Source organism: Haliscomenobacter sp. (assembly GCF_041740695.1).
Lineage (GTDB): Bacteria > Bacteroidota > Bacteroidia > Chitinophagales > Saprospiraceae > Haliscomenobacter.
On record NZ_JBGSLK010000060.1, the window covers coordinates 1 to 57,671 of the forward strand.

Consider the following 57,671-nt stretch of genomic DNA (forward strand, 5'->3'; position numbering starts at 1 on the left):
ACCCGACAAAATACACTGGCAGAGGTGTTCGCCTGTGAAAGCTGATGACGAAGATCATAGGAAAGCCGTATGCGGGAAAACCGCACGTACGGTTTGACGAGGGGGAGAAGCGGCGGCGCCGCTTCTCTCTACTCTACTGCTAAAAAATGTCGCTTTGGGATGATTTGTAATCCATAAGCACCATGTCCAGCACCATCCCCACCATTCCTCGCTAGTACAAGTGTTCACCTGCCCAGTCCCGCAAGTATAGATCAGATGACGCAAGTCTTTAAGAATCAACGAAAATATCGCGTTGCCGCTGGTACGACGTCTCTGACTCGTACCATTATTTCCGCGTCTTAGACGCAGGAGTATGCACACTGATACGAAAAAAGCACCAATCAAAATCACTTGGAACTAGTTTTTTTTCTGGCATGGTGCATACTCGTGCGTCTAAGACGCGGAAATAATGGGAACAAGTCAGAGACTTATTCCAGCAACACACTTGCGCCAGCGAGGTGCTGATGTTTTTGTGTGAATTTTTAGTCAAATTACCATTGATTGTGTAGCTATAATCAATGCTATACTTTGCCGATTCAGGTTTTGCGCAAATGGTTTCGACAAAAACCTATAAAATCTGAATGTTCAAAATCCATTTGCACAAAACCTGAATAAGCAAGGCATAGTGGTATAGATAGCTCCATTCTTTAAGTCAGCGATGTAAACACTAAGCAATATTAAAAAAAGATTTTATTTCATCTTCTTTGATATTTTGCTTAATCCAGAAAGTTTCCAATACTGTGAAATTTTTTATCTTTCTAAAATATTCAGAATTACTGATTTTGTCTAATAAAGGAAAAACTAATTCTTTGAATTTTTCTTCTATTAGATATGTCTTCTGAATTAATTCGTTTTCACTGTCGAAGTCTAATCCAAAATGAGAATTATGATCTTGATTGTTCCATCCTACAATTTGATCAAATCTTGTAGAATAGTGCCATTTGTACGAGGGCGTTTTTTTTATCTTATCATTCTTTAAATCGATAATAAGCCCAATGTTAATATAGTATCCACTCCAATTAGATTTTTGAAGTTCAATCACTTGGTAAAAATTTTCAACTTTCCGATACCAGAAAATTTTAGAACCATTAAATCCATTTTGCTTGAAAAATGGATTTAATTCCTTTGAAACAATTTCAAAATTGTCCTTATTTGTCATAGGTTTCTATTTTAGTGATTACTTCACGGACGTTTTCATACTTCTTTTTTGCTGCCTCAGTGTATCTTTCCAACTGCTTTTCCCCTTTTTTAACAGCTCTGGGATTATTTGGTTTTAGTTCTTTAATATGGACTGTAACCGAGCCATCAGAATTAGGATCAACTTTTACACCATCGGCTCGACTATTTTCATCAAGCTTAACTTCTTTTTGAAATCCTTCGCCTGGATCCCATTCGCTATGCTTAGTTCTTCCTAGCCTTGCAGCAGATTTTGTATTGGGATTATTCATTCCTTTACCAGAGCCACCCTTTGTAGTAGATAAAGCAGTCGCTCCAAGTTCTACACCAGCACCAACTTTTTCTTTTATTGTAGCGTTAGGATCAAGCCAAGTAGCAATCGCATTGTCGATCGCATTGATTCCCATAAGTTCAAGCACAATAAAAGAAGCATCTTTTACTGCTGCTTTAGCTGGGCTATTTTCTCTCATTCGCTCACTCGCGGGCTTAACTATCCCTCGATCAGAGCTTGGAAGACCAACTATTTGGGCTAGCCTGTTGATTCCTACTTTCTGCAGCCCATGCAAATCAATATTCGCAATCGGCTCGTTCTCCGCATAGTTGAACGTCGTGACAAAAGGAAACTCATCCGAAATCGGATCAACCCCAATAAAACGCCCAATGCTCGGATCGTAATACCGTGCCCCATACGCGTACATACCCAGGCCAAAGTCGCTGTGTAACTCTTTACCATTGTACATGTACTGGTTATCACGTACCCCCGCGTCATTCTGCAACCAAGCTCCTTCAAAGGCGAGGCCGAAACTGTAGTAATGATTCTCCTGCAGAATATCACTCGTACTTGCCGTACCCGTAATGTCCACAATCCCATTGGCATTTCGGTCGGTAAAGGCCAGGCGGGTATTGCCCAAATGATCTCGGAAGCTGTACTCCTTGCGCCAGGCGATGGTATTGGAGGCATCTACGTTGGTGTTGTAGTAGCGGCCTTCGGCGTGGTACACACTTTCCACCCGTTTGGCACCCGTGCCCGTTTGGCGGTATTCAATGCCGCCCGGGAAATAGTCCTGTACGTACTGAATGGTGCCGCTTACTTTGGTCGTTTTGCGCAGTTTATTGCCCGCAGCGTCGTAGAGGAATTCGATGGTATTACCAGTGCTGAACGTGATCAGCTTCGGCACCCACGAATAAATTCATGGGTTAAGATAGGTGATTATACGTTATGCTGCTGATGTTTTTGTGCAATTTTTAGTTGCACTTGGCATCAATGAAGAATGGCTTCGCGATTTTTCTGAGCACAATGCTACCGCTGGCCGAGTTCCCTCCTTTACCAGCGGTAGCGCAGTGTTTTTGGTTGGGGTTAGAAGACTTGGGCTAGCGGGTAAAGAGCAGGAGTTATTTTTTAGATCCATCATAATGATAATCTTCTAATGTCCAAGAGATAACGACTGTTTTCACCCAGTCAATGAAATTATTACTAGAAAAGTCTGGAGTATCCTGTTCTGAATAAATATAATCTGATTGCCAAAATACCACCTGACAGTCACCATTCTGTGATCGTTTTGAAGTATCAAAACAATAGAAATTTCCTCCACCATCAGGAGAAAAAGGTACTAAATAGGTGTACTGAGGGTTGATCACTTCAAAGTGCTCAAAGTGATAAACATTTTCAATTGAGTTAATATCTGAAATGTCAAAACATAATACTTCTGTACCCATCAAATTGAGTCCATTATGCTTATTCATAAAGTTTTTGAAATCATCAGGCAATAATAATCCGTATTTTAGCTCAAAATTTTGAACTCGATTATCATTTATTGGACTACCAATATCGAGGATTTTCGGAGAGAACTTCAATAGTTCCTGAATCAATTCTTCCATAGCATTCTTTATTGTAAAAAATAAGTTCATTTTGAAATAGAGTGTTTACTCCAAATCAAGTTATACTGGACGCCAACAAGTTTTGTGTATAGGGTTGTGGCAACTCCTTTAGAAGGCTGGGATTTGCGAATAGGAATGCACAAAACTTGACGGTATATAGTATATTCCGTACGTTCCAAAATGCGAACAGGTTATTCCTCTGTTGGAAATTCTTTCTTCCAATACCCTTTTCTATCCTTATCAAATTCCTTCCTGTCAATTTCACTTTTCTTATTTTTATTGGGATGATTAACAGCATCATTCCCTTTACCTCTGTGGTCATTTTTATGCATTTCCTTGTAAGGACCTTCTCGTTTTTGACCAACATGGTGGATTTCAACTTTAGAGCCATCTTTTTTAAAGGTAGGAGCATTCCCTGGCTTTTTTGGAGGATCTAGTTCATTTCGATCAATTTTGTCTTTTTCATCAATGTTAATTGCCTTCACCAAATTCTGAACCCCCCTAGTAGCAGTCATAGTGCCATGCACCCCAACTGCAACAGTAGGCGCAATGGCAAGCGCGCTTGCGCCACCCGATACTGGTGCCAATAGCCCTTCACCAACCACACCCGCTATTGCCACTGTGGTTTCTGCTAAGCCTATTACAACCGATATGGCATCGCCTACTCTTTGACCATTTCTTGCAGAATTGGCGTAAGCACCAAAATTCCCAGGATTCCCTCTGCCAGCTCCTCCCAGCATATTTGAGCCGATCGCATTGGCTGTTCCAGCAAGAAATACCACCGTCCGTTCACCTAGCTCTTTGAAGCTGAACTTCTGCAATCCATGCAAATCAATATTCGCAATCGGCTCATTCTCCGCATAATTGAACGTCGTGACAAAAGGAAACTCATCCGAAATCGGATCAACCCCGATAAACCGCCCAATACTCGGATCGTAATACCGTGCCCCATAAGCGTACATGCCCAGGCCAAAGTCACTGTGCAGCTCCTTCCCGTTGTACATGTACTGGTTGTCCCGTACCCCTGCGTCATTCTGCAACCAGGCTCCCTCAAAGGCCAAACCAAAGCTGTAATAATGATTCTCCTGCAGAATATCACTCGTACTTGCCGTACCCGTAATGTCTACGATCCCATTGGCATTGCGGTCGGTAAAGGCCAGGCGGGGCAAATTGGCAATTCACCACTGAGAAAGCCCGAATCAAATTCGAGAAGTTGTATCCGACAACTTAGAATTTATTCACCACTAGTGGGCTTGGAATTTCCTCATTCGTATTTTTCCAACTCACCATCTAAATCACGATTGAATTCATTTACGTCAACTATGAATCCAGTCTTATCTGGTATAGAAAAAATATTGATCAATAAACCCTTATCCTGTATCTCAGGAACAACCATTGATTCAAAGTCATTTAGTGATATTTCTCGAACTTTATAATCATTCCACTCATCTATTGCACAAGCAATTGCATACTCAGGAGCGGACCAGAATGAAATAATCTTGACTGTACCTACTTCTGCTAATGCTAAGTTTGAATGATTGTCTTCAAGCGTATACATCACCTCGAAATCAGCTACACGCTTTAAAAAATATTGATATCGCTCAAATGGCTGTAGCTTTGAGACAGATAGCAATTCTTGATTAGAAATTTTTTGCTTCATTCGTCAATAGGTCTTTCTGTGTTTTTTCTTCCAAAATTGTCATGCTTATGCTGCAACTTATGAAGACTTTTATCTTGCAAGTTAGAATGTTTATAAGAGTACCCTTTTGCAGCTTCTCTTCCTCGCTCATGCGCAAGGTCCTTTCCTGGAGGATTACGAATATTTGAACGCTTGCCTTTGGCAATTTCATTCATATCTTGTTTAATCCATCCTTTATCAGAAGAGCTTGCCTTTGGATCATTTGCTAATTCTTGCAATTTTTCCTGCTTGCCTGATCTTCCTTGCTTTTGAAGTTCACTTTTTGATTTTTCAGCATTATCTGAGTTGTCTGTCGCCTTCACCAAATTCTGAAAACCCGTAGTAGCAGTCATAGTGCCGTGCACCCCAACTGCAACAGTAGGCGCAATAGCCAGCGCGCTTGCACCACCCGATACTGGTGCCAATAGCCCTTCACCAACCACACCCGCTATTGCCACTGTGGTTTCTGCTAAGCCTATTACAACCGATATGGCATCGCCTACTCTTTGACCATTTCTTGCAGAATTGGCATAAGCACCAAAATTCCCAGGGTTTCCTCTGCCAGCACCTCCCAGCATATTTGAGCCGATGGCATTGGCTGTTCCAGCAAGAAATACCATCGTCCTTTCACCTAGTTCTTTGAAGCTGAACTTCTGCAAGCCATGCAAATCAATATTCGCAATCGGCTCATTCTCCGCATAATTGAACGTGGTGACAAAAGGAAACTCGTCCGAAATAGGATCAACCCCGATAAACCGCCCAATACTGGGATCGTAATAGCGTGCCCCATACGCGTACATGCCCAGGCCAAAGTCACTGTGTAGCTCTTTGCTGTTGTACATGTACTGGTTGTCCCGTACCCCCGCGTCATTCTGCAACCAGGCGCCCTCAAAAGCCAACCCAAAGGCGTAATAATGATTTTCCTGCAGAATATCACTGGTACTTGCTGCACCCGTAATGTCCACAATCCCATTGGCATTGCGGTCGGTGAAAGCCAGTCGGGTATTGCCCAGGTGGTCTTTGAAACTGTACTCCTTGCGCCAGGCGATGGTATTGGAGGCATCAACATTGGTGTTGTAGTAGCGGCCTTCGGCGTGGTACACGCTTTCCACCCGTTTGGCACCCGTGCCCGTTTGGCGGTATTCAATGCCGCCTGGGAAATAGTCCTGGACGTATTGTACGGTAGCTCCTGTTTTGGTGGTTTTGCGCAGTTTGTTGCCAGCAGCGTCGTAGAGGAACTCGATGGTGTTGCCAGTGCTGAACGTGATCAGCTTGGGGAAGATAAGGATTTTTTGGGAGTTTTAGGATAGAAAAGGAGCTGGCGTAGGTGTGTGGGAAACCTACGCCAGTAAGAAATCTCTACCAGCAATAACATGCCAGTGCGTTGATTTTAAAAGACTTGCAACAGCAGGGTGTTTTGCCGCCTACGTCATTAGATTGTTATATCGATTTAAGCAATTATATTAAGTCGTGTAAAAATTCTTCTTCAGGATCATTTAGTAAAAATGTTTCCTCTCCATTCCGATACCACAATTCAAGACTACCTTTGTTTTCAGTATTTTCAATGGCACGCACTCCATCTAAAACACAAAACATTCCAAACAAAGTAATTTCAGCAGTTTGTATTAAGATTTTTTTAATAATTTCTTGGTTTTGATGGCTTAGTCCTTTATAAAAGGAGCTTAGTTCAATTAACTCATGGGGAGGAATCCTGCCAGGAGGTTCTTCCAAGTTTTCAATCATATCTGAAACAGCTTGGTCTAAAACAACCATTTTTATAGCCTGAACAAAATCTTCAATTCTCATAATCTTGTTTTAGGTACTTTGATTTAATCTTTGTTTCTGCTAAAAGAATAATTCCATCTGGAACATTGGTCAGGATTTTCAAATACCTCATCTCTCCTTCAACTAGTTCAATAGAACTGCTGTAAATTTTCTTCCGGAATTTTGTCAATAAATAATGCTCCCTACTAGGCAAAGCAATACTAGTTGCACTAGTCTTATCAAAATTATCAAGGAAATGACTTGATAATTTCCAGTTCGTCAAATGATGTATGTCCATGAGACGCATATTTTGAATTATACTTGTGAATGATTTTAAGCTATACCTCTCGGAGTTAGGTTTTGTGCAAATCGTTCTGGGGAAACCCAGTAAATTAGGGTTTTCAAACCCCATTCACGTAGAACATAAATCCGTGCGGTATAGCTATAATGTTTTAACCTCTTATTAACGAGGGTTGAAGTTCATTTAGTTATTTGAACTCCAATTTATTCCTTTTCATAGGAATTGGGGTATTTTTTCTTATTATAGTCAATGATCTCTTTGACTTTATCATTGGAAACGCCAGCTTTTCTTAAATCCCTTGAGTCTTTAGCCAATTGGTCTCTAGCAGTACCTTCGTATTCTCCTTTCTTCGTAGGTATAGTTTTATGTACCCTTTGAGGTAAGGCAATTGCAGGACCATTTTTCTTATCATAACCATCGATAACTTGCCCCGCTGGTTTTTTCTGTGGTACATGATGCAAATCTAAACCGTCACCTGCTACCGATCTTCTTTGTAAATCATCATAATCTCCAACTTCATATTTCCCAACAGAATTTTTCTTGGTGCCTCTTTTAGTACTGCTCAACATACTTTGAGCCACTTCTCCACCAGCTGCTATTTTTTCTCCAAGTGAGGCATTGGGATCAAGCCAAGTTGCAATTGCATTATCAATAGTATTGATGCCCATGAGTTCAAGCACAATAAAAGAAGCATCTTTGACCCCCGCTTTAAATGGGCTGGATTCTCTCATCCTTGCGCTTGCGGGTTTAACTATTCCTTTGTCAGACTCGGGAAGCCCTACTATTCTCGCAAGATCATTTACCCCCACTTTCTGCAAGCCATGCAAATCAATATTCGCAATCGGCTCATTCTCCGCATAATTGAACGTAGTGACAAAAGGAAACTCACCCGAAATCGGATCAACCCCAATGAACCGCCCAATGCTCGGATCATAATACCGTGCTCCATACGCGTACATACCCAGGCCAAAGTCGCTGTGTAGCTCCTTCCCGTTGTACATGTACTGGTTGTCCCGTACCCCCGCGTCATTCTGCAACCAGGCACCTTCAAAAGCGAGCCCAAAGCTGTAGTAGTGATTCTCTTGCAGAATATCACTTGTACTTGCTGTACCCGTTATGTCCACAATTCCATTGGCATTGCGGTCGGTAAAGGCCAGGCGGGTATTGCCCAAATGATCCCGGAAGCTGTACTCTTTGCGCCAGGCGATCGTATTGGAGGCATCTACATTGGTGTTGTAGTAGCGGCCTTCGGCGTGGTACACACTTTCTACCCGTTTGGCACCCGTGCCCGTTTGGCGGTATTCAATGCCGCCAGGGAAATAGTCTTGGACGTACTGTACGGTAGCTCCTGTTTTGGTGGTTTTGCGCAGTTTGTTGCCAGCAGCGTCGTAGAGGAATTCAATCGTATTCCCGGTGCTGAACGTGATCAGCTTCGGTAAATTTAAATGATTATACGTTATGCTGCTGCTATTTTTGTGCAAATTTTTATTCAGGTTGCCATTGGCGTCGTAGGTTAGGCTGTTGTCGGCAGTAGAGAGCAGGCCATTGAAGCCCCGCGATTTGGCATCGCCAGCGGTGGTGGTGCCGTCCAGAATTTTGTGGACTTTGTTGGAGGCAGGGCTGCTAGGGTAGCTGTAGGTCAGGTTGTCGATCTGGCCATAGGTACAAGTGCCGCCATTTTGGTAAAAGCCAGTGCGTTGCAGGGTCTGGATATTGCCCCGCAGGTCGTAAGTGAGGTTTTCGTTGTAGTTGTTGGTGCCGCTGATCACCCCGGCGTCGGAGTAGTTGTGAAAGGTGGAGGTACTCAAGCGGCTGAGGTAGTCGTAGGAGTAGGACATGATGGAGGCCTCACGGCCACGTACACGATAGATGATTTGGCTAATATTGCCTGCTTTTTGAGGCGGGGCTGCGGTCAGGCCAGCGATACCAGTTTCGGGTTGGTTGTAGCGGAGGTCTAGCATAAAGAGGTCGTTGGCCTCGTTGTAATAAGTGCGGGTAGGTGATGGTGGATTGGGCATAGGGGGCGTACACGAGGCTGGGGTATTTACGGTCGCGCTGGTTTGCCAATCGTTTATACTCGTTAACCAACCTTGGTTGTTGTAGCTGTAGTCTACACTTTGGAGCCAGCCCCAGGCACCTGCCACCTGGTTGGCGTGCAGGTTGCGCTCCACCAGTTCGTCGCGGTAGTTGTAATTGTATTCGGCCACATGTTGTCCTATCCCACTGATGGTGGTAATGAAGTTGATTTTGCGACCATTGCCGTCGTATTGGTATTCGTTGAGTAGTGCAATGGCGGGAGTGCCCGCTGCACCGCCTGTGGTATGGGATTTGGATTCGGTGAGGATGTTATCGGCCCAATCGTAGGTAAAATTGACCGATTCAGCGGCACTTGCCGTGGGATTGAGCAGGTTGTTGCTGCTGGTATTGGTCACCCGGCCGTGGGCATCGTAAGTGTAATAGGTGTCTATCCAGGTGCTGGGCGTGTAGTCCAGCACTTTGAGCAAACTGCGGCGAACCCGGCCTTTGTACTGCGCACCTGCTTGAGTATTGGTACCATCGGAGCCATCGTAGTAGTTCTTGCTCAAAGATTCCAGGAAGCTGAAGCCTGGGCTGGTATCAGTAGGAAAACCATCGACATAACCTGTTTCGATGACCCGTCCATAGTTATCATATTTTGTCCCAATACAACGTGGTGCCAGGGTCATGCCGACCATGTGGTTCGCCAGATTGCCATCTTGGATGAATACGGGCAAATCCTTGGTGTTGTAGCGAAATTGAACGGCAGCAGCATCGGGTATCTTTTTGTACGTAAGGTTGTCCGCTACATCGTAGAGGTACTTAAAAATCAAATCCGTATTACTGGCGCCTGTACTTGGTGGATAGACCTCTTTTACACGATCTTTGTCATCGTATACGGTATAAGTATCTGCTGGGCTAGTATTACTGGTATTGGTTTGGCGACTAAGCACCAGGCGGCCCCATTTGTCGGTGTAGCTGTAGCTGACTCGGTTGTCGGGGTCGGTTACTTTGGTTTCGTAGAGGGTATTGGCGCTGTAATTGATGCCAGTGGGGGTGGCAATAGTGCTTTGATTGCTGCCATAATTAACAGTGGTAGCATAGCCCAATTGTGAAGTGGTAGAAATTGGACGCCCCAGCGGCGAAGCCTCGTATTGGGTAGTCAGAGTAGGCCAACTGCCTGGAATCGTAGCATAGGAACCATCTTGTGCTGCACCAACGAAGGGGTTGGATGTACTCACCAGTCGACCCCGATTGTCGTAAGTATAGTTGACAGCTACGTCAAAAGTGGTAAAACTTTGCCCAGCGGCACCTTTATTGGGCTGGTATTTGATTTTTACATCCTGAATCAAGCGGCCCAGGCCATCGAAGTATTGCACCATGCCCTTTTGGGTGAGGTTGCTATTGCTTACTGCGGTAAAATTGGTGATGCTTTTGACAAAGTTGCGTAGGTTTTGGGCATTTTTAAAGCCGTAGGTATAATTTGTGGTGACATTAGCGATGGTGCCTACTTTTCTACTTTCTGCTTTTTTGAGGCGCATTAGACCATCGTAAGTAAAGTAGCTCTCTTGCCCGTCCACTGAAGTGCTGCTCCCCAACAGTCGGGTATTGGTCAAGTAGGTATAAGTCTGCGTATGCTGTTCGTAAGTTTTTTGGGCAAGTAAGCCATTTTGCCATTCGTAGGTTTCAGGCGACCAACCCGTTTGGGTGAATTGTTTGGGGTAAGCTTTGCCTGATCCTGAATCGGGGTGGTAACTATTGACGGTTCCACGCAGCACCCAACCATCGGAGCCACTGATAGAAACGACGTTGCTTGCATTCCAGGTCATTTCATAATTCCAGAACTTATAAGGGTAGGGATGGATATTGGCCCCTGCTGCTGCAACATTGCTGCCTAAATTGTTGAAGAATCCGTATTCGGTACGGGTGCCTTTGACCTGCACTCCCGCAATTGATTCCGTTTCTTCCAATGGGATGGTAATCATGTTGCGGTTCTTCAGCTCAGCGTAGGCAGGTGAAGCGCCGGAACGATTGCTCATTTCGTGGGCGTAGTAATAATTGGTGACGGAGGTTTTGCCGTCGCTGTTGGTGAAGGTAGCGGCTGTTGGAGCTAGATGCCCAGCCGAAGCATTAGCGTAGTTATAGGTTGTGGTAGTGCTAATGCCATCTTTGTAAACTGTTTGAGTTGCTACACGATAGGGCGCAGTACGCGGTGAATACTGGGTATTGCCGACCAAAAATTGATTGGTGCATAGTTTGGTTTTGGCTATTTTAAAGGCAATTGAATTGGTATTCGTGTAGATATCATTGTTCTGGGTCGAGCTTGTTTGTTCTAGCAATAGTCCACCAGCATTCGTAGTTATGGTACTAATGACTTCTCCCCTGGATATGGCTGCTAAACCCGGAGGAGTAGGATAAGCAGTAGGTGTAATGCTGGCGGGTTCCTCGGTCAAATAGGCGTATATAGTTTTTCCATTGCCATTATAATTTTCAGTTACTCTTTGGTATCCAATATGGTATCCATCATAAGCACCCATTGGTACCACGGCTATATCCTGGAAGTAGAAATAAGTATGTGTGTATGACCCTACCCCCCCACTTAATGCTAAACCATAAACTGGCTTGTAAAATAACTTCCCACTGGATTGTGGAGCACCATCACTCAGGTATTCGTAGGTTTTTACTACATCGTTGGCTGCGGAAACTCCATCGTTAGAACGAATTTCTTTTACCCGCAGCCCGCCTACTTTTGTGGTAACATATTGATTACTTGGGTTGGATTTGAAAATTGAAAAAACACCTTTGCCACCGGATGCGCAAAGCACAAATTTGTAGGCTATCCCAGTCTGAAAGCCGTTGTACAGGGTGCTGAGTTTTTGAATTACTTTTCCGTACGACTCTCCAGGTGATAAATTGAAGTTGTACACGGTCAGTAATTGATTGTTCCCGTTGTACCGAACTTCGATAGATACCGACACTGGCCCCGCATAACAATATTGAGGGCTGGTACAGTTGGTGCTAGTCATTTCCAGGCTAAAACTGTCCACTGCAATATCTACGGTCGAAGTAAAAGTAGCTGTAGCTACAGGCTGAGAAGGGCTGCAACAAATACCGTTGGCTTGAAAACAATTGGTCAGGTTATCTACCACGTATTGCCTTGTGTATACCGTTGTTAACTCTTGATAATCGTTGGCTTCGTAAACAAAGCTGGTGTTACCGCCAGTAGGATAGGTTATTTTTTTGAGCGTCCCTTTTTGCATCTCTGCCTCATTGGTGTTTCGGTTAGCACTGCCATAGGTTTGTACACCAAAACTTCCGAAATTTAAGGTAGTAGGAGGCACACTGACATTGAGGCCATTATTGGTCGTGACGCCATTGTAAAAGCCCCAATGATCGGTGGCTTTACTCAGGACATTGGGCAAAAATTGTTTGTTTTGGCCATTTACCACAACAGTAGCCCCTTCGTATTCAAAAACGTATGGCTCCTTTTGATCAGCTCCGTCACAAGATTGTTCTTTAATTTGGGTCAGCTTGAGTCTTTGACAATGAGGGTCACTTGCCGTACTGGTGCATTGATTCGATGAATTGTCTACAAAATAATCGTAGCTGAAATCCCATTTTATGCAATAAGTGTTTGTTCCACTGCCTGTGTTTAAAGTGATTTGATTCAATTGTTTGGGTACACCCGTACTGTACGGCTCTAAATCCGTTCTGGTCGTATTGGCCACAAAGTTTAAAGTTTCGGTACTAGTCGATATCGAGCTTAAACGAAGTCCATCGATATAGTTTTTGTAATAATACGTTTGGGCAATTTTAAAAGGGGATGGCATCGTAATCCCGGTAGAAGTACAGGTGGAACCAGGATTAGTGCCTGCATTTTTATAATAAGCTGTTGTTGCAGGACTACGAAAGGTATACTTATCTGCGGTGTAAGTTAGGTTAATGGCGTATTTCAAATCGGGCGACTCAATTCGCGTGAGATACCAACCAGAGATGTAACGTTCCCCGCCAGCTAAGGTTGGATCGGTAAACTCTAAATTCCCAAAATGGTAAATAGAGCCATCTGGGGTAGTGATTTTGAACGATTCAAGATTGGTGCCATGCTCTATTTTTAAGTCTTGCTTTGGCACAATTCGCCAGGTACTAGTAGTAGCATCCCGTGAAAATTTGCCAGAATAGCCCATAAAATTAAAGCTAAAAATGTCTGGTTCAGAATCCTTTGTACCGTTATAAGCTTCCGTAACGTCACTTCCACTGTATTGTAGCCCGGCACCAAGAGCCAGATAACCCTTGGCTGCGTCTTCATCGCGGATGTGCAAAACAGTTCGCGAGATCATTCCCCCAGCATTGAGACTCCAACCTGTACCAACCCAGGAAGCTGGCTCCGCAGTTTTTATTCCTGATGCGTGATAATTTAAGGTGACGGGCAAACTCAAAGGCCCCTCACGAAGGGTATGTATAGGAATTGAAATGTTTGGTACACCCGTAAAGTAGCTCACTGGTACTTCGCCATACTTCCCAAGTGAACCTGCACTAGGAGAAGGCATGTTCACATCCTGCAAATACTTATTGACTGGTTGAGCAAGCAATGTGGATGGAAGCCCATACAATAAGACAAGGATATAGAGAATGAAGCTTGATTTGGTCTTCATGATTCGATGCTTTTAAACTGAAAAAATGTTTGGGGAAATAAATGCTAATTGTGAATAATCTCAATCTGTTTCGCCAACTGATGCGCCTTGGTTTTGACGTGAAAAACATACATTCCAGAAGGCCAAGTACTGCTGTTTATCGTGAATTCTTGTGTTCCGGTTATGGCGTATTTCCCTTTAAACAAGGATCTACCCAATAAATTGAATGCCTCTACCTCTGCATCTTGAGCTACGTCGCTGTGAATCAATACCCGGATTTCGTGGTTGGCAGGATTGGGATACAGTTTCACCTCAAAAGGGGGCAAACTGGCATCGGATTTATTCTCGGTGAGTGTAGATAGTTCTTCTGAAAGCACCCCGTTTTTATCACATTTCACCTCAGTTTGGCTTAGTGCATAGCGTGGGCCACCTTCGGCTAAGGTAGCCTGTATACGCAATTTTTGCCCAGAAGTAAACATGTATAAACAGGCGTCAAAGGTATTGTCCATAAAATTCATGGTCATTTCAGCCGGATTACCATCGCATAAGCTCACGTGTTTGTATGGGGTACACCAAAAATTAGGGCCATTGTGAATCGGTGTATCTTCCACCAAATCATCCTGGCAAGGGTTGGCCTCATTCCACAACTCATACAAACCCAAATAACTGCCGATCAAATGGGTCAGGGTTTTTCCTTCATCATAAGGTGACTTGGCTGTTCCACCAATGCCCAAAAAGCGATAGTCGATCACAATGCCATCGGTTTCTTTAGGCCCGCCGGGCATTTGCGCCCAGCCCGCTACATTATCTGCAAGGGTAGACACCCACACGTTGATGTATTTTTCGGTATCCCAAGGTTCCACTCCAATTTTGGCCATTTTGAGTGAATCATTACTAGCCCATGCTGCCCGGCTCGACTGTAGGTAACGGATCCCTGCCGTGTTTTTGCCATCTGGGCCATTTTTGGCCAAACAGAACTCGATTTCGGTATCTTCCACCCGTTGGGCAAACTTTTCCAGGGTATCGGCGGGATGTTTCACCCGGTATGATTTTTGGCTGAAATCGCGGTTGAGTGCGTCGATTTGGGACAGCACCTGTTTTTCGGAAGGGTATTCCTTTCCAGGGGCATAAAGGATATGGAAAACCAAGGGCAATTTGAGTTTTTTAAATTTGATCTTTTTGCTCTCCGTAGCCACAAAAGCCTCTACTTTGTTTTGGTTTTGCAGTACCTCACCACGCTCTTTTTTCAAGCGAAGGTTGATTTTTTGGGTGACGTATTGGCGCAAAATGGTGTCTTGTGCTGGCAATTGAGTCCAAACCAACAAACTGAATAAGAGGAGGATGATTCGCATAAAATAGTAATTTAAAATACTGATTATCAATTTTATAATTATATCACTCCACAAAGATCCGAAAATTTAACATTTTAGAAGCGTATAAAACTTCACATCAGTGTGAAGTTTTGATTAGTTTTGTGTGAACTTTTGTTAGATAGTAGAAAGAAAATTAAGCATACTCATTTTTTATCCCAAAACCGACACACCATGTCCACTGTAATCTCCCTCAAAATGGTAGCCTGTGCGTGCCTGGCGCGAACACCTTGGCCTAAAACAACATGTTGTTGCTGATGAAATAGGCGTTCGCCGAGAGTGGTATGTTAAACTCGAAAATGGGCAGGTTGGCTTCAAAGTAGAACAGCTACTGGTTATTGCCCATTTGTTCCAAATCTCACCGGAAGCATTTTTTAAAGAAAAACCTGAATTTGACCAACAAAAAATGCCCTCCACCGGAATCAAACACAATTTGGATCAAATAATTGAAGAAAAAGTGGCATATTTTTTCAGTAAAATTCTTAAAAATATCACAACTTTAAAGGATCATTCTACTCATGATTTTAAATAATGTGCTCGTAACTTCCAATAGATTTAACTTTCACCATGTCCAGTACCATCCCCACCATTCCCCGCTTCAAAACCCTCATCAGCTCGCTCAAATTCCTCCGCGATCCCCTCACGGCCATTCGGGGCAACATGGCTGAATACGGCCACACCTACCGCTTTTACATCGGTGGCATCATTCCGGCTACCTTCACTGCCGATCCCGCTTTTATCCAACATATTTTGCAAAAAAACCACCGGGCTTATAAAAAATCACCCATTCACTTCGAACATTTGGGGCATTTTATAGGCAAGGGCCTGCTCACCATCGATGGCGACCATTGGTTGCGGCAACGCCGCTTGATTCAGCCCAGTTTTCACCGCTCCCGTTTGGCTAGTCTGACCCATTTGATGAACGAGGTGATTGAAGAACGTTTGGCCAAATTTGACGAAGAAATCAAGGCTGGCCCGGTCAACATGGCCGAACACATGATGGATATGGCTTTCAGCATCATCATGCGCTCGATCTTCAGCATCAGTGTACCCGAGGAGCAGGTGCAAAAAATGAGTGGGCAAATCACCCAGATTCAGGCTTTTGTGATTCAACTGATTCGCCAGCCTTACCTCAATTGGTGGAGGGCCTTGAGTGGCAAAACCCGAGAGCATGAAGCCCTCGCTGCCGACCTGGAAGATGCCATCCGCAAAATGGTACACCAACGCCAGGACAGTGGCGAAAACCGCGACGACCTCCTACAAATGTTGCTCGACTCCCGCTACGAGGATACTGGCGAGGCCATGAACGAACAGCAGTTACTGGATGAGTTGAAAATCATTTTTGTGGCTGGCCACGAAACTTCCGCCAATGGCCTGGCCTGGGCCTGGTACTTGTTGAGCCAACACCCAGAGGCGCTCGCCAAAATCCGGGAAGAGCTGCAACAAGTAGTGGGGGAGCGGACGGTGGCTTTTGAAGACCTTCCCAAACTGGAATACCTGAGTCAGGTGGTCGACGAGATTTTGCGCCTTTATCCCCCGGCCTGGATCACTGACCGCATGGCGGTGGAAGATGACGAGTTCAATGGCATCAAAATTGCCAAGGGCGCAATAGTGGCCACTTACATTTATGGGGCGCACCACTCACCTGCGCATTGGGAGAATCCCGAAGATTTCCGCCCTGAGCGTTTTGCCAAAAATGCCAAAATTCTTCCCTTTGCCTATTTGCCTTTTGGCGGTGGCCCGCGTTTGTGCATCGGCAACCATTTTGCACTGATGGAAATGCAATTGGTGATTGCGGAGATGGCGCGGCGCTATGATTTTGCGCTGGAGCCGGGGCATGAGGTGGTGCCGCAGCCGCTGATTACTTTGCGGCCAAAGGATGGGGTGTGGATGCGGTTTTGGAACAGGAAGGCATACTCATACTAAAGCCCAACTTGTTGGAATCCCAGCTTTTCGTAAATCCGCAGCCCATCATCAGATGCTTGCAGGATCACTTGTTGGTATCCCAAGGCTTATTTAAGCGGCTATATCTCCTACATAAATTTTAAAGCTTGATAGAATTTCATTCAGCTCTTCCAAAAACAGGCTTCTTCTATACTGCTTAGGAGAACGTTTTCTTTTGTGGTCAAATTTACTAAAACCAAACCAATGATTCCAGTAGGCAATAACCCTGACGAATCAAACAAAATCATATCATTTTTATACAAAAAAATAAAAAATAAAATAAAAAAAATTATTTTTGTTTACTAAAAAGCTTTCTATGCCTGAGCCACTCAAAAACATCTTCTCCCGACCTCTAATCCACCCTTTTGCGGAACTTGTAAAAAAAGTATGGCCCGATTTTTCTACCTCCACCTTCCTGGAAAAGGTTTTTGACGAGCATTACGAAGGTCTTGAGCTCAAACAACGCACCCGGCACATTGCCCATGCCCTCCGAGCTTGCCTACCTACCGTCTATCGCGATGCCCTCAAAATCGTGTGCGACGTTACCCAATCCTACATCGATCAACACGGAGAAAAACTGACCTTTCAGTGGATTTTTTTGCCCGAATTCATTGAAGCCCATGGCGTAGAAGACCCCGATGCCTCCATCCCCGCCATTGAAACGGTGACCCGCTGGAGCAGTTGTGAATTTACGGTACGGCCTTTTTTGCTGAAGTATCCTGAGCGGATGTACGCCCAGATGTTGGCTTGGTCTGATCACCCCAGTCCGATGCTGCGCCGCCTGGCCAGTGAGGGCATCCGCCCACGTTTACCCTGGGGCATGGGTGTACCTGCGCTCAAACGTGATCCAACACCGATTTTACCCATTTTGGAAAAACTCAAAAACGACCCCGCCGAAACCGTGCGCCGCTCTGTAGCCAACAACCTCAACGACATTGCCAAAGAACACCCGCAGGTGGTGCTTGATATTGCAGGACGCTGGTTGGGGCAACACCCGGATACCGATTGGATCGTGCGCCACGCGTGTAGAGGGTTGTTGAAAAAAGGGAATGCCCAAGCATTAGCCTACTTTGGTTTTGAAAAAGGTGCAAACGCCATCGAAGTGTCGAACTTGCAACATAGCCTCGAAGTAAAGATTGGAGCTAAACTGGATTTTTCTTTCCAGCTCAGCAACCATGCCCTGAATGCTCAATCCCTGCGCCTGGAATATCAAATCGACTACCAGACACTCTCGGGGAAAATTTCTTCCAAAGTTTTTAAAATCAAGGAACTGGAATTAGGGGCAGGAGCAAGCGTGGCGGTGGAACGATACCAGCGTTTTCAGGATTTTACCACACGGAAGCATTATTCTGGCGAACATATCTTGAGGATTTTGGTGAATGGGCTGGCCTTGGCGGAAGGGAAGTTCATGGTATTATAAAAAACAACTAAACATCAAGGATGCATAAACTTAGGTGTCCCTTGAGTGCCTTAGGTTTCTTAGGTGGTGAAAAAGAAAAAAGCCATGCGGAGCAGGGCAAAGAATTATTTCACCACCTAAGAAACCTAAGGCACTTAAGGGACACCTAAGAAAGGATGCGCCTAGAACACTCGCAATTAAAAATGAAGTACAAAATTTAAGTTTTGATCGTAGATAATGCCTTGAGGAGCACCTCTCCGGCCTGATCCAAAGTAGCTCCGAAACTAAAAATCCCCTCCGGATGTCCCTCCATCACAAAAATGCGTTGCTGCGGCAAATCCGTATCGCGCAACAATTGCATGATCGAATAAGCCATTTCCGGGGTGCCGTAAGTCACACCAGTAGCAGTGGTAGGCACCTTGTGCAGGAGTTGCTCCCACATTGGTCGTTGATGGACATGAAAAACGGCATTGACCCATGGGCATTCCAGGTAAACGGCAGCATGGCTCATGGATTCAGAAGAAGCAATGATAGGCCCCGTACAGTGCAGGAGGTTTTGATCCAATTCCACGGCAGTGACCAGGGTGTAATGCTCGGGGCCGAGCTGAGTGAAGTTACCCGTAGTCGAGCCGCTAATGACGAACTGCCCAGCGGCATTCCAGCGTTGACTGATGTTGCCAAAGCCAATGCCATCCGGGTATGCGCCTAGTAAACCCAATTGAAATAAGCGATCACGCCAGTGATTTAACTCTAGGATCGTAGTATTTTCCAATGGAGCTTGTCGCTGCCAATCGGCCCGAAATTTAATGTACCCCTCGTCCATGTTATTCTGCGAACAATCCTAAAATGCCCGCTTCACTGGCTTCACAGATGCCTCGCTCGGTAATCAACCCTGTGATAAGTCGGGCCGGAGTGACATCGAAACCATAATTGGCGGCAGGGCTTTCCAAAGGAGTGGTTAGCACTTTATGGATTTCGCCCTCTTTCCAGCCCCAGACGTATTTGACCTCCTCTTCACTGCGTTGCTCGATGGGGATTTCTTTCAGGCCATCGCGCAGGTTGAGGTCGAGGGTGGAAGAGGGTAAGGCTACATAAAAAGGAACTCCATTGTCTTTGGCGGCCAGGGCTTTGAGGTAGGTGCCAATTTTGTTGGCCACGTCGCCCTGGCGGGTAGTTCGGTCGGTACCCACAATCACCATGTCTACCATGCCGTGCTGCATAAGGTGGCCGCCAGCATTGTCGGTGATGATGGTGTGGGGTACGCCGTGCTGTTGCAGTTCCAGTGCCGTGATTTTTCCACCCTGGTTGCGAGGCCGGGTTTCGTCCACCCAAACGTGTACCGGAATCCCCAAATCGTGCGCCAGATAAATAGGAGCGGTGGCAGTACCGTAGTCGATACAGGCCAGCCAGCCCGCATTACAATGGGTGAGGATATTGACGGGTGCGTCGTCTTTGCGAGCACTGATGGCTTTTACAATTTCCAGGCCATGCACCCCAATCATGCGGCACTGCTCGGCACTTTCATCCGCAATGGCATTGGCGGTAGAAAGGGCGGTATGGATACGGGTTTCGCGATCGGTGGCATGGGCCAATTCGGCCATCATGCGTTCAATACAATGAAAGAGGTCGACTGCGGTGGGGCGGGTTTCTCTTAAACTCGCAGCTGCATTTTGCAAAAAAACAGCACCATCGTCACCTTCGGGCGCGGCCAGGGTAGCCAGATAGAGGCCGTATGCAGCCGTCGCCCCAATCATGGGTGCCCCACGCACGTGCATTTCTTCGATGGCCTCAGCGGCATCTTCGTAGGTATACAATGCTTCCTCAATGATTTGGAAAGGAAAGTAACGTTGGTCAAAAGTACGAACGATACGTGGGTTGGCTTCATCGAGCCAGATGGTACGGTAGTGTTTGCCTTGCAGTTTCACAATAGATAGGTTATCATCTAAGCCATGCCAGCCATGGCTAGATACTGAGGGGGATGAAATGCCAATACAATTTCTGACTTCAAATTTAGGTATTATATGAGGATGTTGCAACTGAAAAGTTTGACTGGTTTCACACCGATCCCAACTCCACCAATCTACATGCCAACTGCACATGCAGCGGGTCTTTGATTTCTTCCCGGATGACGCCCAATAACAAACGAGCCGCCTCTGCTCCAACCTCATACCCGGAATGCCGAATATGCGTGATTTTAGGATTGTAAAATTCCGGCGCAAAACCATCGCTGATGCCAATGATGGCGATCTCTTCGGGAATGCGCAGTCGTTTTTGTTCGATGGCCTGTACTGCGCCCACCATCAATTCATCCGACATGGCGAAAAAGGCAGTAATGGCTGGCTGTTGCGCCATAATTTTTAAAGCCTGTTGGCTTCCTTGCTCCGAATCTTCGGCAAATGCGGCATATTTTTCCTCAAAAGGAATGTCCAATTCTTGTAAAACCTGCTTGAATCCCCGAAAGCGCTCGCGGGTAATGGTCAAATTGGGATCACCAAACAAGCCACCAATGCGCCGATGGCCTTTGTCTGCCAAATGCTGCACCGCCAGGCGCGTAATTTCTACATCGTCGATGGTGACCGAGCAGGAATGGTTTTGGGGAAGTATTCGATCAAAAAACACAACCGGAACTTTCTGATCCAACAATGGCGCGAAATGGCTCAGTTCCTGCGCTTCCGAAGCCAGCGAAACCAATACCCCTTCTACTGCTAGTTGTCGACAAATTTGGACGTTTTGTTTCTCGCGATTAAGCGTATTGTTCGATTGAAGAATGATCAGGTGGTAGCCATTGGCATAAACTTCCTGCTCAATGGCTCTAAACACGGAAGGATTGAAAAACATGTTCATTTCAGAAACCAATAAGGCAATGAGGCCGCTGTGGCGCTTGCGCAAATTCACCGCCAATTGATTGGGAGCATAGCCCAGTTCTTGCGCCAGTTCCTGCACCCGGGTGCGGGTTTCGGGACTGACGTCGGGATGGTTATTCAGAGCTCTGGAAATCGTGGAAGGATTGAGCTGCAACAACCTGGCAATGTCCGTAATAGTGGGTCGATTCATCCAAATGAAGTATTGTTTGGTCTATCAGGGCTTAGTCAAAATATAACACAGAAAAAAACACCCTTAAAAGTAATCATTTTTTCCACAACAAACGTTTGCACAAACCTTTGCGCAGGGCAGGGCTTTTTTTAGCTGTTGCATAACGGCAACAATAGGGTAAATTTGTAGAAGCAGAGAAAATCAGATTTTCAATGCACAGCAGTTCAGTGACTTATGTGCTGGATTTTAGAGGTAAAAGTAAGAACTGCTGAGGGGTATTGGAGCGGGTTTTATAGCTAGAATTTGAGCTACAAAAACAGTACAACACTCTTTGAGCTGTGTGGAAAACCAACAGCTCCATCAGATTCGCTCTTTTCGTATTTTAACACAATATAACGAAGCCCGGATAGTTTTTTAAAACCCATCCGGGCCCTTTTAGCAGTGGAGCAAAATGAGCACTTATTTTTTTATCGCCCCTTGTCAAAGATAATTTTTTATTTGTTCTTTATATACTGCAAGTTTGTTTTGTAGCTGTTTACACTAGCAGGTAAGTAATGTATGAAACCAGATGACTAAGTGGAGGGGTGCCCTAGGTATTCTTCCATTTTTATTTTGGGTCAGTTCCATCCGATTTTTTTATTGCATCATATATTGCCTGATGCAAACGGGGCCGCAAAGATCGGGTCATCAACATCGGATTGCTGCGCGAAGGATGCACCCGATTGGTGAAAAACACCACCAATAGCTGGTTTTTAGGGTCCGCCCAGGTAAATGTCCCGGTAAAACCCGTATGCCCAAAACTCTCTGGGCTGGCATCTTTGGCATATGAACTACGGGCAGGAGAATATTCGATAAAGGGTTTGTCAAAGCCCAGGCCACGATGGATTCCCTCCGTTTCACAATACTGACAGCGGGTAAATTCTTTAACTGCCGCTTCAGCAATCAATTGTTCGTTTCCGTAGCGCCCCAGATTGAGGTAGGTTTGCATCAGCTTGGCTAAGTCATTGGCGGTGCCAAATAAGCCAGCGTGCCCGGAAATACCTCCCAGCATGGAGGCGCCTTCATCGTCCACCTTGCCATGCAACAAACTCATGCGGTAAAAAGTGTCCCGTTCGGTAGGTATGATTCGGTCTTTGGAAAAAAAACGCAAGGGGTTAAAAGTTAAGGAATAAGCACCCAATCTGCGGTAAAAGGTATTTTTTAGATAGGGTTCAAAATCAACTGCAGTGCGTTGTTTGACAATTTTGGGCATGGTATAAAAGAAAAAATCGGAGTACACAAAACCTGGCTTTTCACTCAACGGCGATCGATAGATGGCGTCATACAATACCTTTTCGCCGTATTTGCGGTGCAACCACAAACGCTCGGTCACTTGCACATTGAAGCGGGCACTGGAATCTGGTTTGAAAGTACGTGGTTTGAACTGAAAATCACTGACCCGCACGTTGTCCCAGCCCTCTTCCCAAGGGTAATCGGCATTCCATTTCAAGGTAGAACGCCAAAATGGAATCCATGCCATCAGCCGAGCGGTGTGAGTAAGCAAACGCCGCATGGGTATTCCAGCTTTATTGCTGCCGATACTTTCCGCAAGATACATGCCCAGCGAATCATCGGGATTAAAAGTGCCTTCGCCGTACCATTTCATCAACACAGGCAGGCCCGTGGAAATTTTGGTGATAGAGGCAAAATCATATAGGTCATTCAATCGGACCTGGCGCTCATTCTCATAGGTATGATGGCCAAAAGCCTGGTGGTAAACCACCTTGCCGTCCTTGGCCACCAGCACTTGCCCACCGGGAAATGCCCGGAAGCGAATCCCTTCTTCGACGATGGCCTTGATGCTATCGCGCAACAAGGCACCATCGATGCCTACCAACTCCGAAGGTGCGTAGCCCAATCTAGTGGCTGGCGGTGTATCCATTCCAGTTCCGGGCGGGTATTGTGGGCTCAGGGGGCGGCGCAAACGCCCGCTGGTACTCACCCCACCAAAGATCAATTGGGCTGCAAGAGACTGGCCTTCCTGGGTATCATCCGCCGTAATGATGACCGGAGCTTGGGCCAATTCCGGCAATTTATTGAGGATTTGTTGAGGATTAAAAAGGACTAGCACTACGTGGTCAGCCGCCATCAAGCCCTTAATCCAAACCGCATCGGCGAGGTAATTGGGTTGGTCCACGGCAGCAGAAACGTCTTCAATGCTCAGGATGAAACAATTGAAACGGCGTGTTTGGGTATTGATCCAGTTTTGAGTTTCGGAGGCGGAGGCAATCGTTGGAAAGTTCAGCGGGGTAATGTTGGTGTAACGCTCCAGGAAATCCTGAAAAGTGGCCTGCCTCGGCCCACCAGCCGATACATATGCGATTTGCAAAGTATCCAAGCGTTGTAGTGGAATCAAAGTACCTTCATTCCGAAGCTGTACCAAATTGGACAATGCCTCCTGGTAAAGGTCTACAACCGCATTGCTTTGTGCCCTTAGCCCTACATTGCACACTACAATACACAGGCTCAGCCATAGTTTTCTACACAGCATATTTTCAGGGTTGTAAAAATTCCAAAATGTTTTGTAATCTAGGGGCGACAAAAAAATAAGTACTCATTTTGCCAAAGGATTAGATAAGTAAACGGTTCATTTTAAGTGTCTTATCTAATCCTTTGGCTCAAGAAAAATGAGTACTTATTTTTGCCCCACTACCTAGTTGAAAATAATCGCTCTATGCTCTACAAGTTTACCAAAATAACTACTTTTTTGCTGCTTTGCACGCTGTATTTCCCATATAATCTTTTTGGGCAAGCGTTAACCAAGCCGCAACAAGTGGCGATGGACAAATTGCTGCTGCAGTCGCCCATTTTTACGCGTCATTTGTATGGCTTTATGCTGTACGACCCAAATGGCAAGTTGACTTTGTTTCAAAAGGATGCAGACAAGTTTTTTACTCCTGCATCGAACACCAAAATTTTTACCCTTTACACCACGCTTAAGGTACTTAAAGACAGCCTGCCCGTGTTGCGGTACACTCAGGACGGTGGGTTCACGGTGTTCCAGGGCATGGGCAATCCCATGTTCCTGAATCCAATGTTCCCGCAGGATAGCGTTGCCTGGAAATTTTTAACGCAAGAAAAAAAGCACCTCGCTTTTTCAGCCAGCAATTACAAGGATGAGCGTTTTGGCAACGGCTGGGCCTGGAATGATTTCCGGGATGATTATCAGGCAGAAAAAGGATCTTTCCCAATTTATGGCAACCTGGCGCGTTTTCGCCTCGATTCGGCCAGTAAAAAATGGCGCACTCAACCCAACTATTTTTTGTCAACCCTGGAATACGATCCGCTCAACACCAGCAGTGAAGCTGAAATCCTGCGCGAAGAACACGATGGGCATTATTTGTACAACGCCGCTTGTTTACGGGCGGCTAAGGTGAGCATCAATACTCCTTTCCGGTACACGGCACATTTGGTCAGCGAGTTATTGACCGATACGCTGAAGCGCAAGGTGCAGGTGTGGAACACCCCGGTACTGACCAATACTTGGCGAACTTTGTCCACTCCATTGCCAGATACCCTCCTGCGTTTGTTCATGCAGGAAAGTGACAATTACATTGCTGAACAATTGTTGCTGAGTTGTTCCGCCAGGCTGTACGGTGATCTGGACATCAAGCGCACCATTGAATATGCTCAACGTAGCGTATTGGGTAGTAACCCGGATGGGATGGTTTGGGTGGATGGTTCGGGTTTGTCGCGCTACAATCTTTTTTCGCCGCGTACGGTTGTTTCGGTTTTGGAAAAATTATACCTGGAATATCCTAGTGAGCGGCTGTTCAAGATTTTTCCAGCCGGAGGGGTGAGTGGCACCATCAAGGATTGGTATGCTGGGAAAGATGGCAAACCTTATGTTTTTGCCAAAACAGGCACCCTTTCCAACAACCATTGTTTGAGCGGGTACGTGCGGACGAATAAGGGGCGGGTGCTGGTTTTTAGTTTTATGCACAACCATTATTTGGGTAGTGCAACGCCAATCCGGCGGGAAATGCAGAAAATATTAGAATGGGTACGGGACAATCTATAACTGCTTAGGTGTGTCTTAGGTGTCTAAGGTTTCTTAGGTGGTGAAATAAGACTTTGCCCTGCTTCGCAGGCCTTTTTCCTTTTTCACCACCTAAGAAGCCTAAGGCACCTAAGACACACCAAAGTTAGATATTATTTAGAGGTTCTCCAGGCTGCGCTTAGTGAATTCCGCCAATTCAGCCCCTTTCAACATGCCCTGGTTCAACAGCGCCAATTGATAGAGGTATTTGGCGAGCTTAGCACTTTGCTCCCCATCGGTTTCTTGCAGGATTTTTTTGGTCACCAACTCGTGGTTGCCATTGACGATCACCTGGTAAGAATCCGGGAAACCATCCATGCCCATGCCCTGCATGGCCTGCATTTCTTTCATGCGGCGCATGAACTCGGGGCGGGTGATGATTACCGGCGCTTCCTGTGGAGACAAAGGCTGGACTTCTACTCGCCCAGCAGGGTCACTAACTACTGAAGTGAAAAGATCCTTCACCTTGGTTTTTTCCTCCTCATTCAGTACCAATTCAGGCTTTTCGTCCTTTTGAATCAGGTTATTGACCGTATCTGAATCCACGCGTACGAAGACCGCATTGCCCAATTTGTATTCCAATTGCTGCATGAAGGGGCTGTCGATCATGGGCTGATCCATCACCACCACGTCATAACCATAGGCTTTGCAGGCTTCGATCTGGGTATGTTGTGCTTCGGGCTGAGTGGTGTAAATGAACACCACCTTGTCGTGTTTGTCGGTTTGGGTGGGTTTTACCTTTTCTACGTATTCTTCGATGGGGTAAAACTCGCCAGCCAGGTTTTTCACCAGGGCGTACTTGATCGCTTTTTCGTAGAATTTATCATCGCTGAGCATGCCGTATTTGACAAAAATGCCCAGGTCGCTCCACTTAGATTCGAAGTCAGCGCGGTCTTTAATGAACAATTCGGACAACTTGTCGGCTACCTTTTTGGTAATGAAGCCACTGATGCGTTTGACATTGCTGTCGGCTTGCAGGTAGGAGCGCGATACGTTCAGCGGAATGTCTGGTGAATCGATCACCCCGTGCAGCAGGGTCAGGAATTCTGGTACAATCTCTTTAACGCTGTCCGTTACAAAAACCTGGTTGGAATAAAGCTGGATTTTGTTGCGCTGCAATTCCAGGCTATTGCCCAATTTTGGGAAGTAAAGTACACCGGTGAGGTTGAAGGGATAGTCGATGTTCAAGTGAATCCAGAACAGCGGCGCATCGTAACTTTGAGGATACAATTCGCGGTAAAAATTGCGGTAATCCTCATCCGTCAGATCGGCAGGTTGTTTGCGCCAGGCGGGTTCGGGGTTGTTGATGATGTTGTCGACCTGGATGGTACGCTCGGTTTGTTCCTCGCCTTCTCCATCAAAGGTGGTTTCATCTCTGGTGCCAAATTGGATGGCTATTGGCAAAAACTTGCAGTATTTTTCCAATAAGCCCTCAATGCGCTCATTTTCCAAAAATTCCAGACTGTCTTCGGCGATGTGCAAGATGACATCGGTGCCTCGACTGTCTTTTTCAATGTCTTCGAGGGTATACTCGGGGTTGCCTTCACAGGTCCAACGCACGGCGGTATTGCCTTCTTGCCAGGATTTTGTTTGTACTTCTACGGAAGCAGCCACCATAAAGGCGGAGTAGAAGCCCAAACCGAAGTTACCGATGATGTTGGTTTCGTCTTTGTATTTTTCCAAAAACTCCTGGGCACTGGAAAAGGCCACCTGGTTGAGGTATTTTTTAACTTCCTCTTCGGTCATCCCGATGCCCTGGTCGCGGATGGTCAGGGTTTTGGCGTCTTTGTCGATCAGGATTTCAATTTTCAACTCGCCAATGTCACCTTTGGCTTCACCCCGACGAGACAAGGCTTTGAGTTTATTGCTGGCATCCACGGCATTGGATACCAACTCGCGGAGGAATATTTCGTGATCAGAATACAGGAAGCGTTTGATGATGGGGAAGATGTTCTCCGTTTGGACGGCTATGTTTCCTTTTTGCATGACTATAACGTTTTATTTCTTTTGGCAAAAAGACCGTCAAACAACATGCCATGCTTGCTTGTGCTGACATTTTGACACAAAAGCCCAACTTATGCTGCCGCATGCGCCGATTGTATTTTTCAGTAACAAGAATGTTATACCCTCAAGCGGGTATTTTTCTCGATTGTAAAAAAAAATAATACGTTTGACTTGATTTAGTGCGGCTATTTCCTTTTCTTTGTATCACGTTTTTATTCTTACCAAAAAGAGCTTTCTACACTTCTACACAATTTCTGTGTAAAATTTCTATCTATACATACCATTGTATTCTCGTGGCATTCTGCTATCGCTTGTCCTGTATTGCCTTTTGTGTTCAACAAAAAGCAATACACACAACAAGAGCTTGCAGTGAACTGAACGATCAACAAAGGGGGGACGCTTGATCCGGAGGTTCACTGCATCATTTTTTTCCATTTGGATTGGCAACATTCAATTGGCCCGACCACTCAAAAGTGTGTCGCCATAATACGCTATTGCTTTGATCCAAACATCAATTTCGGAAGTAAACCTGAATGGATATTTAGGGCCGGTTCCAATTTAGGGGGGAGAACCGGCTTTTTTTATTTTTAGGATTTCCCTTACTCATTTATAGTGAAACTCTTTTTCATTCCAACGTAGCGTTTGATACAAAGTTTTGGTTTTCTTTTTCCCTTTAATTTCTTCTCCACCATCGGTATAGTTTTCACAATCAAACGAGTAGTACTCCTCTTTGATGGCAATTTTATTTTTATTCTCAAAGTGGAAGGTACTGACAATTTCTGTGCCGACCTCTGTCCCTGGTCCACAATCTCGCGAGTCTTCTTTGATGAAAAAAGTAGATTTTAGTTTCCGATCTTTTTTATCCAATTGAATTAACTCCAGATTAATGAAATCTACGGCAACGGATGTAACGCCCCAAAAGATAGAAGCAACTATGTCTTGCTCGCCATCTTTATTCAAGTCTTTAATATCTATGCCCCAGGGTTCATAATGATTTCCTTCCAAACGGTAGGTTGCTATATGTTCATTGGTTTTAGGATCAAATAACCAGAGATCATCTATAAAGTAGTGGGTATACTTGTCTTGTTTATTGTGATTGTAAGGGATTATAGCCAGTATATATCCATTAAAGGAGTGTCTGAACAGTAAACTGGAGTCTTTTACAAAAGAGATAATTTCCTCTTGAGTATAAACCGCGCTGTCTTGAATCAATGTTTTGGCCACAAACTTATCAATCGTATCCAAGTTTAAAGAATCCCAGGTCAGATCATTAAAATTGAGTGCTTTGGGTTCTATAGGCTCCTGTTGTTTCGCAGCAGTTAGTTTTTCCGTTTTTTCGCCCGTTTCTTTCTGGGTACAAGCTACTACACTAGCCATGATCAACAGATACAAAAGAGAACGATACATGATCTTGTTTTTTATTGGTTATCCTAATTTTCCTTCAATCAATTCACCAACACGTTGACTCTGTCTCCCTCAATTTCTTCTTTAATCGCCGTCCCCCTAGTATAAATCGTTTTCAAATCTCGATTGATTCCTTCTATAAACAAATAATCGAAAGAGCTTAGGTTTGGATTATCCGCTACATTTAGTTCCTGCAATCTTGGCATCGCCGCTACAATTTTAAAATCTTGTAACTGCGTATTCGCCAGATTGATCTGTGTGACTTCTTTCAATTTATTCAAACTGAAACTAAAAAAGAACGCCTTCTCGTACGAACCGATGGGCAAAAACAGTACTCCGGTACCCAGGCGGGCTTTGAATTTTTGTACTTCCTCCGCACTGTACTGCTTGCCATGCTCCAGGCCAAATTTTTCCAGAAAAAACGGCTTAGCTACCAGTTCCAGCACCATCTCCTGGTAAAACGTTTTGAGCATGTCGAACCCTTCAAAACCTTTAAATTGGGGCAAAAATTGTGGGTTTTCAAACAGCTCCAGCGCCAAAAAATACTCCAATAAAGACTTGTGGGTAAACTTGTAGTTGTTGTGTGCCCCCCGGGTGAGCAGGGAGTGCGCCTGCATGTCGAACAAATCGAGTTCCACCTGATGCTGCTGTGATAATTTTTGTAAAACGTCCAAATCGCTGATCGACAAGTTTTCGCGGTGCTGGTACACTTCCAGGGCAAAATAGCGGGAGAAATTATAGAGGTTGTCTACAAAATTGCTGCCCTTGTTTCGAATGTTGCGCTCCCGTTCCAGCCAGCGGTGGATGATCTGGGCGTACACCTGAAAAGAGTATTGATAATTGGGCGCTTTTTCTACCAAATAATCGATGTAACTCAGGATCATCGGCCGGGCCACCAGTTCTTTGTACTCTTCGATGAATTGCAGGCAATTGCGGTAACGCCGGCTGAAGCGACCAAATTTTTTGCGCAAAAAAACCTTAATCTCATCCTGTTGCAAAGGCGAAATGTAGCGCGTCACGATGCGGCGCGGTGCCCGATTAGGAGACATGCTGGAAAAAGGCAAAGCGCTGGGAATGTCTTCTTCCCGGGCAAAAAACTGGGTGCGGCAGGTGATGACTACTGTTTGAAAGTGGCTGACTTTTTTGAACAGGGTGGCGATGCGGTCATTGGGTTGTTCGATGGCCTGAGGGTCTTCATCCAAGCCGTCCAGCAACAGGATGGTTTCTTTGCGGTCCTCTTCCGAAATTTTGTCGATCTCCTCGTCCACTCCGGCATTAAAAGGGAAAAGGCGAATTTTGTATTTTTTGGCCAAACGCCGCCGATAAGTATCGTACAGGTTGATCATAAAAGTGGTTTTGCCCATACCCGAGTCGGCTAAAACCATAAACACATAATCGTCTTTGTCTTTTTCAAAAATGCGCAGGAAGTAGGGAATCAGTGGCTCGCGGGGCTCGGTATCCCGGTTGATTTCACTACTTTCCGTAGGGGATTTGGACTGGCATTGCGTGGGGATGAAATACTTGGTGTGGCTCTTGATTTCGCTGGCCGTGTAAAAGGGATGCAGGCAGCGGGCCAGGCGGCTTTCCTTGCGGCGTTGCATGAACCAGGGGATGATCCAACGAAACGTTGCAAATACCCCACCCGCGATGGTTAAACTGACTTCCAATAAATCACTCAAGTCCAGACCTAAAAACATGTAGATCTACATTTAGGCCACACTGCCGGAGGTTAGGTTCGGAGGACATCAATTGCCACGTGCTTTAGCGCGTGGATCGGCATTCCCCTTTTAATCGGGCTTTAGCCCAAACCCTTATTTTCAAGCCAGGGCTAAAGCCCAAATCTGTGGGGCTCCTATGTCCCCAGGCTGAAGCCTGGGGCAATTAATGTCCTCCGAACCTAATGTCCAGTGGTGGGTATTTAAACTGCAAGTTAGAGAAGTTTTACACATGAAATTACAAGCGCTTCAGTAAGTCTTGCGCTTTTTGTGCAAACTCGGACTCTGTAGGCACTTGTTGCAAAACCCTGCGGCACTCCGTTTTGTTTCCCTCCTTCAAATAACTCAAGGCCAGGTACCATTGTCCGTAATCCACAAAGCTGGATTCAACACTGCTGATGTTGGTAAAAAGCTCCCGGGCAGCCGGGTATTTCTCGGTTTCGAGCAAACATATCCCCAGGTAGAGTTGGGCCTGTAAATCTTCCGGTTTTTCCTTTACATAAGCCTGCAACAGAGGCAAGGCTTTGGCGAAGTCCTTTTGGTTAAAGGCTGACTCCATCGCGGCCAGATTGTCCTGGGCGGTATTGGATTTTTCAATCATGGCCAGGGGCGGATATTGGCCGTATTGCTCATAAAGGTTGGGTTGGAAAAGCAAAAAACGGGCTACCAAGACCAATGCAATGGTCGCAGCGAGGCCGATGACCCAACGCATCGTCTGATTGCGGCGCAGGGGTACAATCCGTCCGGTTTCTTTTGAGGCGGTGTTTTGGAAAAATTCGCTGCCCATGCCTTCCAATTGCCCTTTCAGCGCAGCCCTGCGATCCTGTTTGCGCAGGAATTGCTCCATGTCTTTTTGCAAAGCCAGTTCGGCAGCCAAATCGGCGCTTTGGTTCAGCTCTGCCTCAAAAGCATTTTTGTCCGCTTCGGGGAGTTCGCCGCGGAGGTAACGGTCTATTTTTTCTGTGTTGTTCATGGTTCTTAACTTTTGAATTGTTGGGCAAAAAGCTCCTTCCAACGGCCCATGCAGCGGTGTTTGCTTTGGTACACCGCATTGGCAGCCAAGCCCAGTTGTTCGGCGATTTGTTCGCTGGCCACGCCCTTGCCCAACAAAGTGAGCAATTCCTGGCATTGCGTCGACAACAAGGCGAAGGTTTTCGTCAGGGTTTCCTGCTTGTGCAGTTCCTGGGTGGCAGCTTCCGATTCCAAACCAGGGTCGTCTTCATCATTATATCTTTCCTCCTCCACTTTTCTTACGACTGCTTCACGATTTTTTTCTTTCAAGCGGTCGAACCACTTGCGTTTGCAGATGCCAAAAAGCAAGGCGCCAAAGCTGCTATTGAATTGAACATCAGCCCCACAGTAGCGATCGTAAATGGCCATGAGCCCATCCTGAAATAAATCCTGGGCATCGGCAGCCGAGCCGTTGTTGGCTTCCACCCAACGCTGGATCGGCGCAGCATGCTGCTGATAGATGGCACGAATCCGCAGGGAATCCCCGGCGCATAGGGCGAGTAGGTCTTGGTTGTCGCTCATTTTGGTGGCGGTTGAGGAACATTCGTCATCTCAATTGTTTGGAAGAACTAACCGCGGATGCGGTTGAATTTAGAATAGCCCCGGTCGTCCGGGGTCAGTCCGTAGCAAAAGGTTTCACAACCGCGGATGCGGTTGAATTTTTGCTCAATTGAGTTCAACCACTACCGTGGTTGCAGCCAATTTGACCTTACTATTTACCCCGGACGACCGGGGCTATTCTAAATTCAATCGCTCCGCGATTAGATGTTAGCCCGATTTGGGCTTCTCAAAAATTCGGGACGACAAATGTTTCTAAACTTTTTCTTAACATTTTTTTAACACTTCTCACTAGTAAGATTTTTCCCTCCTCCCAGATGTATGGATGTAGGCGGCAAAAACCGCGACTAATATAGCACCTTATTCCATCATCCTGTTAAATCTGCTACCCATGAAATCCAGAATCCTTACCCGTTTGGTTTTAGTCCTGTTCCTCTGTATCCAGGGGCTGGTGAACACTACTTTTGCACAAACCACTACTGCTGACACCCTCAGCATGGGTGATAAAAAAACCTGCATCCCACCTACAATTGCGATCATCGACCCCAGTGGCATCGCTACCAACGTGCCCAATACTTCGCCAGCCCCGCCTTTTTCCTATGCTGCTATTTGCCAAAAAGACTACCGCATTTGTGCCAAGTTCGCCTGTGCCAATGGCTTGGCAACCAGCTATGTAGCCACAGTAACCGATAAAGACGGGGTAACCGCCAGCTACACTGGAGTGGGGGCCTCCTTTTGTTTTAACCACCAATTCAACAAAGAAGGAGTACACGTCGTCACGCTGCATTTTTTCTGCGGCAATGTCTGTTGTTATTCGGTGACCTTTTATGTGTACGTCTGCTCTTGTCCATGTAGTTGTGAGGGTGGCAAACTGGATTACATCAATTTCTCTGCGCCCAATTGGCATGCGATGAAAATTGAATGTGGCCAGACTTACGAATTTTGCAACAACAACCAGGTGACCTTTAATGTAGGTTACGATTGCCCTGGTGACTGCCAGGCCAAGTACGAATACCTCGTCAACGGAACTACAACAGCTACAGGTTCTGGCAACGCCTTTTCACAAGCGCTGCCCACCGTTCCTGGTACCTACGTGATCGCCATCATCATCCGCTGCGGGGATAAAATTTGTTACGAATGCAAGTTCATCGTAAAAATTGTCAACTGCGAACCCATCGATTGCTGTGGAAAATGGGAAAACCTGCCCGATTTGATCGGCACTGGCATCAAGTACGAAGATGTATGTGGCAAAGGTTTTGAACTCAAGTGTGGCAAATACAACCTCAGCGGCTCGTACCTCTGCAAAGCGCCTTGCCAGGCTACTTATGACATCACCGTTACCGCTGCAAGTGGGGCAGTAGTGTACAGCGCTCTCAACGATGCTACGCTGAATGAAACCATCGGCTTTGGCAACAATGGCGTGTACCTGGTGCAAATTATCGTGAAATGTGGAGGCAAAGAATGCGCTCGTTGTGAGTTCAAAGTGAATGTTCAAGGTTGTGTGGGTGTGCCTACCGATCTCAACAAGAGCAGTGGCCTACCACAAGGGCAATTGCGGGCTTTCCCCAACCCTACGACGGGCCAGCTGAATCTGGATCTACCAGTCAGTGCTGCTGCTTACCAATTTGTACTCCGCGATTTGACGGGCAAAACCGTGCTGCACAAACAAAATGGCAGCAACCGTGAATCCCTGAACCTGGACGAGTTACCCAATGGAACCTATTTCTTGGAGGCCATCTCTGCTGAAAACCGATATAAAACCTTAGTAGTCAAACAGTGATTGTTTTTATAATCCCATGAACATTTTTTGATCCCATGTAACAGTGGTGCAGGTCTACGGGCCTGCACCTTTTTTGTTTTGGGAAGCACTCACGTCCAAATTTGTAAATAATTAATTACTTCCGGCGCGTGAGGCTTCAACTCATTCAACAGCTCCCCTATCTGGTGGCTGCGGTCTTTTTCGCCTCGGTGGGCATTGAAATAATCCTGGAGCCGCCGCTGAAGGGTGTTTTTATCAATGATCTCTTCTTTGTACTGCGCGATCGAGGTGTACCAAAGCAGGGCGGGCACATAGTCCGGACGGGTTTCATAGCCTTTTTCCAAATCCAGCAAGCGGTACTTGGTGATTACCCGAATCATCTTTTGAAACTTGCATTGACTCAACAAAGCCCCCATATAAGCGGTAAAAAAGGTGTGCCAACGGTATTGCAAGACTTCTTTTTCGTACGCCGAAAGGAAGGTCTCTGCATAACTCTCGGCATTGCGTAGCATCTGGTTTTGCAACAAACACTTGATGTAAAAAGCCACAAAACCCACCTTGTTGTAAAAATTCTGACTGCTTTTCATTTCTGGTGCAGCATTGCGCATCATAGTCAGGGCCTCCTGGGGTTTGTTGCCGCGCAGCAGTACGGCACCGAGGTTGTTGACATAAAAGAGGTAATCGTGGGTTTTGCCCCGAATGGACAGGTAGCCGTAGTAAATGGCCTTGTCAAACTCCCGCAACCGCGCGTGCAACAACATCCGCAAGTGGTAATAATTGAGCAAAATCCGTTTGGAGTAAAACTTGCCTTCGCCAAAAATGCGGTCGAGGTAAGCAAATTTTTCGCCCAATAAGTCCAGTTTGCGGTAGTTGAAACTGATGAAAGTCAGACGTACAAAAGCCATGTAACGGGTGTAGCCTTCCAGGGTCTCATCATAAAAAATTCGGGTCAGCCACTTTTCCCACTGGATGGATTCGGCAGAGTTTTCGGAATACTGCTTGACGATGTCGAGGGTAGCCTGATGGAATTGCTCGGAAATCCGCTTGCTGTTGGCGTGTGCTTCCTGGTAGGTTTCCAGGAATTTGTGTACGGTTTCGTGATCGGCATAACGCATACGAATCAGCAAAAAATGGCGGTATTGTTGGACCAGTTCGTAAAACTTGGTAAAAAAAAAGCCCGGATGCTGGTACTGCCGGATTTCGCGCAGCAGCAGCATTTTTTCTTCTTCAGCCTGGATTGCATCGGTGGTGATTTGCCGCTCCAGTGTACTCATCCATTCAAAGTGGGCATCGACGTCCAGTTCCGTCAAGCGTTGTTGCACCCAGTTTTTGAGGTGGGAGTATTTGCGTTTGTCGATGTTGGGGTCGTAAGGCGTGAATTGGTTGATATGCTGGCAATTGTAATCCACGCGCTCCAAAATGCCCAGCTTCACCTGATCGGCCAATTGCTGCACGGCCAGCAGGTAGCGCGTTTCGTGCGGTAGCAGGGTATTGGCGAAATTGGTAAAGATTTGCAGTTTGTTGCGCATAGCAATCAATTGTTCACAATAGTACAAAATTCCGGTAGGGGCGACCCTATGTGGTCGCCCCTATGAGGAAAAAACATAAAACCTGGTACTGTAGGGTCAACCACATAGGGTCGCCCCTACAATACCAATCCCCCATCCACCGACAAGGTCACCCCATTGATGAACGACGCCTCGTCCGATGCCAAAAACAAATACGCATTCGCAATATCCTCCGGCATGCCCATTCGGCCCACGGGCGTGCGGCTTTCCAAATCCGCCAGGTATTCTGCTGGAATGGTTTCCACCATTTCGGTTTTGATGAAACCCGGCGCAATGGCGTTCACGGTGATGCCTTTGCGGCCAAGCTCCCTGGCCCACACTTTGGTCATCCCGATCACCCCGGCTTTGGAGGCAACATAGTTCGTTTGGCCAAAATTGCCATACAAAGCCACCACCGAAGCCGCGTTGATGATGCGCCCATAATTGCGCTCACTCATGTAGCCACTCACCACTTTGGTGCAATAAAATACGCCACTGAGGTTGACATCGATGACCTGTTGCCACTGCAAGGGCGACATTTTTTTCAAAGATGAATCCCGGGTAATGCCTGCGTTGTTGATCAGGATATCGATTTGGCCAAAATCCTGCATGACGGCATCGGCACCTTCTTGCACAGCATCCAAGTCGGCAGTATTGACTTTGTAAAACTTGCAGGACAAGCCCTGGCCAGCCCATTCCGCTGCAACAGCTTTGCCGCTGGCCTCATTGATGTCCCAGATGGCCACGGTCGCGCCTTCTTGCAAAAAGCGTAGGGCGGTAGCTTTTCCAATTCCGCTGGCACCACCGGTGACGATGGCCACCTTTTGTTGTAGTCTGTTCATTGATGGGTTTTTAAAAATGTTCGAATCGAGGACGTAACCGTTTCGGCCCCATCCCAAAGCACAAAGTGGCCACACTGCGGCACCATCACCAATTGGCTATTGGGTATGTGCTGCTGACCCTGTTTGGCTACGGCTTCAACACTGAGTTTGGGGTGCAAAATCCGATTGGGGATCAACAAATCCTCGTTGCCATAAAAGATGAGCGTAGGCGTTTTGATTTCACCCAGGTGCTCAAAAACAGGTTGCTGCAACATCCCCTGGACACATTTGGGAATCATGTTGCAATAGTGGTCAAATTCAGCGGTTTCCCGCATCAATAGGCGGTCCTCGTACATAAAACGGGCGTCAGTGGGCATTTTTGCCCCGTAGAAATTGACGTCAAAATTCCGTTCAATTTGTGCCGCTGGAGTGGCTTTAAACACTGCTGGCGTGACGTATTGGGTAAACCAGGCACGATCGGCTTCCGTAAAAGTTTCGAATCCAGCTGGTGCCAACAAGACCAGTTTTTGCAACCATTGGGGTTGACGCAAAGCCAAGGTAAGGCTGATTTGCCCGCCCATCGAATGCCCCACCAAACTGACTTTGCGCAATTTGAGCTTTTTGACCAGTGCCTCGATACAATCGGCGAAAAAAGCCATGTCATAGCTCCAATCTCCCTGTCCCGATTTGCCATAACCTGGTAAGTCGACCACTATACATCGGTAATCTTGGCGCAGTTCGTCCACCACTTTTTTCCAGGCAGGCAGGTAACTGCCCAGGCCGTGGATGAAAATCAGGGTGGTTTTGCCTTTGCCTTCGTCGGCGTAAGCGATGCTGACCTGGTTGGGTAAGCTTATTTTTTTGACCGCAAAAGGGTATCGAATGTCTTCCATACTTTTGACTTGCGTTTGGCTGTACAAAAAAAATGGAAGGATGCAGGTGAACCAAACCATTACAGCGCCTCGTGAATTCATTGCAGGGGAAATTTGAATTATTTTATTTGGTGAAGAATCATGGCCGAAAAATAATTAATTGTAATTGAGGTAGATGATCTTTGACTTGTTTTGAAAAATAAGCACTTGGGTTGACTTAAAGCCATTTTTATACATTCTTTTCAAAATAGACGAAAAAAAATATTGTAAAAACCTAATTATTAATTTTTTACAAAAATAAAACTCAGTCAAATTAATTGGTAATTTACCACTTGACTTTTCTTTTTACCTTCACCTTGAGTAGCGTAAATACATTGAAAAAATGACTTTATGATCAAAGGTTTCTTTTTTCCATTGTTTTCATTTTCAGTGTACTATGCACTTTTAAGGATAACGCCGAAAAAAGGCCCTTGGTCACAAAACTATAACTGAGTCAAGCTTGACATTGAAGCGTCAATCGTATTCGTTTTCAATTGTTTAGAGCCTTTTATATTCACCTCTTTGCAAAAAGTCAACCTACCTGAGTTTCTTGATCCTACATCCAGCACATAAATCTCCTTCTAATTTTAATCCCGAAATCATTCATTACCATCAGGGACTTGGTTGAAAGTATATTTTGTCCAATAGCCTGTTCACCATTCATCATTTCAATTCATGCAAAACGCACTCGTTATGAAAAAAGCCTATACGCTCTTGTCGTTGCTGTGCGCGGCGCTGTTTACCTGCATCAGCCTGCAAGCTCAAAATGGAACCATCAAGGGGACAGTAAAAGATGCCGAATCGGGCGAAGCGTTGGTGGGAGCCAACGTAGTCATTGCCGGTACCAGCCAGGGCGCTGCCACCGACGCCAGTGGAATGTACACCATTGCCGATGTTAAACCAGGGGAATACGCCCTGGAAGTTACCTACACGGGTTTTCAAAACTTTAAAAAAATCGTCGTCGTAAAAGCGGGCGAAACCACTACCCTTGACTTTTCGATGGGGGCTGCGGTTCTGCTCGGTCAGGAAGTGGTTGTTTCCGCTTCACGCAAAGCTGAAAAACTCACCAACGCCCCAGCCACAATCACCGTAATCAACTCCAAGGCCATCAGTGAGTTGCCTTCTTTTAACGTGGCCGAATTATTGGGTCGCCAAAGAGGGGTGGACTACGTACGTTCGGGCGTACTCGGTGTAGGCATCAATGCCCGGGGCTTCAACAGTGCTTTTAATCCCAAAAACTTACAGTTGAACGACAACCGTTTGACGACACTCATCGCTACTGGCTTGCCCTTGGGTGCATTGAGTACCACCGTGAAAGAAGATGTAGAGCGGATAGAAGTCATCCTTGGTCCTTCTTCCGCGCTTTACGGCCCCAACGCCCACAACGGTTTGTTGAACACCATTACCAAAGACCCACGTACCTCCCAAGGGACGACCATTGCGGTGGGGGTAGGCAACCAAAATGTGTTGAGCACCCGTTTCCGCCACGCCAGCAAATGGGGAGATAATTTTGCCTTCAAAGTGAGTGCCGAATATTTGAAAGGAACCGAGTTTGACTACACCGATACCGTTTATTACAACAACACGGCTTTCGACAACAGACTTTTTGGTGGTACGGGCAATGGCTCCAAAATCATCCGTCATAAATCAACGGAGTTGGAACTGAACCGCGACTTCAGCTCCCTGCGCGGTGAGGCTGGCCTTTATTATTCGCCCACCAGCAAGTCAGACATCATTTTGTCCTACGGCCATAGTACCAGCAACAACATTGGGCTTACCAATGCTGGCCGCAACCAGATCAAAGATTGGCAGATCAACTGGTTCCAGTTGCGTTACGTATCGCCTCGGTTCTTCGTTCAGGCCTACCAGACCTACTCTAAAACGGAGGACACCTACGCCATGAACCAGCGCACCCAAAACTACTGGTCGTTTAAAGATGCTGGTTTTAGCGAAGAAGAATCTCGTCGTCGTTCTTTTGGTGAGCAGTGGTTCGGCATCAGCCCAACCGTAGGGGTTCCTTTGAACCGCAACTCGGTTTTTAAAGACAATTCCAACCGCACCAATGCCGAAGCACAGTACAACAACAAGGTAGCTGGCTTCGACTTCATTCTCGGGGTACAATACCAGCAAGATCGCGCCAACTCCAAAGGAACCTACCTCCTGGACGGAGGCGAAAACATCGAGGTAGCCCAGATTGGTGGTTACCTGCAAGTCGAGCGCAAATTTGGTGAACACCTCAAAGCTGTAGCTGCCGCTCGCTTTGACGACCATGATTTATACGGCTTCAATTTCATTCCCAAGGCAGCACTGGTGTACTACAACGACGCCAGTTCCTTCCGCCTGACTTATGGCCGGGGCATCGCTGCGCCAACCATCCTGAATCTGGAAGCCAATATCTTTGGTGGTGTATTGCTGGGCAATAGTACTGGTTATACCTTATCCGACGGCACCAAAATCCCGGGTTTGAAAGTAGAAACCATCCAAACTGTGGAAGTTGGATACAAAAGTACCTTGAGTGAACGCCTGTTCATTGATGCGAATGCCTACTACAATACCTCTGAAAACTTCCTTAGCCCATCCATCAACATTGCTACCGGGGGCCGCACTGTTACCCACCGGGGTGATGTGCCAATGAGTCAGGTAGTGCCGGGCACTCCCGAAACGGGTTCTGCGCTGGTTTTGACTTACCTAAACTTTGGTAAAGTCGCCACCTACGGCGCGGATGTGTCTTTCAATTACAGCGTTGCAGCGGGTTTATTGGCCAACTTGAACTACTCCTGGTTCAGCTACGACCTGGACAATAGTGATACCGCCAACGATGGCAACCGCGATGGCAAAGTAAACGAAAACGACTTGCCCATCAATACACCTACGCACAAGTTAGGACTGGGGCTTAATTACTCCAAAGGCAAGTTCTTCAGCAGCATCTTTGGTCGCTGGGTACAAGCTTATGACTTCTTCTCTGGCATCAACGTGGCAGCCAAAACCAACCCAGATTTGATTTACGCAGGTTCGCCCGTGTACGAAGACCGTCAGGTTGGTCGCAACTTCAACTTTGGCCCGCTCGGTGGATTTTTCAACGTGGACCTGAGTGCAGGTTACCGTTTTGGCAAACTCACCGTAGCTGCGCAGGCAGTGAACCTGTTTGGTTCTGAAGTACGGGAGTTTGTGGCTTCGCCTTCGATTAGTCGCCTCTTGTCTTTGGAAGTGAAAGTTGATTTACCGAAAAAATAACATAAGTCATCCCAAATTTTCAAAATAAGCCAAAGCGACATTTTTTATCACAAAGAAAGCACAAAGAAACACAAAGGACACAAAGCGAAGCTTCGTCTACGTCTAACTTTGTGTCCTTTGTGTCCTCTTTTTTCCTTTGTGATAAAAAAATGTCGCTTTTGTAAAGCTTTGAGAAATTCGGGATGACTCATGTTTCAAACCTCTCGATAATGCGCAACGCCCGCATCATTTCTACCGGCGCCTACGCCCCGGAGCTTGTCATTACCAATCAATATTTCAACGACTTATTGGGTGAAGACGTAGCCACCTGGCTGAGTGAGAACGTACACATCCACGAGCGCCGCTGGTGCGCCCCGGATGAAAGTACCGCCGACCTTTGTGTAGCCGCAGCCCAACAAGCCCTCGAACGCGCCTCCATCAAACCCGAACAATTAGACCTGATTCTGATTGCTACTGATACGCCGGAGTTTGTTTCCCCCTCTACCGCAGCGGTGGTACAAGCCCGTTTGGGCGCCAGCAATGCGGGCACTTTTGACATCAACACGGCTTGTGCAGGGTTTGTCACTGCGCTGGACATTGGCGTCAAGTACATCCGCGCTGATGAACACTACCAACACATCCTGGTGATTGGGGCTTATGCGATGAGCAAATACCTCAATTTGGAAGACAAAAAAACCGTTACCCTTTTTGCAGACGGGGCGGGCGCCGTTGTGCTCCGGGCCGATAATGACGAACAGACCGGCTATTTGAGCAGTCAACTTATTTCGCAGGGGCAATACCACGGATGGATGGGTATTTATGCCGGCGGTGCTCGTCACCCGATTAGTGATGCGATTGTGGCGAACCACGACCACCAATTGAAATTCATCCAAAAATTTCCCAAAACCCTCAACCCGAGCATGTGGGCTCAAATGGCGCAAACCCTTTGTGATCGGATTGGTGCAAGCCCGCAGGACGTGGCCCAGTATTTCATCACCCAAATCAACATCAATTCGATTTGGGATACCCTGGACTTGCTGGAGGTGCCCCGCGACCGGGCGCATACCATCATGCACTACTACGGCTATACCGGATCGGCCTGTATTCCCATGGCTTTTAATGATGCCGTAGAAAAAGGCAAAACCAAAGCGGGAGATTTGGTATTTTTCATCGGTTCGGGTGGAGGATTGGCTTTTGCTTCGGCAGCGTTTAGACTTTAAGAAAAGTTGAGGGAGGTTTAGGAGGTTGAGGAAGGTTGAGGCTACCGCGAGCGATACTCAACCTTCCTCAACCTCCTAAACTTCCCTCAACCTGCAACTACAAACAATGAAGGATTGGTTCTGCAAATGGGCGCTCTACAGCCCGGATGAAATTGCGGTAAAAGAATGGGAAACTGGCCGTACGCTCAGTTATGGTGTACTCAATAAAATGGCCAATCGCCTGGCCTGGTACTTGACCCAGGACTTGGGCTTACACTTGGGTGATCGGGTAGCGGTACTGGCGGACAATTGCCTGGAGTACATTGTCCTATTTGCTGCTGCGCAAAAAACGGGTTTGGTACTAGTGCCGCTCAATTACCGGCTGAGTGCACCTGAAATTGATTATTTGTTGCAAGATGCTACGCCAAGGCTAGTTTTGGCAGAAACAAAATACCAATCCCTTTTAGATGCTGCACCGACAACTCCAAGCATTGAATTACAATGGAGTGTGGAGGAACTGGGCCTTTGGCTGGAAGCTGCAGCAGAGCAGACCGAATGGCCTTTTACCCCCACTTTTTTGGACGATAACCATCCGATCTTTATCCTCTATACCTCGGGCACGACGGGCTTTCCTAAAGGTGCCTTGTACACACATAAGATGTTGTTTTGGAACAGCATCAATACGGCCATGAGTTTGGTGATCAACTCGCATGGCCGCACCGTAGTGTGTATGCCGCCTTTTCACACCGGGGGTTGGAATGTACTCACCACACCTCTCCTGCACCACGGTGGCTATGTGTGTTTGATGAAAAAATTCGATGCAGAGGAGGTGCTCAAAGCCTTGCAGGAAGAGACACCGAGTATTTTTATGGGGGTACCGACCATGTTGAAAATGATTGCCGATTGTGAGGGTTTCGCCGATGCGGATTTGTCCAGTTTGTACTACATTATCGTGGGTGGAGAACCCATGCCCATTCCCCTCATCGAAACCTGGCACGACAAGGGTGTCTTCATCCGCCAGGGCTTTGGCATGACCGAAGTTGGCCCCAATCTTTTTTCCTTGCACCACTGCGATGCCATGCGTAAAAAAGGCTCTATCGGGCGCCCCAATTTTTATGTGGACATCAAAATTGTGGATGAAAACGGCGAGGAGGTTCCGGTCAATACCCCCGGCGAGCTCCTCTTGCGCGGCCCCATGACTACCCCCGGCTACTGGGGCAATTCCAAGGCTACGGCCAGTTCCATCCGCGAAGGCTGGTTTTACAGCGGTGACATGATCCGACAAGACGGAGAGGGCTACATTTACGTGGTGGACCGCATCAAAAACATGTTCATTTCGGGTGGTGAAAACGTGTATCCAGCTGAGATCGAGCGGGTGCTCATTGCCCATCCGCAGGTGTCGGGCGCAGCGGTGATCGGGGTGAAAGATGAAAAATGGGGCGAGGTAGGCAAGGCTTTTGTCACCCTGGAAGAAGGGCATTCACTGGATGAAGCGGAGCTCAAAGCCTGGTGTGTGCAACATCTGGCAAAGTTCAAGGTGCCAAAGTATGTTGAGTTTTTGGCGGTATTACCCGTGAGTGCAACGGGGAAAATTGATAAGAAGGTGTTGAGGTGAGTAACGAGAACGAAATAACTTCCTTCTCAAAAACCGCCTTTAAAAAACGAGTGCTCAGCGATGTGAACGCTCGCTCTTGGCTCGTAAAAATTCAAGCCCTCTCAGTAATGTTAATTTCCAGGTTTTGCACATTAAACACAATGAATATACGTTTAAATTTAAGTCTTATTTGGATAATCAGAACTCGTTAATTAGCCAGCAATATGAAAAAACGTACCTTACTCTCCCTTACTTTTATAGTATTTGGTTTGGGGTTGCTTGATGCACAATCGCTTAACAAGCCCGAATTATTGACCATTCTGCTAAAAACGGACACCACTGTACAATACGGTGCTGTATCCAGTGTCTTTAGCAATTTAAAAGATAGCATCCCCCTTAAAGGTATTCCGGGGTTCCTGAAACACACTCAACTCAAATTTTTTAGCTTCAATCCCGCGCAACATCATTACGACCGTTTTCGCAAAGGCCTATCAAGCAAAGACCAATTTGATCAGTGGTTTAAACGACTTAAATTTGATTCTAGCCATGTGCAGGAGCAATTTTTCAAACATACAACTTATGTCGTATCCGCTCTAGATGCCGACGGGCAAAAGGTTTTGATCTTTGACCTGAACCAAAATCTGGATTTTTCAGATGAGGAAGTCATGCGTTTTGATACGGCTTTTTATAGTTTACCCAAAGAAGAACAGGAAAAAAAATTGGCGAAATTGCCCCATGTCAGCTTTCAGTATGAATATGTGGACCAATCAGGAAAGCTAAAGCTGAAAAAACAAGTAATGAGCATTGATCCCTATCGAGGATTTTTCAACGAATACCCTACAAAAATTGATAAAGCACTTGAATTAGCTTACCGCTATAATCAATGGGAAAAAGGAGAGGTTCGGGAAGGTGGGATAATAACGCTAGTATACGTTAGAAACAGTGTCAACTTACCCGCACCTTATAAAGGAAGTGGTATCAATCTAGTAGTTCCCCCCAATCAAGGCAAACCAAAGCTCCGAGACTATTACAAACCAGGCGATACCCTGTTGATTGGCTCGTTTCAATACGTTTTTACAAGAGTTTCCACTTTTGCTGACACCCTCTTTCTGGAAAGACTAAGAAAAGAAGAAAGGCCAATTGGCTATCGGGCGGGGTTTTACGCTAATGAGGTACAAATGATGGCGTTGGATAGCAGCAACATTAAATTGTATGATTTGCTTAAAAAAGGACAATATGTGATCCTGGATTATTGGGGAACCTGGTGTAAGCCCTGCATTGCCAAATTGCCTGCGATCAAAAAACTGCATGAAACAATTGCTGCAAAGCCTGCACAAATGATCAGTGTGGCCTACGATGATAATTTCAGCGAGGTCAAAAAATTTGTTGCAGCGCAGCAAATGGATTGGTTGAATGTATTTGAGTCAATGGACAATAAATCTCCGAGGCAGGCTTCTCCGGTCAAAACCTTCAAAGTCACACTTTTTCCGACCTTCATCCTCATTCAGCCGGATGGCAAAATCATTTCTACTGATTTTGATGAGATCGTAAAATGGGCGGAAACGTTGTAGTTTTAGGTGAGTTCGGGGATTCCCGAAGGGAATTTATGTTTATAGTAAGTCAAATGAGAGGCATTGATCAATCCTGAAGGGATTGTATGTCGATAAATTTCAACATAAAGTCCCTTCAGGACTTTGAAGAGCCTTTAACATTTCCCTATAAACATAAAATTCCTTCGGAATTAGTCAATAAGGTTCTGATTATTTAGAGCGTGCCACTGATCAGCCTTTATTGGCGAAGTCAAAGTCACTTCAATACCCGAATTCACCTTTTTAAGCAGGTATCACTCACTCCGCAAGGACTTCACCGGATTCGCCGTAGCCGCCCGTACACTCTGCACACTCACCGTCAAAAAAGCGATCAAGAGCGCCAGGAGCCCTGCCAATACAAAGACCCACCACTGAATTTCGATGTGGAAGGCAAACGCCTTGAGCCAGTTGTGCATGAAGTACCAGGCCAGGGGTGCAGCAAAAATGAGCGAGATAAGCACCAATCCCAAAAAGTCGCGTGACAACAAGCGCACAATACTGCCCACCGAAGCACCCAGCACCTTGCGCACTCCAATCTCTTTGGTCCGCCGCTCGGCGGTGAAGGCCGCCAGTCCAAACAAACCCAAACAAGCAATCAGGATGGACAGGCAAGAAAAAACCATTACCACCATCGCGGTGCGGTGTTCGCGGCGGTAAAGGGTATCCAGATGCTCATCCAGGAATACGTAGTCGAAAGCAGAACTAGGCAAAACCTCGTCAAACACCTTTTGAATTTGTTGCATGCTGCCCTTGAGGTCTTTGGTATTCAGCCGAACCAGGCTGTATGATTTTTGCTCCGTAGAAGCATTGTGGAAAGCATAACCACCGAGGGGTTGGTGTAAATCCTGAAAGTGAAAATTGTCCATTACCCCTACAATTTCAGCCCGGTCATACCCAAATAGATTGGTGGCTTTTTTGCCAATGGCTTCTTCGGGAGTATAGCCCAAAAAGTCGGAAACCAATTTATTGACCACCACCTTTACTGTAGTATCTCCGGGTTCACGATCGACCATGGGGGTAAGGTTTCCAGCCAACAATTGGATGTCCAGTATCTTTAAAATATTGTTGTCGGCATGGTTGGTAACCACCGGGAGGGATTCTTGTAGTTTATCCGGCCGAGAAACTGAACGGCCACTAGCCCCTGCGCCGGGGAAACTTTGCGCCTGACAAACATCCACCACTGTGCCGATCGATTTACAGGCATTGCTAAACGTGGTAACCTGGGTAGCATCTTGTGCCGCCGCCATGTTGATGGCCACCACTTGCTCAGGGTTGTAGCCCAGATTTTGCTGTTGAATAAAATTGAGTTGTTGGTAAAAAAGCACGGTGCAAATCATCAACATGATCGAAGCAGAAAACTGCACAATGACCAAAGACTGGCGCAAAAGCCCGCCTGATGATTTTTGCTGAAAAGTGGTCTGTAGGAGATTTTTGGGACTGAACGCGGATAAAAGCAACGCTGGATAAGCCCCCGCCAGAAGTACCACCACGACCCAAAGTCTCAGCAACCCACCCAGAATCTGAGGGGATAAGATGGCTTTAATTTCAAATTGTTTTCCCGAAATTTGGTTGAACAGGGGCAAAAACAACAGCACCAAAATCAGCGCTAACCCCAGTGCCAAAGCGGCCAATACTGCGGTTTCCAAATAAAACCGACTAGCCAATTGTGCTCTTGTAGCTCCTACAGCTTTGGTAATGCCTACCTCTCTGAATCTTTGTTGCGCGCGGGCAGTGGCCAGGTTCATGTAGTTGATACAGGCAATCACCAAGATGACGATCGCCAAAATGATGAGGATTTTCACCTGCTGGGGGTCGCCACTTCTTTGGGTATAACTATCGGATATATCGGCGGAATGAAGGTGTACATCTTTCAGGGCTTGAAGCGCAAATTTTTGCCATTGCCGATCTTTGGCGACGTATTTATTCAACACATCGGCCATTTGTTTTTCAATCACCCGAGGGTCAGCCTTAGCATTCAGCAAAAAGTAGGTCTCAAAGCTGGAATTATCCCAGGTCAGGTCCCGAAACATACGGCCAACCGTAGGAAATGAACCAATAACTTCTGCATCCAGCGTAGAATTGAGCGGAAAATCTTCGTACACGCCCGTAACCTCCAGGGTAAGGCTGTTTTCGATTTTGATGGTTTGGCTGACGGCGTCCATATCCGGGAAATAACGATCAGCTACCGATTTGCTCAGGAGAACTTTATTTGGGCCGTTTAGGGCGGTGTTGGGGTCTCCTGCCAAGAATTTCAGGTCAAAAATCTCCATCAGTGAAGAATCCGCCCAAAAAAGATTGGCCTGACTGAATTTTTGGTTATTGGCATTGATCATGGCTTTTTCGCCATAATTGAATTCCCACATGCGCATTTGTGCCTCAATGCCCGGGATTTCGTTTTTCATCACTGGCCCTACACTGTTGGGGAGGTTGGCTGTAGTTTCTTCTCCATTGTCATAATCCACTTTGGCCAAGCCCCGGTAAATCCGATCCACTTTGTAATGATAGCGATCAAAAGACAATTCCTCCTTTACAAACACTAACAATAGGAGGGCAACGGCAATACCCAGCCCTAGCCCCATGAGGTTCAAGCCGCTGAACAATTTGTTCTTCATCAAATTGCGTACAGCTATTTTCAGGTAGTTTGTAAGCATAGCGGAGTCCTTTGTTTTTTTGGAAAACGGAAGCAATAATAAGGTTAAAAACCGTAAACCTATTCGCTCTTCAGCGATTTAATCGGATCAATCGTAGCCGCCCGCACACTCTGCATACTCACCGTGAGGAATGCAATCAACATAGCGCTAGCGCCTGCCAATACAAAGACCCACCATTCGATGTTGATGCGGTAAGCAAATTCCTTCAGCCAGCCGTTCATGAAGTACCAGGCCACCGGCGAAGCAATGACTACCGATACCAGCACCAAACGCAAAAAGTCGCGGGAAAGCAATTGTACGATGCTGCCAATGGATGCGCCCAAAACCTTGCGCACCCCAATTTCTTTGGTGCGTTGCTCGGCAGTGAAAGCGGCCAAGCCAAACAAGCCCAAACAGGCAATTAAGATAGCCAGACAGGAGAACACCATCACCACTGAGGCCGTCCGCTGCTCGCGGCGGTATAAGGTATTCAAATGATCGTCCAGGAAGGTATAATCAAAAGCCGAAGTGGGCATGCTCTGATTGAACAAGGCTTCGATTTGCTTCATACTCTGTGGCAAATCCTGGGTTTGCAATTTGATCAAGGTATAGGTGCGCCCTTCGGTATTGGCGTTGTGGAAAGCGTAGCCACCAATCGGTTGATGGAAATTGTCGAAGTGAAAGTTGTCCATCACCCCCACAATTTCAGCATTGTCAAACAGGTTCGGTGCTTTTTTGCCAATTGCTTCCTCAGGAGTGTAGCCCAAAAAGTCAGCTACAAATTTATTGACCACCACCTGCACCGTAGTGTCTTTTGGATCCTTCTCCGCTGCTGGAACGGTTTTTCCAGCCAATAATTTAATGTCGAGCACATCCAGAATTTCCGTGTTCGCGTGGTTGGTGGTAACCGGGATGGTTTGAGACTCACTGTTGGGTGGAGAAATGGTGCGCCCACTGCCCCCCTCGCCGGGGAAAGTTTGGGCACGAGTCACCTCTTGTACACTGCTCAAGGCTTTGCAGGCATGGTTGAAACCGTTGATCTGATCTCTGGTTTCGGCAGCTGCCATGTTGATGGCCACCACCTGATCGGGCTTATAACCTAGGTTGCGTTGCTGGATGAAGTTGAGCTGTTGGTAAAACAACACCGTGCAGATGATCAGAATGATGGAGGCCGAAAACTGTACCACCACCAGTGAGCGCCGCAAAACCCCCGCAGATGACTTTTGGCGAAAAGCGGTTTGTAACAGATGTTTTGGGTTAAAAGAAGACAACATCAGGGCAGGGTAAGAACCGGCCAACAGGGTTACAATCGTCCCAATGGCCAACAAACCTAACAAAACTGTTGGCGTAAGCACGTCCAAAACCCCAAACTGTTTGCCCGCCAAATCATTAAAAATGGGCAAAATTCCCAGCATCAGCACAACACCCATCACCAGGGCAATGGCCACCATCAGCGCAGTCTCCAGGTAAAAACGCCGCGCCAATTGCATGCGGGTCGCCCCTACCGTTTTGGTGATGCCTACTTCCCGAAAACGTTGTTGCGAGCGGGCAGTAGCCAGGTTCATGTAGTTGATGCAGGCAATCACGAGGATCACAATGGCCAAAATGATCAGGATCCGTACTTGCTGCGGGTCACCGATCCGATCGCTGTACGAGTGTCCGATGGTGGCGGAATGCAAGTGAACATCCGTCATGGCCTGGAGCCGGTATTTCATCCAGCGGTTCTCTACGGGGACATTTTTTTCATAAATCTTATTGAACTGTACTTCCAGTTTCTTTGGATCAGCACCAGGACTCAACAAAAAGAAGGTTTCAAAACTAGCGTTGCTCCAGCTCAGGTTGTTCACCGTCCAGGCGACACTGGGAAAGGAACCAATGACTTCGGCATCCAGGGTTGAATTTTGTGGAAAATCGGCGTACACGCCGGTTACTTCCAATTCGAGCGAATTGTCAATTTTGATCAAACGGCCAATCGGGTCCTGTCTGGGAAAATATTTATCGGCTACCGTTTTGCTTAAAATAACTTTCTTAGGGCCATTCAGCGCGGTTGCGGGATTGCCGGCCAATAGTTTAAGGTCAAAAATTTTAAAAATAGTCGAATCCGCCCAAGCGAAGTTTTTTTGTACAAACTTGCGTTCACCCACACTAACAAATGCAGGTTCCCCAAAATTGTGCTCCCACATGCGCATTTGCTCCTCTACCCCGGCCACCTCACTTTTCATCGTTGGACCAACAATATTGGGGTAGCTGGACCAGGTTTCGCTGATTTCTCCAAACGTTACATCTACAATGCCCCGATAAATGCGCTCCACTTTGGTATGAAAACGATCAAAAGACACTTCATCCTGTACATACACCAACAGCAATAAAGCTACAGCAATGCCCAAGGCCAATCCCAACAAATTCAAACCCGTAAAGAGTTTGTTTTTCATCAGGTTGCGGATGGCTATTTTTAGGTAGTTCGTAAGCATAGGGAGTGTATTTGAAGTTGAGAGAGGTTGAGGAAGGTTGAGGCTACCGCAGCGACTTAGACAAGGACTTTGTCAAAATCGCTGCGGTAACTGCAACTTCTCAACCAAAAGATGTTATTCCGATTTCAACGACTGCACCGGATTCACCAGCGCGGCCCGAATGGCTTGTATACTTACCGTAACCAGAGCGATGGCAATCGCCATCAAACCCGCCACTACAAAGAACCACCATTCGATGTCGATGCGGTAAGCAAAATCTTGTAGCCAGCCTTGCATGTCATACCAGGCTAGTGGCGAAGCAATCAGGATACCGATGCAGACCATAATGACAAAGTCTTTGGACAAAAGGGTTACGATGCCCGTTACGGACGCGCCCAATACTTTGCGCACCCCAATTTCTTTGGTGCGGCGCTCGGCGGTGAAAGCGGCCAAGGCAAACAGACCCAGGCAAGAAATAAGAATGGCAATCACCGAGAAGATGTTGAACATCAAGGCCGAACGTTGGTCTTTTTCGTAGAGTTTTTCAAACTCATCATCCAGAAACTGGTATTCAAAAATGCGGTCGGGTACGTTTGTGCGCCAGAGGTTGCTGGCAAAATCTACTGCTTTGCTGGCATTCGAGCCCGTGGTTTTGACGTACAAGGTGGTCCTCCATTCGGGGTCTCCATTGATGACCACGGGTGGAATTTTTTCGTGCATGTCGCGCAGGTGGAAGTCTTTGACCACTCCGATGATCTGCCCCTTAATGCCATTGCCTTCAAAGCGTTGGCCGATGACAGGTGATTTTAGGTTGCAGATTTTGACTGCGGCTTCGTTGAGTACAAAATTGCTTTCATCCGCTTTATTTTCTTCTTGAAACCAACGGCCTTCCAGCAGTTTTAAGCCAAAGATTTTTTGGAAATTGACATCTGCTGAAAATGGTGCAAAGGTTGGGTTTTCATTTTCTTTACGGCCTTCCCATTCAAAATTGCCACTGCTGCTGGAGCCGTGGTTGACAATAGAAGCCGAAGCCATACTGATGCCACTTACTGCCGGGTTGTTTTCAATTTCCCGCACCATCCGTTTCATGGTGTTTTCGCCAGCAGGAGTCCGGAGCATTTGCCAAGGGAAGTTGATGCGCATCACGTATTCCCGGTCAAAACCCAGGTTTGTATTCCGAATAAACTGGAGCTGTTTGTAAATGGTGAGCGTACTTACAATCAAGCCCACCGAAATGGCGAATTGTAAAACGGCCAAACCTTTCCAAAAGCCAGTTTTGTGTTTGCTCAAAAAATTGCCGCCCTTCATGATGTTGAGGGGCTGAAAAGATGACAATAAAATGGAAGGGTAAATTCCCGTAAGTAGGGTGACCAGCACCAGAACGGACAGAATGATTTTCCAAAGATTAAAATCCAGGAGATTCAATTTAAAAGCTACTCCGGTCAGTTGATTGAACATAGGCATGCTGAGCTTGGTCATCAACAAGGTGACCAATAACGCAACCGTACACATCGCTGCCGATTCCAACATAAATTGACTGAACATCTGCCCTTTGCTGGCACCCATTATTTTTTGTACCCCAATTTCTTTACCGCGTTTGCTGGTGCGGGCAATCGACAAATTGACGTAGTTGATACAAGCTACCACGAGAATCAAGAGGCCAATGATGAAAAATATCCGAATCGTGCTGAAGTCGGTGGTGCTGCCTTCGCTGGACATGATCGACTGGTCGAAACGCATTTCCGACATGGGCTCAACAGTGACGACGATGGTGCTGTCGCTTTTTTCTTTGCGCAACATTCGGGTGATCTGTTTGCCCAGTTTTTTGGCATCGGTACCTGGGCGCAGACGGGCATAGGCATTGTAGTTGAAGTTACCCCAAGAGTCGTCGTTTTTTTTGTTCTGGGGGTCGCCTTGGCGCAAGGCCATGGGAATCATCAGGTTAAACTTAAAACTCGAGTTGAGCGGATCGTCCTTGACTACTCCTTGTACCACACATTCATTGGTATCCACACGAAGCAGTTGACCGATGGGATCGGCATCGCCAAAGAGCTGATGAGCGGTAGTTTGATTGAGAATGACACTTTTAGGGTGTTGCAAGAAGTCTTTCTCCCCCCCATCTACAAATTCGTATTTGAAGAGTTTAAACCAACTAGAATCAACCGTGGCACAACGACCAATTTTGATCAGTTCGTTTTTCCGTTTGATGGTAGATTCACCAGCCCCCGAGGTAACCTGAGCAACCAATTCGAAGTCGGCAAACCGACTACCAACCATCGGCGCTAGTTTCAGCGGCACAGTGCTCCAATGCCAAGTCTCGGTATCACTGATTTTGATGTGACTCTTGATGCGGTAAATGCGCTCGGCGTGATCGTGGTAACGATCGTAGCTCAGTTCATTGGTGACCCACATGCCGATGAGCAGGGCTCCGGTCATACCCAGAGACAATCCAATGATGTTGATCAAACCGGAAGTTCGATCTTTGAGGAAGGCGCGCGAGGCAATGCGCAGGAAGAGTTTGAACATATCCACCAAAATTGTAGGGGCGACCCTTCGTGGTCGCCCATTTTTGGAAAAGGAATTGGTAGGTACCCCTTTGTGGGTACCCAAATGGGAAAAAAATGACCGAGGGCGACCACAAAGGGTCGCCCCTACGAATTACACATGAAAATTCTCCGTCACCACCTTGCCATCAAACAAATTGATCACCCGGTGAGCAAAGCCAGAATCATGCGGTGAGTGCGTTACCATCACGATGGTAGTGCCTTCGATATTCAGTTCACGGAGCAAGTTCATCACCTGCTCGCCGTTGGAAGAGTCGAGGTTACCCGTAGGCTCATCCGCGAGGATCATCTTGGGTGTGGCTACTACTGCGCGGGCGATGGCCGTCCGCTGTTGCTGACCACCGGAAAGCTGCTGTGGGAAGTGATTGCGGCGGTGCATCATGTTCATGCGTTCCAGGGCTGCTTCGGCGCGTTTTTTGCGGTCGGCAGCAGGTACTTTGAGGTACAATAGGGGTAGTTCCACGTTTTCGTATACCGTAAGTTCATCAATCAGGTTGAAGCTTTGGAATACAAATCCGATGTTCCCTTTGCGCAATTGGGCGCGGCTGCGTTCGGGCATTTTAGCGACTTCGGTGCCATAAAAATGGTACTCCCCTAAGGATGGGTTGTCCAACAAGCCCAGAATATTGAGCAAAGTTGATTTTCCACAACCAGAAGGGCCCATGATGGCCACAAATTCTCCGTCTTGGATTTCCAGACTAATCCCGTTTAGGGCGGTGGTTTCTACTTCTTCGGTAGTGAAAACCTTTTGTAGGTTGACAGTCTTTATCATAAAGATGAAAGATGAAAGATGAGAGATGAAAGATGAAGGACGAGAGCATTTCATCTCTCATCTCTCATCTTTCATCTTTTAAAATTCGAGTACTTCGTTGTCACCAAAAGTATCATAAGAGGAGGTAATCACCCGTTCGCCAGGTTTTAGGCCTTCCAATACTTCAAAATATTCAGGGTTTTTACGCCCCAGGGAGATGCGACGGCGCACCGCGCGTTTGTCTCCATTTTCCAATACGTACACCCAGTTGCCACCCGTAGTGGAGAAAAAGCCTCCAGTGGGCAGCAAAACTGCTTGAGTGGGTTGTCCCAATTGCAAACGAACGGTGACAGATTGGCCCCGTTTGATGCCCTCGGGGGCGCCTAGCGAGAATTTCATGTCCACTTCAAAACGGCCACTGCGTACCTCCGGATAAATCTTGATGATTTCGAGTTTGTACGATTTGCCATTGAAGTCAAAACTACCCGGCAAGCCGCTGAATACCCGGTTGATGTAGTATTCGTCGATGGCCGCCCGAATTTTGAAACCACTTAAGTCGTCAATCTGGCCAATGTTTTGGCCCTGGCTGATGTTTGACCCTACTTCCACATCCATTGATGACAAGAGGCCAGGTACTGGTGCTTTTACTTCCAGGTTTTCCAGGGTTTGCCGCCAGAGTTCTACGTTTCTTTGGGTGCGCTCCAGGGTGCCTTCCAGTTGTTTGATCTGGATGACGGCGTTTTCTTCCTGGTACTTTTGCGACTCGATTGCGATTTCGCGTTGTTTAACCAGGCGTTCATAGTCGCGTTTGCCGCGTAGGTACTCTTGTTCAGAGACGACTTTATCTGCAAATAGTTGCTTGTTGCGATCGTATAAATCCTTGGCTTGTTCAATTTGAAAGTCTAGTTCATTCAGGCTGCTGCGTAGGGAAAAGCGCTCTACTTTGAGGCGTTGGCGGGTATTTTGCAGGTCGTTGACGAGCCGGCTGGCCTCGGTTTCAGACTGCAAAAAGTTGAGTTTGAGTTGTTGGTTTTCCAACTTCAACAAAGTTTGGCCCTTGGTAACCGCATTACCTCCTTCTACCATTTTTTGGGTAACATAGCCACCCACGACGGCATCCAGGCGAATGGTTTTGAGGGGTTGCACATTGCCCGTAATGGGAATGGTTTCATCGAAGGTACCATTCATGACCTCCGAGATGGTGAGTTTGTCTTGTTCGACGTTGAGCGTAGTTTTGTGCTCTTTCAGCAATTGCCAGCCGAAAAATCCTACAAATGCGGCACCGAGTACAAAAAGTACAATTCGTTGGGTTGTCCAAAATTTCTTTTCAATCTTCCTATCCATGGTAATGTTTGGCTTGTTGTTCTCTTGGAATGGCGGGTTTGTCACCATTCTTTATCCTGTTCATGCAGATTCAAGCCCTGTGCCAAAGTTGTAAGAAATTGAAAATCAATATATTGAAATAGGTAAAAACTGGATTTCTTGTTCAGAAGCGGACAGAAAGTGTTCGGAAACGGACACCTGAAATACCAGATTGAGTAGAGCCGTCCACTAGTTTTTTCACAAAAAATTGCATCCTGCTAAAACCTGCTGTATTTTCGTGACCAACTCAATATACTGATTATTTCCATCAATCTTCAAGCACGCCCATGCAAACCATTGAAATTAAAACCACCCAGAATGTCACCATCGAATACGAATTGGCTTCACTTTGGGAACGAGGCCTTTCCACTTTTATTGATTTAATCATCATCGTTGTAGGCAGTGTCCTGGTGCCAACGATGTTGAGTTTATTGGGTTTGTCGGCATTGATTCCGTTTCAGCTAATTTTTACACTGTGTTTTCTCAGTTTTTTCTTTGGTTATTTCTTTTTACTGGAAAGTATGATGGGTGGACAAACCTTGGGCAAAAAAATGACAAATATCCGGGTAGTTCGGCTGGATGGTGAAATTCCTACGGTAAACGACTACCTCCTACGAGCCGTTTTCCAATATGTAGATACCATTCTTTCCGGGGGGATTTTGGCAGCCATGCTCATTAGTTCTACCACCCGCCAACAACGCCTGGGCGACATGACCGCAGGTACCACCGTTATCCGCAAACGCAACAACATCCGGATGCATCTTCGCAACATCCTCAATATTGATACCCTCGAAAGTTACGAGCCCGTTTATTACCAAGTAAAAGCCCTTAATGAGCAGGACATGCTCAGCATCAAACAGGTCATCAGTCGGGTGCGCAAATACCCGAATGACGCGCATTGGGCAGTGGTGGAATCCCTTGCTGCTCAACTCAAAGAACTTTTGGACATCCATGAAACGCGCAAAAGTGATGACCTGGAATTCCTGCGCACCCTCTTGCGCGACTACATCGTGCTTACCCGATAATACTTACTTTGTAACTTTATTTCATTTCCGTTCCTTATTAACTCCCATTATACCTCAATTTTTTTTGATTTGGCTTAGCCGAATCAAGTAAGTGCCTGCTCATAATTAATGGCACTTTTTGAAGGAGCTAATTTTAAGCCAGATGAGGCAAAAAACGTAGCCATAGCAGAGCTACGGCGAGGCTTTTTAACGAAATATGGCTTAAAATTAGCCCTTCAAAAAGTGTTGATTAATTATGAGTAGGCACTTAACTGTGTTTTAAAATTAGCATTGACTGGTACTACCAGTGAGGGCAGGATGTGTTTTTTTGAATCTCAAATTTTTTCCGTTATTTGCGATCCGAACCATTTGACCTTAACCATGCACAAGCTCTTACTCATCCTGGTGTTTTGTGGCCTGTTCGCTTGCCAGAGCAAAACCCAGCAGGCTACTGAACCCGCCATTTCGCCCAATGCCGAGCGCTTCTACGACCAACACCCAGCTTACCGGGTTAGTGGCCTCGAAACCCGTCGCTTCAAGCTGGAAGACATCGAACCGATGATCAAAGCGCTGCCAGAACCCTTTAAGGTGAAACTGGCGGGAAAATCCTTCCAGGATCGCAACATCTACCAGGTTAGCATCGGTACCGGGCCAGTCAAAGTGCTCATGTGGTCGCAGATGCACGGCGATGAATCCACGGCGACGATGGCGCTGATGGACTTGTTTCAGTTCCTGCAAAAAAAGGATGAGTTCGACTCCTTGCGGCAGGTTTTGCTCTCTAAACTGACCCTACATTTTATCCCCATGTTGAATCCGGATGGTGCCAACCGCTTCACCCGCCGCAACATGCAGGGCATCGACATCAACCGGGACGCCATGCGCCTACAAACACCCGAAGGTCGCATCCTCAAACGGGTTCGGGACGAGACCAAGGCCGACTGGGGCTTCAACCTCCACGACCAAAACATCTACCTCGGTGCTGGAGTTGGGCCATATCCGGCTTCCATCTCGGTGTTAGCCCCGGCATATAATTATGAGAAACAAATCAACGAAACCCGGGGCGATGCCATGCGCCTGATCGGGATAATGAACCAATTGTTGCAACGCCACATCTCCAAACAGGTAGGTCGATATGACGACGCCTTTGAACCCCGCGCCTTTGGCGACAACATCCAAAAATGGGGCACTCGTACCATCCTGATCGAAAGTGGAGGTTTGCAAGGCGACCCTGAAAACCAGATGCTCCGGCGCCTCAATTTTTCCATCTTCTTGACTGCCCTGGAGGCCATTGCCGCCGAGCGCCACAAGGAATGGGATTACATTGCCTACGAAGGTTTGCCCGAAAATCAGCCGAGTGGCATGCAGGACTTGATCGTGCGCAAAATACAAGTCACCCGTACCGACAAAACCTACAAGGTAGACCTGGCTTTCCGTCGCGAAGAAGTGAATTATGACAACAGCCGCAAGTTTTTTTACCGCTCGAACATCTCCGAAATGGGTGATTTGCAAAATACTTACGGTTACGAAGAAATTGAGTTGGAGGGTTATCAGGCGGTTCCTGGCAATATCCGGCCCGGAGTAATAACCTGGCAAGAAGCTCAAAAATTGGATCACATGGCGCTGCTCCGCGAGGGCATTACAGATGTGCAAGTGAGTAGTTGGCCAGAGCGTTTGGAAATGAGTAAGCTGCCCGTTTTGCTGGTTCGTCCAAAGCGTAATCCGGCTAGTCCCGGAAATTCGGGCATGATCAATCTAGGTTCAGGTGGTTCAATTTTATTGCAAAAAGATGGAAAGACGGAGTATGCGGTGGTGAATGGTTTTTTGCATAAAGTGTTGTGAATGAGCTACAATTTTTTTTAACCACCTAAGAAACTATAGACACCTAAGAAACACTTTAGCTAAGGTGCTTCTTAGGTGCCTATAGTTTCTTAGGTGGTTAAATCCAACACCTCAAAGTACCCCAAGGGCACCTCATCCACCAACCAAACCCCATTATCCGAGCGGTAAAAAGTATGGCCAATGGCATGCATTTCGCCGGCAAGCACTTTGAGTATAACCACTCGACCATGTCGTTCACCAACCTTTTCCGCGGTTTCAACATCCAGAGACAGGTGTACCTGGTGGCGTTTCCCTTTGATGATGCCCACGTTGAGGATAGAAGGCAAAAAGCGGTCAGCAGTGCCGTGGTACAAAATGGCTGGAGGTATTTCTGGGCTATAACCCAATTCAACTTCAACGGAATGGCCTTGACTCGCCCGAATCCTCAAACCATCGGGGC

General features: G+C 46.6%; 40 protein-coding genes (1 of these 40 running past the window's edge). 12 read left to right on the forward strand and 28 right to left on the reverse strand.

The annotated features are described in order from the left end of the window. Nucleotides 1-706: 706 nt before the first annotated feature. The 6 genes from ACEW9O_RS13180 to ACEW9O_RS13205 all read right to left on the reverse strand — a co-directional run bounded on the left by ACEW9O_RS13180 (nt 707) and on the right by ACEW9O_RS13205 (nt 5,736). The gene (locus ACEW9O_RS13180) at nt 707-1,198 is read right to left on the reverse strand and encodes a DUF4304 domain-containing protein (protein ID WP_373550635.1); all 492 of its coding nucleotides are present in this window, start codon (nt 1,196-1,198) and stop codon (nt 707-709) included. Further along, entirely contained in the window at nt 1,188-2,393 is a 1,206-nt protein-coding gene (locus ACEW9O_RS13185; protein WP_373550636.1) for an RHS repeat-associated core domain-containing protein, read from the reverse strand. The genes ACEW9O_RS13180 and ACEW9O_RS13185 overlap by 11 nt, the downstream gene beginning before the upstream one ends. 214 nt (nt 2,394-2,607) lie before the next feature. Next, on the reverse strand, nt 2,608-3,093 hold the full coding sequence (locus ACEW9O_RS13190) for an SMI1/KNR4 family protein (RefSeq protein ID WP_373550637.1): 486 nt from the start codon (nt 3,091-3,093) through the stop codon (nt 2,608-2,610). A 191-nt stretch (nt 3,094-3,284) separates the two neighbouring features. After that, the gene (locus tag ACEW9O_RS13195) at nt 3,285-4,262 is read right to left on the reverse strand and encodes an RHS repeat-associated core domain-containing protein (protein WP_373550638.1); all 978 of its coding nucleotides are present in this window, start codon (nt 4,260-4,262) and stop codon (nt 3,285-3,287) included. A gap of 95 nt (nt 4,263-4,357) precedes the next feature. Further along, nucleotides 4,358-4,753 carry a DUF2750 domain-containing protein gene (locus ACEW9O_RS13200; RefSeq protein ID WP_373550639.1) on the reverse strand — a complete coding sequence of 132 codons (396 nt, stop codon included), beginning with the start codon at nt 4,751-4,753 and terminating at the stop codon, nt 4,358-4,360. Continuing rightward, complete coding sequence (locus ACEW9O_RS13205; RefSeq protein WP_373550640.1) at nt 4,750-5,736, reverse strand: polymorphic toxin type 8 domain-containing protein; 987 nt, start codon at nt 5,734-5,736, stop codon at nt 4,750-4,752. The genes ACEW9O_RS13200 and ACEW9O_RS13205 overlap by 4 nt, the downstream gene beginning before the upstream one ends. Here ACEW9O_RS13205 and ACEW9O_RS13210 point away from each other — a divergent pair. Then, nucleotides 5,686-6,081 carry a hypothetical protein gene (locus tag ACEW9O_RS13210; RefSeq protein WP_373550641.1) on the forward strand — a complete coding sequence of 132 codons (396 nt, stop codon included), beginning with the start codon at nt 5,686-5,688 and terminating at the stop codon, nt 6,079-6,081. The genes ACEW9O_RS13205 and ACEW9O_RS13210 overlap by 51 nt on opposite strands. A gap of 148 nt (nt 6,082-6,229) precedes the next feature. On the opposite strand, the gene ACEW9O_RS13215 is transcribed toward ACEW9O_RS13210, so the two are convergent. The 4 genes from ACEW9O_RS13215 to ACEW9O_RS13230 all read right to left on the reverse strand — a co-directional run bounded on the left by ACEW9O_RS13215 (nt 6,230) and on the right by ACEW9O_RS13230 (nt 14,835). Further along, nucleotides 6,230-6,577 carry a hypothetical protein gene (locus tag ACEW9O_RS13215; protein WP_373550642.1) on the reverse strand — a complete coding sequence of 116 codons (348 nt, stop codon included), beginning with the start codon at nt 6,575-6,577 and terminating at the stop codon, nt 6,230-6,232. Beyond that, a complete protein-coding gene (locus tag ACEW9O_RS13220; RefSeq protein WP_373550643.1) occupies nt 6,567-6,833 on the reverse strand; it encodes a hypothetical protein in 267 nt (88 codons plus the stop codon). Before ACEW9O_RS13220 ends, ACEW9O_RS13215 begins: the two co-directional genes overlap by 11 nt. Before the next feature lie 206 nt (nt 6,834-7,039). Beyond that, nucleotides 7,040-13,504: an RHS repeat domain-containing protein gene (locus tag ACEW9O_RS13225; protein ID WP_373550644.1), complete on the reverse strand. Its 6,465-nt coding sequence runs from the start codon at nt 13,502-13,504 to the stop codon at nt 7,040-7,042. Nucleotides 13,505-13,548: 44 nt separating this feature from the next. Next, complete coding sequence (locus ACEW9O_RS13230) at nt 13,549-14,835, reverse strand: T9SS type A sorting domain-containing protein (RefSeq protein ID WP_373550645.1); 1,287 nt, start codon at nt 14,833-14,835, stop codon at nt 13,549-13,551. A 226-nt stretch (nt 14,836-15,061) separates the two neighbouring features. Here ACEW9O_RS13230 and ACEW9O_RS13235 point away from each other — a divergent pair, with 226 nt between their 5' ends. The 3 genes from ACEW9O_RS13235 (at nt 15,062) to ACEW9O_RS13245 (ending at nt 18,217) form a co-directional block, all read left to right on the forward strand. Beyond that, complete coding sequence (locus ACEW9O_RS13235) at nt 15,062-15,385, forward strand: helix-turn-helix domain-containing protein (protein ID WP_373550646.1); 324 nt, start codon at nt 15,062-15,064, stop codon at nt 15,383-15,385. 35 nt (nt 15,386-15,420) lie between these two features. After that, nucleotides 15,421-16,779 carry a cytochrome P450 gene (locus tag ACEW9O_RS13240; protein ID WP_373550647.1) on the forward strand — a complete coding sequence of 453 codons (1,359 nt, stop codon included), beginning with the start codon at nt 15,421-15,423 and terminating at the stop codon, nt 16,777-16,779. A 334-nt stretch (nt 16,780-17,113) separates the two neighbouring features. Then, nucleotides 17,114-18,217 (forward strand): DNA alkylation repair protein, encoded by a 1,104-nt coding sequence (locus tag ACEW9O_RS13245; RefSeq protein ID WP_373550648.1) that lies wholly within the window; start codon nt 17,114-17,116, stop codon nt 18,215-18,217. 196 nt (nt 18,218-18,413) lie between these two features. Here ACEW9O_RS13245 and ACEW9O_RS13250 read toward each other — a convergent pair whose 3' ends face one another. The 4 genes from ACEW9O_RS13250 to ACEW9O_RS13265 form a co-directional block, all read right to left on the reverse strand. Then, on the reverse strand, nt 18,414-19,019 hold the full coding sequence (locus ACEW9O_RS13250; RefSeq protein WP_373550649.1) for a class II aldolase/adducin family protein: 606 nt from the start codon (nt 19,017-19,019) through the stop codon (nt 18,414-18,416). Nucleotide 19,020: 1 nt separating this feature from the next. Continuing rightward, nucleotides 19,021-20,121, reverse strand: coding sequence for an S-methyl-5-thioribose-1-phosphate isomerase (mtnA, locus tag ACEW9O_RS13255; protein ID WP_373550650.1), 1,101 nt, complete (start codon nt 20,119-20,121; stop codon nt 19,021-19,023). Nucleotides 20,122-20,251: 130 nt separating this feature from the next. Next, nucleotides 20,252-21,250, reverse strand: a complete 999-nt coding sequence (locus ACEW9O_RS13260) for a LacI family DNA-binding transcriptional regulator (protein ID WP_373550651.1) — start codon at nt 21,248-21,250, stop codon at nt 20,252-20,254. Nucleotides 21,251-21,836: 586 nt separating this feature from the next. Next, nucleotides 21,837-23,759, reverse strand: a complete 1,923-nt coding sequence (locus tag ACEW9O_RS13265) for a serine hydrolase domain-containing protein (RefSeq protein ID WP_373550652.1) — start codon at nt 23,757-23,759, stop codon at nt 21,837-21,839. Between the two features lie 183 nt (nt 23,760-23,942). Between ACEW9O_RS13265 and ACEW9O_RS13270 the strand changes: the two genes are divergently transcribed. After that, nucleotides 23,943-25,289: a D-alanyl-D-alanine carboxypeptidase/D-alanyl-D-alanine-endopeptidase gene (locus ACEW9O_RS13270; protein WP_373550653.1), complete on the forward strand. Its 1,347-nt coding sequence runs from the start codon at nt 23,943-23,945 to the stop codon at nt 25,287-25,289. A 135-nt stretch (nt 25,290-25,424) separates the two neighbouring features. Here the strand turns inward: ACEW9O_RS13270 and htpG are convergent, their stop codons facing one another. The 5 genes from htpG to ACEW9O_RS13295 all read right to left on the reverse strand — a co-directional run bounded on the left by htpG (nt 25,425) and on the right by ACEW9O_RS13295 (nt 31,963). Next, a complete protein-coding gene (gene htpG / locus ACEW9O_RS13275) occupies nt 25,425-27,293 on the reverse strand; it encodes a molecular chaperone HtpG (protein WP_373550654.1) in 1,869 nt (622 codons plus the stop codon). A gap of 621 nt (nt 27,294-27,914) precedes the next feature. Continuing rightward, nucleotides 27,915-28,718 carry a hypothetical protein gene (locus ACEW9O_RS13280; protein ID WP_373550655.1) on the reverse strand — a complete coding sequence of 268 codons (804 nt, stop codon included), beginning with the start codon at nt 28,716-28,718 and terminating at the stop codon, nt 27,915-27,917. Nucleotides 28,719-28,756: 38 nt separating this feature from the next. Further along, nucleotides 28,757-30,412 carry a hypothetical protein gene (locus ACEW9O_RS13285; protein ID WP_373550656.1) on the reverse strand — a complete coding sequence of 552 codons (1,656 nt, stop codon included), beginning with the start codon at nt 30,410-30,412 and terminating at the stop codon, nt 28,757-28,759. A 256-nt stretch (nt 30,413-30,668) separates the two neighbouring features. Beyond that, complete coding sequence (locus ACEW9O_RS13290; RefSeq protein ID WP_373550657.1) at nt 30,669-31,403, reverse strand: tetratricopeptide repeat protein; 735 nt, start codon at nt 31,401-31,403, stop codon at nt 30,669-30,671. 5 nt (nt 31,404-31,408) lie between these two features. After that, nucleotides 31,409-31,963, reverse strand: a complete 555-nt coding sequence (locus ACEW9O_RS13295; RefSeq protein ID WP_373550658.1) for an RNA polymerase sigma factor — start codon at nt 31,961-31,963, stop codon at nt 31,409-31,411. 427 nt (nt 31,964-32,390) lie between these two features. On the opposite strand from ACEW9O_RS13295, the gene ACEW9O_RS13300 reads away from it, so the two are divergent. After that, the gene (locus ACEW9O_RS13300; RefSeq protein ID WP_373550659.1) at nt 32,391-33,779 is read left to right on the forward strand and encodes a T9SS type A sorting domain-containing protein; all 1,389 of its coding nucleotides are present in this window, start codon (nt 32,391-32,393) and stop codon (nt 33,777-33,779) included. Between the two features lie 89 nt (nt 33,780-33,868). Here the strand turns inward: ACEW9O_RS13300 and ACEW9O_RS13305 are convergent, their stop codons facing one another. The 3 genes from ACEW9O_RS13305 to ACEW9O_RS13315 form a co-directional block, all read right to left on the reverse strand. Then, nucleotides 33,869-35,287 (reverse strand): hypothetical protein, encoded by a 1,419-nt coding sequence (locus ACEW9O_RS13305; RefSeq protein ID WP_373550660.1) that lies wholly within the window; start codon nt 35,285-35,287, stop codon nt 33,869-33,871. A 116-nt stretch (nt 35,288-35,403) separates the two neighbouring features. Further along, the gene (locus tag ACEW9O_RS13310; protein ID WP_373550661.1) at nt 35,404-36,147 is read right to left on the reverse strand and encodes a beta-ketoacyl-ACP reductase; all 744 of its coding nucleotides are present in this window, start codon (nt 36,145-36,147) and stop codon (nt 35,404-35,406) included. Further along, nucleotides 36,144-37,100, reverse strand: a complete 957-nt coding sequence (locus ACEW9O_RS13315) for an alpha/beta fold hydrolase (protein ID WP_373550662.1) — start codon at nt 37,098-37,100, stop codon at nt 36,144-36,146. Before ACEW9O_RS13315 ends, ACEW9O_RS13310 begins: the two co-directional genes overlap by 4 nt. Nucleotides 37,101-37,730: 630 nt before the next feature. Here ACEW9O_RS13315 and ACEW9O_RS13320 point away from each other — a divergent pair. From ACEW9O_RS13320 to ACEW9O_RS13335, 4 genes are all read left to right on the forward strand, one after another. Then, entirely contained in the window at nt 37,731-40,271 is a 2,541-nt protein-coding gene (locus ACEW9O_RS13320; protein WP_373550663.1) for a carboxypeptidase-like regulatory domain-containing protein, read from the forward strand. A gap of 209 nt (nt 40,272-40,480) precedes the next feature. Further along, a complete protein-coding gene (locus ACEW9O_RS13325; RefSeq protein ID WP_373550664.1) occupies nt 40,481-41,470 on the forward strand; it encodes a 3-oxoacyl-ACP synthase III family protein in 990 nt (329 codons plus the stop codon). Between the two features lie 106 nt (nt 41,471-41,576). Continuing rightward, nucleotides 41,577-43,064 carry a class I adenylate-forming enzyme family protein gene (locus tag ACEW9O_RS13330; RefSeq protein ID WP_373550665.1) on the forward strand — a complete coding sequence of 496 codons (1,488 nt, stop codon included), beginning with the start codon at nt 41,577-41,579 and terminating at the stop codon, nt 43,062-43,064. Between the two features lie 203 nt (nt 43,065-43,267). Continuing rightward, nucleotides 43,268-44,614 (forward strand): TlpA family protein disulfide reductase, encoded by a 1,347-nt coding sequence (locus ACEW9O_RS13335; protein WP_373550666.1) that lies wholly within the window; start codon nt 43,268-43,270, stop codon nt 44,612-44,614. A 272-nt stretch (nt 44,615-44,886) separates the two neighbouring features. Here ACEW9O_RS13335 and ACEW9O_RS13340 read toward each other — a convergent pair whose 3' ends face one another. The 5 genes from ACEW9O_RS13340 to ACEW9O_RS13360 all read right to left on the reverse strand — a co-directional run bounded on the left by ACEW9O_RS13340 (nt 44,887) and on the right by ACEW9O_RS13360 (nt 54,371). Then, entirely contained in the window at nt 44,887-47,283 is a 2,397-nt protein-coding gene (locus ACEW9O_RS13340; protein ID WP_373550667.1) for an ABC transporter permease, read from the reverse strand. A 59-nt stretch (nt 47,284-47,342) separates the two neighbouring features. Beyond that, entirely contained in the window at nt 47,343-49,733 is a 2,391-nt protein-coding gene (locus tag ACEW9O_RS13345) for an ABC transporter permease (protein WP_373550668.1), read from the reverse strand. A gap of 114 nt (nt 49,734-49,847) precedes the next feature. Next, on the reverse strand, nt 49,848-52,238 hold the full coding sequence (locus ACEW9O_RS13350) for an ABC transporter permease (protein ID WP_373550669.1): 2,391 nt from the start codon (nt 52,236-52,238) through the stop codon (nt 49,848-49,850). A 132-nt stretch (nt 52,239-52,370) separates the two neighbouring features. Beyond that, nucleotides 52,371-53,048: an ABC transporter ATP-binding protein gene (locus tag ACEW9O_RS13355; protein WP_373550670.1), complete on the reverse strand. Its 678-nt coding sequence runs from the start codon at nt 53,046-53,048 to the stop codon at nt 52,371-52,373. 78 nt (nt 53,049-53,126) lie between these two features. Then, complete coding sequence (locus tag ACEW9O_RS13360) at nt 53,127-54,371, reverse strand: efflux RND transporter periplasmic adaptor subunit (RefSeq protein WP_373550671.1); 1,245 nt, start codon at nt 54,369-54,371, stop codon at nt 53,127-53,129. Nucleotides 54,372-54,676: 305 nt separating this feature from the next. Here ACEW9O_RS13360 and ACEW9O_RS13365 point away from each other — a divergent pair, with 305 nt between their 5' ends. After that, nucleotides 54,677-55,414 (forward strand): RDD family protein, encoded by a 738-nt coding sequence (locus ACEW9O_RS13365; protein ID WP_373550672.1) that lies wholly within the window; start codon nt 54,677-54,679, stop codon nt 55,412-55,414. 360 nt (nt 55,415-55,774) lie between these two features. Then, the gene (locus tag ACEW9O_RS13370) at nt 55,775-57,232 is read left to right on the forward strand and encodes a M14 family zinc carboxypeptidase (RefSeq protein ID WP_373550673.1); all 1,458 of its coding nucleotides are present in this window, start codon (nt 55,775-55,777) and stop codon (nt 57,230-57,232) included. An 89-nt stretch (nt 57,233-57,321) separates the two neighbouring features. Here ACEW9O_RS13370 and ACEW9O_RS13375 read toward each other — a convergent pair whose 3' ends face one another. Next, nucleotides 57,322-57,671, reverse strand: partial view of an RNA 2'-phosphotransferase gene (locus tag ACEW9O_RS13375; RefSeq protein ID WP_373550674.1) — the 3' portion only. It continues 208 nt past the right edge of the window; the window shows 350 of its 558 coding nt (coding positions 209-558); the start codon falls outside the window, past its right edge; its stop codon occupies nt 57,322-57,324.

Excerpts from the sequence above, each read along its gene's own strand:
- ACEW9O_RS13180 (WP_373550635.1), bottom strand. The coding sequence starts at position 1,198 with ATGACAAATAAGGACAATTTTGAAATTGTTTCAAAGGAATTAAATCCA.
- ACEW9O_RS13190 (WP_373550637.1), bottom strand. The coding sequence starts at position 3,093 with ATGGAAGAATTGATTCAGGAACTATTGAAGTTCTCTCCGAAAATCCTC.
- ACEW9O_RS13200 (WP_373550639.1), bottom strand. The coding sequence starts at position 4,753 with ATGAAGCAAAAAATTTCTAATCAAGAATTGCTATCTGTCTCAAAGCTA.
- ACEW9O_RS13210 (WP_373550641.1), top strand. The coding sequence starts at position 5,686 with ATGATTTTCCTGCAGAATATCACTGGTACTTGCTGCACCCGTAATGTC.
- ACEW9O_RS13215 (WP_373550642.1), bottom strand. The coding sequence starts at position 6,577 with ATGAGAATTGAAGATTTTGTTCAGGCTATAAAAATGGTTGTTTTAGAC.
- ACEW9O_RS13220 (WP_373550643.1), bottom strand. The coding sequence starts at position 6,833 with ATGGACATACATCATTTGACGAACTGGAAATTATCAAGTCATTTCCTT.
- ACEW9O_RS13225 (WP_373550644.1), bottom strand. The coding sequence starts at position 13,504 with ATGAAGACCAAATCAAGCTTCATTCTCTATATCCTTGTCTTATTGTAT.
- ACEW9O_RS13230 (WP_373550645.1), bottom strand. The coding sequence starts at position 14,835 with ATGCGAATCATCCTCCTCTTATTCAGTTTGTTGGTTTGGACTCAATTG.
- ACEW9O_RS13240 (WP_373550647.1), top strand. The coding sequence starts at position 15,421 with ATGTCCAGTACCATCCCCACCATTCCCCGCTTCAAAACCCTCATCAGC.
- ACEW9O_RS13245 (WP_373550648.1), top strand. The coding sequence starts at position 17,114 with ATGCCTGAGCCACTCAAAAACATCTTCTCCCGACCTCTAATCCACCCT.
- ACEW9O_RS13250 (WP_373550649.1), bottom strand. The coding sequence starts at position 19,019 with ATGGACGAGGGGTACATTAAATTTCGGGCCGATTGGCAGCGACAAGCT.
- ACEW9O_RS13260 (WP_373550651.1), bottom strand. The coding sequence starts at position 21,250 with ATGAATCGACCCACTATTACGGACATTGCCAGGTTGTTGCAGCTCAAT.
- ACEW9O_RS13265 (WP_373550652.1), bottom strand. The coding sequence starts at position 23,759 with ATGCTGTGTAGAAAACTATGGCTGAGCCTGTGTATTGTAGTGTGCAAT.
- ACEW9O_RS13270 (WP_373550653.1), top strand. The coding sequence starts at position 23,943 with ATGCTCTACAAGTTTACCAAAATAACTACTTTTTTGCTGCTTTGCACG.
- htpG (WP_373550654.1), bottom strand. The coding sequence starts at position 27,293 with ATGCAAAAAGGAAACATAGCCGTCCAAACGGAGAACATCTTCCCCATC.
- ACEW9O_RS13280 (WP_373550655.1), bottom strand. The coding sequence starts at position 28,718 with ATGTATCGTTCTCTTTTGTATCTGTTGATCATGGCTAGTGTAGTAGCT.
- ACEW9O_RS13285 (WP_373550656.1), bottom strand. The coding sequence starts at position 30,412 with ATGTTTTTAGGTCTGGACTTGAGTGATTTATTGGAAGTCAGTTTAACC.
- ACEW9O_RS13290 (WP_373550657.1), bottom strand. The coding sequence starts at position 31,403 with ATGAACAACACAGAAAAAATAGACCGTTACCTCCGCGGCGAACTCCCC.
- ACEW9O_RS13295 (WP_373550658.1), bottom strand. The coding sequence starts at position 31,963 with ATGAGCGACAACCAAGACCTACTCGCCCTATGCGCCGGGGATTCCCTG.
- ACEW9O_RS13300 (WP_373550659.1), top strand. The coding sequence starts at position 32,391 with ATGAAATCCAGAATCCTTACCCGTTTGGTTTTAGTCCTGTTCCTCTGT.
- ACEW9O_RS13305 (WP_373550660.1), bottom strand. The coding sequence starts at position 35,287 with ATGCGCAACAAACTGCAAATCTTTACCAATTTCGCCAATACCCTGCTA.
- ACEW9O_RS13310 (WP_373550661.1), bottom strand. The coding sequence starts at position 36,147 with ATGAACAGACTACAACAAAAGGTGGCCATCGTCACCGGTGGTGCCAGC.
- ACEW9O_RS13315 (WP_373550662.1), bottom strand. The coding sequence starts at position 37,100 with ATGAATTCACGAGGCGCTGTAATGGTTTGGTTCACCTGCATCCTTCCA.
- ACEW9O_RS13320 (WP_373550663.1), top strand. The coding sequence starts at position 37,731 with ATGAAAAAAGCCTATACGCTCTTGTCGTTGCTGTGCGCGGCGCTGTTT.
- ACEW9O_RS13325 (WP_373550664.1), top strand. The coding sequence starts at position 40,481 with ATGCGCAACGCCCGCATCATTTCTACCGGCGCCTACGCCCCGGAGCTT.
- ACEW9O_RS13330 (WP_373550665.1), top strand. The coding sequence starts at position 41,577 with ATGAAGGATTGGTTCTGCAAATGGGCGCTCTACAGCCCGGATGAAATT.
- ACEW9O_RS13335 (WP_373550666.1), top strand. The coding sequence starts at position 43,268 with ATGAAAAAACGTACCTTACTCTCCCTTACTTTTATAGTATTTGGTTTG.
- ACEW9O_RS13340 (WP_373550667.1), bottom strand. The coding sequence starts at position 47,283 with ATGCTTACAAACTACCTGAAAATAGCTGTACGCAATTTGATGAAGAAC.
- ACEW9O_RS13345 (WP_373550668.1), bottom strand. The coding sequence starts at position 49,733 with ATGCTTACGAACTACCTAAAAATAGCCATCCGCAACCTGATGAAAAAC.
- ACEW9O_RS13350 (WP_373550669.1), bottom strand. The coding sequence starts at position 52,238 with ATGTTCAAACTCTTCCTGCGCATTGCCTCGCGCGCCTTCCTCAAAGAT.
- ACEW9O_RS13355 (WP_373550670.1), bottom strand. The coding sequence starts at position 53,048 with ATGATAAAGACTGTCAACCTACAAAAGGTTTTCACTACCGAAGAAGTA.
- ACEW9O_RS13360 (WP_373550671.1), bottom strand. The coding sequence starts at position 54,371 with ATGGATAGGAAGATTGAAAAGAAATTTTGGACAACCCAACGAATTGTA.
- ACEW9O_RS13365 (WP_373550672.1), top strand. The coding sequence starts at position 54,677 with ATGCAAACCATTGAAATTAAAACCACCCAGAATGTCACCATCGAATAC.
- ACEW9O_RS13370 (WP_373550673.1), top strand. The coding sequence starts at position 55,775 with ATGCACAAGCTCTTACTCATCCTGGTGTTTTGTGGCCTGTTCGCTTGC.